Annotated in this window: 29 protein-coding genes and 1 pseudogene; 11 read left to right on the top strand and 19 right to left on the bottom strand. The window is 32.8% G+C overall.

What is annotated here, in order from left to right:
- The 8 genes and pseudogenes from ACYUCW_RS13980 to ACYUCW_RS14015 form a co-directional block, all read right to left on the bottom strand.
- Nucleotides 1–1,430 (bottom strand): annotated as a pseudogene (locus tag ACYUCW_RS13980) (hypothetical protein); the annotation flags it as partial.
- 204 nt (nt 1,431–1,634) lie between these two features.
- Entirely contained in the window at nt 1,635–1,943 is a 309-nt protein-coding gene (locus tag ACYUCW_RS13985; protein WP_004244863.1) for a helix-turn-helix domain-containing protein, read from the bottom strand.
- Nucleotides 1,944–2,610: 667 nt separating this feature from the next.
- Entirely contained in the window at nt 2,611–3,870 is a 1,260-nt protein-coding gene (locus tag ACYUCW_RS13990; RefSeq protein ID WP_460408827.1) for an HlyD family type I secretion periplasmic adaptor subunit, read from the bottom strand.
- A gap of 15 nt (nt 3,871–3,885) precedes the next feature.
- The gene (locus ACYUCW_RS13995; RefSeq protein ID WP_049202916.1) at nt 3,886–6,051 is read right to left on the bottom strand and encodes a type I secretion system permease/ATPase; all 2,166 of its coding nucleotides are present in this window, start codon (nt 6,049–6,051) and stop codon (nt 3,886–3,888) included.
- A 24-nt stretch (nt 6,052–6,075) separates the two neighbouring features.
- Nucleotides 6,076–7,329, bottom strand: coding sequence for a TolC family protein (locus ACYUCW_RS14000; protein ID WP_020945289.1), 1,254 nt, complete (start codon nt 7,327–7,329; stop codon nt 6,076–6,078).
- A 104-nt stretch (nt 7,330–7,433) separates the two neighbouring features.
- A complete protein-coding gene (locus tag ACYUCW_RS14005) occupies nt 7,434–12,077 on the bottom strand; it encodes a beta strand repeat-containing protein (RefSeq protein ID WP_460408841.1) in 4,644 nt (1,547 codons plus the stop codon).
- Nucleotides 12,074–13,351, bottom strand: coding sequence for a hypothetical protein (locus tag ACYUCW_RS14010; protein WP_460408829.1), 1,278 nt, complete (start codon nt 13,349–13,351; stop codon nt 12,074–12,076). The genes ACYUCW_RS14005 and ACYUCW_RS14010 overlap by 4 nt, the downstream gene beginning before the upstream one ends.
- Nucleotides 13,352–13,433: 82 nt before the next feature.
- A complete protein-coding gene (locus ACYUCW_RS14015) occupies nt 13,434–13,739 on the bottom strand; it encodes a helix-turn-helix domain-containing protein (protein WP_004244870.1) in 306 nt (101 codons plus the stop codon).
- A gap of 641 nt (nt 13,740–14,380) precedes the next feature.
- On the opposite strand from ACYUCW_RS14015, the gene ACYUCW_RS14020 reads away from it, so the two are divergent.
- Nucleotides 14,381–15,172, top strand: a complete 792-nt coding sequence (locus ACYUCW_RS14020) for a helix-turn-helix domain-containing protein (RefSeq protein ID WP_004244871.1) — start codon at nt 14,381–14,383, stop codon at nt 15,170–15,172.
- Here ACYUCW_RS14020 and ACYUCW_RS14025 read toward each other — a convergent pair.
- The 10 genes from ACYUCW_RS14025 to ACYUCW_RS14070 all read right to left on the bottom strand — a co-directional run bounded on the left by ACYUCW_RS14025 (nt 15,146) and on the right by ACYUCW_RS14070 (nt 23,891).
- Entirely contained in the window at nt 15,146–16,003 is an 858-nt protein-coding gene (locus tag ACYUCW_RS14025) for a helix-turn-helix domain-containing protein (protein WP_004244872.1), read from the bottom strand. The genes ACYUCW_RS14020 and ACYUCW_RS14025 overlap by 27 nt on opposite strands.
- A 338-nt stretch (nt 16,004–16,341) precedes the next feature.
- Entirely contained in the window at nt 16,342–17,403 is a 1,062-nt protein-coding gene (locus tag ACYUCW_RS14030; RefSeq protein WP_460408831.1) for an adhesin, read from the bottom strand.
- Between the two features lie 11 nt (nt 17,404–17,414).
- Nucleotides 17,415–17,954, bottom strand: coding sequence for a fimbrial protein (locus ACYUCW_RS14035; RefSeq protein ID WP_004244874.1), 540 nt, complete (start codon nt 17,952–17,954; stop codon nt 17,415–17,417).
- The gene (locus ACYUCW_RS14040; protein WP_004244876.1) at nt 17,951–18,463 is read right to left on the bottom strand and encodes a fimbrial protein; all 513 of its coding nucleotides are present in this window, start codon (nt 18,461–18,463) and stop codon (nt 17,951–17,953) included. The genes ACYUCW_RS14035 and ACYUCW_RS14040 overlap by 4 nt, the downstream gene beginning before the upstream one ends.
- Entirely contained in the window at nt 18,456–18,920 is a 465-nt protein-coding gene (locus ACYUCW_RS14045; RefSeq protein WP_004244878.1) for a hypothetical protein, read from the bottom strand. Before ACYUCW_RS14045 ends, ACYUCW_RS14040 begins: the two co-directional genes overlap by 8 nt.
- 23 nt (nt 18,921–18,943) lie before the next feature.
- Nucleotides 18,944–19,681 carry a fimbria/pilus periplasmic chaperone gene (locus ACYUCW_RS14050; RefSeq protein ID WP_004244879.1) on the bottom strand — a complete coding sequence of 246 codons (738 nt, stop codon included), beginning with the start codon at nt 19,679–19,681 and terminating at the stop codon, nt 18,944–18,946.
- Between the two features lie 16 nt (nt 19,682–19,697).
- Nucleotides 19,698–22,202, bottom strand: coding sequence for a fimbria/pilus outer membrane usher protein (locus ACYUCW_RS14055; protein ID WP_049198684.1), 2,505 nt, complete (start codon nt 22,200–22,202; stop codon nt 19,698–19,700).
- Between the two features lie 51 nt (nt 22,203–22,253).
- Nucleotides 22,254–22,832 (bottom strand): fimbrial protein, encoded by a 579-nt coding sequence (locus ACYUCW_RS14060; RefSeq protein ID WP_049198682.1) that lies wholly within the window; start codon nt 22,830–22,832, stop codon nt 22,254–22,256.
- A gap of 72 nt (nt 22,833–22,904) precedes the next feature.
- Nucleotides 22,905–23,462, bottom strand: coding sequence for a fimbrial protein (locus ACYUCW_RS14065; protein ID WP_163748864.1), 558 nt, complete (start codon nt 23,460–23,462; stop codon nt 22,905–22,907).
- A 144-nt stretch (nt 23,463–23,606) separates the two neighbouring features.
- The gene (locus ACYUCW_RS14070) at nt 23,607–23,891 is read right to left on the bottom strand and encodes a helix-turn-helix domain-containing protein (RefSeq protein WP_004247348.1); all 285 of its coding nucleotides are present in this window, start codon (nt 23,889–23,891) and stop codon (nt 23,607–23,609) included.
- A 639-nt stretch (nt 23,892–24,530) separates the two neighbouring features.
- On the opposite strand from ACYUCW_RS14070, the gene ACYUCW_RS14075 reads away from it, so the two are divergent.
- The 8 genes from ACYUCW_RS14075 to ACYUCW_RS14110 all read left to right on the top strand — a co-directional run bounded on the left by ACYUCW_RS14075 (nt 24,531) and on the right by ACYUCW_RS14110 (nt 34,920).
- Nucleotides 24,531–25,355 (top strand): winged helix-turn-helix domain-containing protein, encoded by an 825-nt coding sequence (locus tag ACYUCW_RS14075; RefSeq protein ID WP_036919879.1) that lies wholly within the window; start codon nt 24,531–24,533, stop codon nt 25,353–25,355.
- On the top strand, nt 25,352–25,804 hold the full coding sequence (locus ACYUCW_RS14080; RefSeq protein WP_004244887.1) for a hypothetical protein: 453 nt from the start codon (nt 25,352–25,354) through the stop codon (nt 25,802–25,804). The genes ACYUCW_RS14075 and ACYUCW_RS14080 overlap by 4 nt, the downstream gene beginning before the upstream one ends.
- Before the next feature lie 162 nt (nt 25,805–25,966).
- Nucleotides 25,967–26,935, top strand: a complete 969-nt coding sequence (gene treR, locus ACYUCW_RS14085; protein WP_049198678.1) for a trehalose operon repressor TreR — start codon at nt 25,967–25,969, stop codon at nt 26,933–26,935.
- Between the two features lie 118 nt (nt 26,936–27,053).
- Nucleotides 27,054–28,475, top strand: a complete 1,422-nt coding sequence (gene treB / locus ACYUCW_RS14090) for a PTS trehalose transporter subunit IIBC (RefSeq protein ID WP_049198675.1) — start codon at nt 27,054–27,056, stop codon at nt 28,473–28,475.
- Between the two features lie 25 nt (nt 28,476–28,500).
- Nucleotides 28,501–31,218 carry a glycoside hydrolase family 65 protein gene (locus tag ACYUCW_RS14095; RefSeq protein ID WP_460408835.1) on the top strand — a complete coding sequence of 906 codons (2,718 nt, stop codon included), beginning with the start codon at nt 28,501–28,503 and terminating at the stop codon, nt 31,216–31,218.
- On the top strand, nt 31,211–31,855 hold the full coding sequence (gene pgmB / locus ACYUCW_RS14100) for a beta-phosphoglucomutase (RefSeq protein ID WP_004252426.1): 645 nt from the start codon (nt 31,211–31,213) through the stop codon (nt 31,853–31,855). The genes ACYUCW_RS14095 and pgmB overlap by 8 nt, the downstream gene beginning before the upstream one ends.
- 54 nt (nt 31,856–31,909) lie before the next feature.
- Nucleotides 31,910–33,295: a carbohydrate porin gene (locus ACYUCW_RS14105; protein ID WP_004247343.1), complete on the top strand. Its 1,386-nt coding sequence runs from the start codon at nt 31,910–31,912 to the stop codon at nt 33,293–33,295.
- A gap of 368 nt (nt 33,296–33,663) precedes the next feature.
- The gene (locus ACYUCW_RS14110) at nt 33,664–34,920 is read left to right on the top strand and encodes a Zn-dependent hydrolase (RefSeq protein WP_004247342.1); all 1,257 of its coding nucleotides are present in this window, start codon (nt 33,664–33,666) and stop codon (nt 34,918–34,920) included.
- Here the strand turns inward: ACYUCW_RS14110 and ACYUCW_RS14115 are convergent.
- The gene (locus tag ACYUCW_RS14115; RefSeq protein WP_004244894.1) at nt 34,914–35,798 is read right to left on the bottom strand and encodes a helix-turn-helix domain-containing protein; all 885 of its coding nucleotides are present in this window, start codon (nt 35,796–35,798) and stop codon (nt 34,914–34,916) included. The genes ACYUCW_RS14110 and ACYUCW_RS14115 overlap by 7 nt on opposite strands.
- 468 nt (nt 35,799–36,266) lie before the next feature.
- Here ACYUCW_RS14115 and ACYUCW_RS14120 point away from each other — a divergent pair, with 468 nt between their 5' ends.
- Nucleotides 36,267–38,216 carry a M10 family metallopeptidase C-terminal domain-containing protein gene (locus tag ACYUCW_RS14120; RefSeq protein WP_460408837.1) on the top strand — a complete coding sequence of 650 codons (1,950 nt, stop codon included), beginning with the start codon at nt 36,267–36,269 and terminating at the stop codon, nt 38,214–38,216.
- Nucleotides 38,217–38,444: 228 nt separating this feature from the next.
- Nucleotides 38,445–40,508, top strand: a complete 2,064-nt coding sequence (locus ACYUCW_RS14125; protein WP_460408839.1) for a M10 family metallopeptidase — start codon at nt 38,445–38,447, stop codon at nt 40,506–40,508.
- The last annotated feature ends 181 nt before the right edge of the window (nt 40,509–40,689 follow it).

The following is a 40,689-nucleotide window of genomic DNA, read 5'->3' on the forward strand; positions in this document are numbered from 1 at the left end:
CGGGTTTGGTGCATAGCAAGATTATGGGCGTTTGCGTCTACCCGTTTATCCGTTTCCGCTAGCTGTGCTTTATCCGCTTTATCTTGATTTAACCCGTTGATCGCATCTCGGTTAGCCTCAATCCGGGTTTGGTGCATAGCAAGATTATGGGCGTTTGCGTCTACCCGTTTATCTGTTTCTACTAGCTGTGCTTTATCCGCTTTATCTTGATTTAACCCGTTGATCGCATCTCGGTTAGCCTCAATACGGGTTTGGTGCATAGCAAGATTATGGGCGTTTGCGTCTACCCGTTTATCCGTTTCCGCTAGCTGTGCTTTATCCGCTTTATCTTGATTTAACCCGTTGATCGCATCTCGGTTAGCCTCAATACGGGTTTGGTGCATAGCAAGATTATGGGCGTTTGCGTCTACCCGTTTATCCGTTTCCGCTAGCTGTGCTTTATCCGCTTTATCTTGATTTAATCCGTTGATCGCATCTCGGTTAGCCTCAATATGGGTTTGGTGCATAGCAAGGTTATGGGCGTTTGCGTCTACCCGTTTATCCGTTTCCGCTAGCTGTGCTTTATCCGCTTTATCTTGATTTAACCCGTTGATCGCATCTCGGTTAGCCTCAATACGGGTTTGGTGCATAGCAAGATTATGGGCGTTTGCGTCTACCCGTTTATCCGTTTCCGCTAGCTGTGCTTTATCCGCTTTATCTTGATTTAATCTGCTAATCGATTGAGTATTCTCATTCATATCTTGTTGAGTTTTTATTGCAATTTTACTTAATATATCTGCAGTATTAGTTAAATCTCTCGTTTTAAAATCTATATCTTTTATAGCGCTATTATATTCCTTTAATTCCATATTATGTTTATTAATACTTGTGGTATTAATTTCAATTTGCTGATTTGTTTTCTTTAAATTTTCATCTAACTTATTAATACTATCAGCATTTTCACTCACATTTTTATCTGTATTGTTTAAAGAAACCTTATCAGCCTTAACACTATCTATTTTAAATAATTGAGAACCATTTACAGCCTCCTTACTATTCTCAGATAAGGTGCCATCTTTTATATTAAATATTTTATTATTATCTAAACTGATATTATTTTGAAATTTAGAATAACCAGTAAACGTTGTTTCAGTAGACCTTATTGTTATCTTACCACTAGCCATTCCTTTTATTTGGGCTTTTGATGCATCATAACCATATTGTCCTAATCCATCTCCCTCTGAATTTAAAGAAAAACGAGCATCATCATTTGTATTACATATTATTTTTGTAACAGAAGAATAATGTGTTAAATCTTTTTTATAACTCTCAGAGCCTATTGAAGAACCATATGTATCAATATGTTTATTACATAGTTGTAAAGATCCACCCGCATAAATAAATTCAGATGTAAAAGTAATTAGAAAAAAATAATACTTAAAATTGCTCATTAGGTTGTATCCTTTAATTTATAAAAAACAAGAACATTCACCTTGAAGAAATATTTTTATAATAAACTATAAAATATAATAAATTGCTAAATTTATAACGTCGATTTCATCAATATCTAGAGCATAAAATATATATTTCCCATATACTATGATTACGTTTATAACGAATGTTATAGTGTTAAATAATAAATATTATTTTTAAAATTACTTTTTCATTTCAGATAGAATAAATTGATAGTTTCTTTCATTATTTATGATGTATATAAACTGTTCATGATCAAACTGATAGATAACTTCATTGAATAAGTGATACCATTGTTTATTTAAAGCAACAAGGACTTTATTAATAAATTCAAAAGTTAAATTAGTCTTTCCATTTTCACAACGAGATATCTGCTGTTGACTCATATTTAATTTCTCACCTAATACTAAAGCCGACATCCCCATTTCTTTCCGTGTTTTTCTAATGTAAGCGCCGATACGACTATTTAGTTCATTATACACGACATACATAATCTTCACCTACATGAGCCATTAAAGAACAAGTATTTCTTATAGTAGAAATATAAAGTTTATTATGAATTATGTAAAATCGTTATTTAAAATTAAAAAGATAAATTTACTCTTATAATTCCTATTAAAAATAGCTCCCACTCCCCATAAAAAACAAAATAACAATGAAATACAATAAGTTAAAAAAGAACTACTCAGTCACATATTTACATTTAGTTACAATTTGATACATATGAAAAATAAAAACACAAGAAAATGTTAAATTAATGTTTTATTTGACAACAAAAATTAAACAAAATATCTCTTAATTTAAGTATATTTACTATAAGTGATAATTAGCAATAAAAAAAATACTCACCATAGGAGTATTTTTATACATACACTCAGATTATATAATTAAATTTTATTTTCTATAAATAAAAAACATCAAATAACTATCTATAATATTATGTCAAAAAATTTTTTAGATATAGTTCTCCTTATTGTTTATCAAATAATACATGCTAAAAATAGCACCTCATTCTTACTTATATTATAAGTAAATAAAGAGTATAATAATTTATTTAATATCCATTTAAAAAATATTTAAATTTAATAAATAGTATACAAGTAATAGCTTGATAACAGGTCATAACTGCTTCTATGATAGTTATGACCTCAAAAATTATTACCGCTCTTGTAATGCCTGCTTCATTCTTGTTATAGGTTTAATCAAATATTGGAAAACCGTTTTCTCACCTGTTTTAATATCAACACTGGCGATCATACCCGGAATAACAGGAAGCTCTTTTCCATTTTTATCCGTAAGATGACTACTTTGAGTTGTGACCAATACGCGATAAAAAGCTTCATCTTGATTAAGTTTTAAATCACTAGGTCTTTTTTGATCATGCAATGTATCTGGGCTTACCAAAGTCACGACGCCTTCTAACCCACCATAAATCGCATAATCATAAGCAGTCAATTTTACTAATGCAGGCATACCAGCACGTACATAGGCCACATCTCGAGGACTAATATAAGCTTCAACTAATAACTGATCTTCTAAAGGAACAATTTCCATTATATCCTGCCCTGCTGAAATTACTCCACCAACTGTATTAATACGGATATTTTTCACAATACCTCTTAATGGTGCACGTATTAAAGCACGTTCAACAGGATCAGCTCGCCCTGCCATATTTTCCCTTGCTTGAGCTAATTCCGCTTCTGTTTTAACTAATTCAGCCCCAGCTTCAGTTAAATATTTATTTTTCTTTTCATCTATTTGTAATTGAATATCGGCTGATTGCCTCTCCATTCTTAATAATTCCACAGCAGACATTGCACCTTGTGCAACTATTGGCTTAGTGATAGAAATTTCTCGGTCTAACAATGCTTTACTTTGTTGTAAATTGTCTATTCCTGATTTCAATGCGTCTTTACGTATCTTGTATACTGTTGTTTCACGAGTTACTAATTCTGTTGATAAACCTTCTGGAAAGCTAAGCTCAGTAGAATAAGCCTCCGCTTTAAGTCGTGCTCGTATTGCTTCTAGATTAGCAACTTTTGCTTCACTTTCTCTTAAGATAGCCGATGTTCGAGTATCATCTAGCATTAATAATACTTGACCTTTTTCAACTATATCCCCTTCTTTAACTTGCATACTTTTTAATATGCCAGCATCCAATGTTTGGATTATCTGCTCGCGACTGCTAGGAATAATACTGCCTTGACCACGAGTTACCTCTTCAAGATTACTATTCCATGCCCAAATAACGAAAATAACCATAAAGATCAGCAATATTGTGATCATCATAAAACTTTTATGATGTTTTTCATTCTGAAGTGCTGCATGCAAGTCATTTAGAAGTGCTAAGTCCTTATTAGAAAGAACCTCTTTAGTATGACTTGAAGGCATCAGGTGTTTTTTATTTAGTTCATTCATTTCACATTCCCAATCTTACTTATCTATTTTGGTTTTTGAGTGAGCAGTTATTTGTTTTTCTGTTTCATTTTTAGCTAACTGCTGTAAAACCGCATCTCTGGGACCATCCATCACAACTTTACCGTTATCAACAACAATTATTCGATTGACAATACTCAGTACCTGAGGTCGATGAGTAACAACCAATAATGTCTTTGAGCGACACCATGCTGAAATGGCATTTAATGCCTGAATTTCTGAATATTGATCAAGCCCCGTTGTTGGTTCATCAAGTAAAACAATTTTGGGATTTCTCAACGTCATTCTAGCCAAAGCAACAATTTGTTTTTGTCCACCAGAAAGACCTAACCCATTTTCTCCCAAGGACATATCTAATCCCCTAGGATGCTTTTTAATAACTTTATCCAAACCAAACCGCTTCAGTGCCACAATCAAATCTTGATCACTAGAGAAGCCATCCATACGGGCTAAATCAAGATTTTCTCTTAAACTACCTAAAAATAACCTTGGCTCTTGTTCTAATAACAAAACCTGATTACGCAAATAATGAGGATCTATTTGGCGAATATCGACATCATCTAGTGTGATACTCCCTTGCTCTGCAGGATATAACCCAGCTGCTAATTTTAAAGTCGTTGATTTACCACTGCCAATACGCCCAAGTATTCCAACTTTTTCACCTGGCTTTATTTCAAATGATAAATTTTTCACTACACTGCTACTATCTTGGTTATAAGCAAATGAAACATTTTGGAATTTTATATTTCCATTTATTTGTTTTAACGTAATATATTTCCTAGATGGTTCACGTTCTGATGGTCGCTCAACAATGCCATTAACACCTTTTAATGCGACCCAAGCCTGTTGAAAGCGCACGGCTAAACCCGCAATCTGTCCTAATGGTGATAACGCTCTACCAGATAAAATAACCGTTGCGATTAACGCCCCCATTGTAATTTTACTTGCAGGATCATCGCTATGAATCAAATAAGTACCAATAATAACTAAAAATATCGTATTTAACTGTTGCATCATTACTGCAAAATAAATAACAAAATTACTGATATTTTTAACTTTCATTGATGAAGATGCTGTTTTTGCTGTGTAATAATCCCAACGCTTTTGCGCCCAATTCATGGCATTATTCGTTTTTAATGTTTCTATGCCTTCAATCGCTTCTACAGCTAATCCTTGCCTTTGAGATGATTCCTTCATCGATTCATTAATATATTTGGATAAAGGGATCTGAGCTAAAAGTCCGACAATAATAACCAATGGAATTATCGTAAGTGGCACAAAAGCTAAATAGCCTCCAACAAGCGCAATTACAGATACAAATAAAATTAAAAAAGGCATATCAACTAATGTTAATAAACTCGCGCTCGTCATAAAATCACGGACAGATTCAAAATCTCGTAAATTATTAACATAGGAGCCAGATGATATAGGTTTTTCCTGTAACTTAAGATTTGTGACCTTTCTAAATAAAGCAGAACTGATAATTAAATCAGCTTTCTTACCAGCAATATCAGTTAACCGGCCTCGGAGCATTTTAGCTGTAAATTCAAATAATATTGCAATAATTACCCCGATACTTAAAACCCAGAGTGTTTGATATGACTTATTAGGTATTACTCTGTCATAAACATTCATGACATATAATGAACTAACAAGTGCCAAAAAATTAATAACAAAAGTAGCAAGAATGATTTGATAGTAATACTTTTTAAAGCGCCATATAACTTTAAAAAACCATGCTTTAGGCATCGTATATTCAGGCAATTCTGAACGAACATCTTCTGTAATACGTGGCTTAATGAACCAGCAATAACCTAAATATTTTTCACTTAATTCAGATTGTGTTAACCATATAGATAAACCATCTACTTGCTGAATTTTATATTTACGTTGTCCAGTTTCATCAAATGAAACTTCGGTTAAAACAGCACTCTCTTCATTTTTTAATAATAATAATACTGGCATAGCTAGAGAGGGAATATCATCTAATAATCGTTGTGATAATGTATTTTCAAATCCTTCACTTTTCAGATATTCAACCAGTGATGAAAAATCAATTCCCATCTTTGTAGTACGGATTGTATGTGCAGTCAGTGTAGCCACAGATAAATGTGTGCCTAATAACTGGGTTGTAAGAGAAAGACCTTCTATGATCAATTTCATAACTACAATATTTACCTTAATTTATTAGTGAGTGTGTGAATTAAGTGCCCAGTGCGAAAGTTTTCCTTGTGCATACAAATAATCAAGCATCCCGTACCTAAGATCACTCAATGTCGTGGCATAAGATAATTCAACATCAGATAACTCTTTTTCTGCATTCAAAACATCTAACAAAGAACGGCGTGCAACATTAAATTGCAATTGATAAAAATCGACTACTTTTGTCGATGATAAAATTTGTGCATCTAATATCTTCAATTTTTGAGTACTTTTTTGGATATTAATTACTGATAAACGTCTTGCTTCTTCAATATCTCTAATCACTCTATCCATTCTCTGTTGTGCCGCGTTTAACTGACTTACTTTTTCATCAATAGAATATAATGATGAAAAATTAATAATGTCCCATGTCACATCAATGCCTATCTGACGATCATCTTTAGTTATATTTCCAGTTAAATTAATTCTTGGTAATTGTTTTTTATTTTCTACTTTAACGCCCATTTTTTTAGCATCGATATCAGCCTGACTCACGAGATAAGCTGGATTTTGATTATTATTTTCCGCAGTGAATTCGCTATACATATCACTGACCGTCATTCCATCAAAAGGATTGACAAGATCGCTTTCACCAACGGGGAAACCCGTATATTTTGATAACGTACTTAACGTTGTCATTAATTCTTTTTCATAATAGTTAATATCTTGTTCTACTAATATTTTTCTTGCTTCTGCCTGAACATATTCAGAAACACGCCCTTCATCATTACGGGCTATCACATTTAATTCAGATATAATCTTATTATGTCTATCTAAACTTTTTTTCTTTACCGCAATAGATTCTTTAGCTAGCAATGCTTTTAAATAGAGATCTGATATGGTGTAAGCGACATTTTCTTTCGTTTCGCTATATTTAAATTGATAATAGAGTTGTTCTTTTTCATTACGTTCAACATCATTTTCTATTCCACCGAAAGAATAGATATTTAATTCACCTCTTAATCCTGGAATAAAACTATTATTGTCATAGTCGCTTTTATCTCTATGATATTGTCCTAATAATTTATTTCCAGTTACGCTTATTACGGGAAAATGTTGAGCTCTAGTCTGATTAACTTTTGCAACGGCTATATCTATATCAGCTTTAGCTTCTAATAACTCTGGTGCATTATTTAATGAATTATTTAATATATACTTTAAAGAGTTTGCATGTGAATTAAATAATACACCTCCTAAAATAACAAACGTTATTATTTTGAGTTTATTTATAGAAAACACAGATATTACCTCTAATAAGAAAATATAATCTAAATATAAAAGTTTTATGATTAGATAATAAGGCTGCCCGAAAGAGCAGCCTTAGATTTAATTACAACAGATAATTAAATAACGCCTCCATTATCGATAATATTATTATCAATATAGACATTAGCACCACTTGCACTGCTATAAAGAGTGTAAGTATGTTCAGTACCATCTAATGCGGTTGCTTTTGTTGTAGTGGCAGTAGCTGTAAATGCACCTAAACCTCCAGCACCATCGGCACCTAAATCCACCTTATCATTAGCATCACCGGAAATATAAATCGTTGAATTTGCATTCATTCCCAACACATCAGATGCGGTTAACTTAATAGTCTGAGAGCTATTGTCCACTTTCAACTCACTGTTAACCGTCATATCGACTTTTTCGAAATTAGCAATACCTTCATCAGTCTTAGTGGCCATATTTACCGTAATCGTACCTGATAAGACTAAAGTATCAGTTCCCTCTCCCCCATTAATATATCCCTGATTACCTATAGGTGAAGGATCATAATCTTTTGTCAAAATCACAGTATCATCGCCAGCACCCGCATCAACTGTCAGATTTTTACCAATTGTGCCTAATTTTATGGTGTCATTGCCATCTTCACCATTCACTAATGTCGCGCTAACAGAATCCCCCATAACACCAGCAGTAGCATCAAACACATCATCTCCTGCCCCTAGTGAAATAGTTGTGTTATACGCACCTTCAGTGACAGTAACCGTATCATTGCCATCCCCCATAGAAACAGTGGCACCACCATAAATCCACCCAGCAGTTAGAGTGTCTGTATTATCACCAACAGAAACATTACCAGTCAGATTTTTAGTGATAGTGATATTATCACTACCATATCCACCTAAAATTTCACCGGAGACAGAACCATAAATAGTGACAGTATTAACATCTGTGACCGCATCAATGTTATTGTCATTACCTAAGCTTAAATTACTGCCACCCTGATAAACAGAAAGATACTCATTTGGCATATTTGACTTATCTTGAGTACCACTACCCAGATCTAATAAACCGGACAATTCGGTATTATTTTGATCATTGGCATCACCTTGAGTAAAGGTATCACTACCTGAGCCAAGATAGATTTGACCAGCATTGGTTACCCCTGTACGTTTAATCGTAACGGTATCATTACCAGATTCCATAAAGAGATAACTACCAGCATACATAGAACGTAACGCTGTATTCATGCCGTCCATAGTAAAGGTATCATTACCTTCACCAGCATAGACTCGTGTATTGGTTAACATATTACCGCGGATCACCATCAGGTCATCACCAGCACCTAAATCAACAGTTGTAATACTTTGATTACCATCTGTTTTTGTACCATCAGGTCCATTATCCTGCGAGTTAGCAAGATTGCTGTATGATGAAGTTTCGCTACCATCCTGATAATAACCAACATAAATCGTATCATTGTAATCTGTCGTTAGCTTAGGATCCTTTTTACCGCTATCAACTCCGATGGTATATCCAAAGTCCCCATTTTCAGCCACTGATGAGGATAATGAATACTTCAGTGTAAAATCGCCGTCCAGATTACGTAATGAAATAGGGTTGCCATCATAAATAACCCCTGTAGCAGAAGCACCTGCATTATTTACTGTATCAGTTACAGCGGTAGCGTTATTAGATGTTCCCGTAATGGTTGCAACAACTTTCTCCATACCTTCAGCATTAAATGCATTTTGGTTAGCTTCCATTGTTGGATCAACTATAAATGAAACACTCTTAGATCCAGCAGGAATAACAACCGTTACTGTTGAAGCTCCATCATAGGTTACTTTACCTGTGTCCCCATGTAGGGCGATTTTCCCATCATGCTGAGAGCCTGCAAGCGTTGAATAATCCGGCGCACTTGCATGACCAGCATCATTTGTTAAGGTTATGGTTACGGTCACATCCTGTGCTGCAACATAATCTAGAGCAACGGTATATACTAATCCGGTAGTATCATCCTTGTCCTCTATTGTTGCAGGAACTTCTGTTATTTCACCCGAAACAGAAGCATCAGCACTAATCTTATCTCCATTGTCATTTACTGATGTTGTATCAACACTAATACTCACTGTCGGTAGCACATCTGTTTTGGACGTTGCTGTTGCTGGAGCACTTTCATTACCGCTTGGATCTTTAGCTATTGCGGTTACTTCACTGTTATCTTTTACATTATCAGATGGAATAGCGGTGTTATTGCCCTGACTGTCTGGGATCAAATTAGGATCACTAGATGTCCAACCATTATCCCCTTTCTCCATTGTTACAGTCTGTTTATCCCCTTTTTCATCTTCAAAGGTAATTTCTACCGTATCGCCTTTGTTGGCATCCCCTGGCAGTTCAACAGAAACAGAGCCATTATCCTCAGCATTTAATACAGGGGTAGATGGGGCAACGGTATCTACAGTGAAGTCCGTTGCTTTACCTTCACCACTCGTGTTACCTGCGGGATCTGTAATTTCTGCTTTAACAGAATAATTACCATCCGGAGTTGCTTTATCTGCAGGGATAGTCACATCGGCTTTACCTGCCGTCACTTCATCTGCAGTCAGTGTGTGTTCAACGGTGTCGGTTGAGCCGTCTGGTTTAGTAATAGTGAGTGTCAGTGTGTCACCTGCCGCACTACCTCCCGGTACAGTCACTTCGGTCTGTACGCCATCTTTTAGCTCGCCAGCATTTACCCCGTCCGTAGCTTCTGGAATGGTCACTACCGGTGTTATATCCACCACACCATCACCATCTGTATCGCCCGGAATTTGCGTATCAACCATAAAGTCAGTAGGTTTACCCTGACCACTGGTATTACCCGCCGGATCAGTAATTTCTGCGGTAACAGAATAGTTACCATCTGCTGTCACTTTATCTGCAGGGATTGTCACATCGGCTTTACCTGCCGTCACTTCATCTGCAGTCAGTGTGTGTTCAACAGTATCGGTTGATCCATCTGGTTTAGTAATAGTGAGTGTCAGTGTGTCACCTGCTGCACTACCTCCCGGTACAGTCACTTGTGTCTGTACGCCGTCTTTTAGCTCGTCAGCATTTACACCGTCCGCAGCTTCCGGAATGGTCACCACCGGTGTGGTATCCACCGTACCATCACCATCGGTATCGCCCGGAATTTGTCCATCAACAGCAAAATCTACTTTGTTTCCTGGTTTGGCTGGATTATTGCCTTGAGTTAAGCTGACATCGACACTGTTTTGGCCGTTTTGTACCGCATCTTTAGGAATATCAACAGATGCTTTACCCGCAGCAGCTTCATCTTTAGTGACTGTATGCGTTACGGTTTCAGTGGTTTTATCTGGGCGAGTGACCGTTAAGGTGATTTCCGCCCCTTCAACCGTACCCGCTGGCAAGGTAACTTCTGCTTGTAAGCCGTCTTTCAGTTCATCCGCATTCGCATAACCGTCAGCCACTTCTGGGATAGTCAGTACAGGCGCATCAGCGACACCGTCCGTTTTCGAAGTCACCGTTGATGGGTCACTTTCGTTGCCACTCGGATCTTTGGCAATCCCCGTTACATCACTATTGTCTTTTATATTATCCGCAGGAATGGTCGCCTTATCGCCGTTGCTGTCTGGGATCAACGCCGGTGTATCAGATGTCCAACCGTTATCCCCTTTTTCTAAGGTAACCGTGTGCTTATCACCCTTTTCATCTTCAAAGGTAATTTCTACCGTATCACCTTTATTGGCATCTGTTGGTAAGTCAACTGAAACCGAACCATCGTCCTCTGCTTTTAATACAGGAGCCGACGGTGCCACGGTATCGACAGCAAAGTCAGTAGGTTTACCCTGACCACTGGTATTACCTGCCGGATCAGTAATTTCTGCGGTAACAGAATAGTTACCATCTGCTGTCACTTTATCTGCGGGGATTGTCACATCGGCTTTACCTGCCGTCACTTCATCTGCAGTCAGTGTGTGTTCAACAGTATCGGTTGATCCACCTGGTTTAGTAATAGTGAGTGTCAGTGTGTCACCTGCTGCACTACCTCCCGGTACAGTCACTTGTGTCTGTACGCCGTCTTTTAGCTCGTCAGCATTTACACCGTCCGCAGCTTCCGGAATGGTCACCACCGGTGTGGTATCCACCGTACCATCACCGTCTGTATCGCCCGGAATTTGCGTATCAACCATAAAGTCCGTAGGTTTACCTTGACCACTGGTATTACCCGCCGGATCAGTAATTTCTGCGGTAACAGAATAGTTACCGTCTGCTGTCACTTTATCTGCGGGGATTGTCACATCGGCTTTACCTGCCGTCACTTCATCTGCAGTCAGTGTGTGTTCAACAGTATCAGTTGATCCATCTGGTTTGGTAATAGTGAGTGTCAGTGTGTCACCTGCTGCACTCCCCCCCGGTACAGTCACTTCGGTCTGTATGCCATCTTTTAGCTCGTCAGCATTTACACCGTCCGCAGCTTCTGGAATGGTCACCACCGGTGTGGTATCCACCGTACCATCACCGTCTGTATCGCCCGGAATTTGCGTATCAACCATAAAGTCCGTAGGTTTACCCTGACCACTGGTATTACCCGCCGGATCAGTAATTTCTGCGGTAACAGAATAGTTACCATCTGCTGTCACTTTATCTGCGGGGATAGTCACATCAGCTTTGCCTACCGCCACTTCATCTGCAGTCAGTGTGTGTTCAACAGTATCAGTTGATCCATCTGGTTTGGTAATAGTGAGTGTCAGTGTGTCACCTGCCGCACTCCCCCCGGTACAGTCACTTCGGTCTGTACGCCATCTTTTAGCTCGTCAGCATTTACACCGTCCGCAGCTTCTGGAATGGTCACTACCGGCGTGGTATCCACCGTACCATCACCATCGGTATCGCCCGGGATTTGTCCATCAACAGCAAAATCTACTTTGTTTCCTGGTTTGGCTGGATTATTGCCTTGAGTTATGCTGACATCGACACTGTTTTGGCCGTTTTGTACCGCATCTTTAGGAATATCAATCGAAATCTTACCTGCAGCAACATCATCTTTAGTTACAGTGTATGTAATCGTTTCTGTAGTATTATCTGGGCGAGTGACCGTTAAGGTGATTTCCGCCCCTTCAACCGTACCCGCTGGCAAAGTAACTTCTGCTTGTAAACCGTCTTTCAGCTCTTCTGCATTCGCATAACCATCGTCAACTTCTGGAATGCTTAAAACAGGCATATCTGATACGGGATCAGGTTTGGCTGTTACAGTAACATCATCACTTTTATTACCACTCGGATCTTTCGCACTTGCGGTAACATCACTATTATCTTTTATCTTATCATTAGGGATAGTGACTTGATTATTATCTGTATCAGGAATTAATTCAGGATCACTTGATGTCCAGCCATTATCTCCCTTTTCTAATGTGACAGTATTTGAATTACCATCCTCATCTTCAAAAGTAACATCTACAGAATCACCTTTATTGGCATCTTTTGGTAAATCGATAGAAACAGAACCATCATCTTCTGCAGTTAATCCTGGCTTACTCGGCGCGGTAATATCAGCCTCATTACCTTTATTATTGTCACCACCATGATTTCTATTAGCTAAAAAGATCGCTAATGCACTACCGATTGAACCAGCAACCCATAAAAATAGACCAATTCCATCATCATTATCAGAAAGAGTACCTGTTTCACCAGCAACTAAATGTTCTAAAACAGGACCATCTTGAGTAATAGTTGCTTGTCCCATTACACCATTTGAATCTAAAACATTTAAAGTGGTGTAACATTGTTGTTCCCCTGGTTGGCATTCTTGCCAAAAATCTTTAATAACAACTTCTATATTTTGTTCTTTACTAGATAAAATAAGATCATCCGATTTACGATGCGCTTGAATATCTAATGGAGAAAGTTGAGTATCTGAATCAATTAACTGATACACATCCCCTGCTTTCGCCGTTATAGTATGCTTAGCATGAGGTTGTAATTGTACTTTCTCGTTTGAATTCTTTTCAAAAAAGATTATATTCATATATAACTCTCGTATAAAATGTCTCTAAATTAATTTAGAGGCTATCTAATGTAATACTGCTAACATCTATAAATATCTACCTTTACTTTCTATGACCTATCCTTCTCCTATTATTTATTTCAATAAATTCAAATTGACATAAATTATTATCAACAATAGAAAATGAAGATGTTTCTTTCTCTATCAATTTAATAAAATGAATCATTGGAATATCAAAAAAAGCGCATACTCTAAGTAGGAAAGATACACTCCATTGAACTTCTCCTCGCTCAATCCGTGAAAGGTGCTGTTGACTTATTCCAAAGGCTTTTGCCAATTCGCATCCTGACAGCAAAGAACGTTTTCTTAAAAATTTAATCTCTCGGCCTAAAATCTTATTTATGTCCATAAAAATACCAACATAAGGTTTTAAAAAATACCAAGATAAAATAACCAATTGTTTTAATTATATTTTTTACATGAAAACAACATTACTCTTTTTACTCTCACCTACTGATATCTCTTAACATATACATCTACCCATAACTAAAACAATCCAAATAAGAGTAGCAATACTCTATTTATGAGAACTTTACGCTTTTAATAGAATTCTTTTAAGCCAACAAAATGATAAATTAATCACCCATTATGATAATTAACAAAATGATAAAATTAGACCAAAAAAGCAAAAGATAAATAATAACAATTAACATCTTTAACATAAAAAAACACCAAAAATGTTAAAACAACCTTTTTACTTAATATAAAATTCCCAAAAAAGATAAAGATATATGGAGGATCTAAAAACTCTCTAAAATAAATAGGAAAAAATAAAGTAACAAATACCTCACAGAAAAATAATGCAATATGATAAAAAATAACCCAATTAGATAATTAAATCTAAAAACGTTATTTTTTAATTTATTTATTTCCATCAACATGATAATAATTTATTTACAAAAGCTTATAAATTAATAATTTTGTTTATTGTTAAATATACAAACAAAAATAAACCATTTAATATTAGATTAGGAAGCAAAAGAATTTAATATGAATGCCTATATAGATAATACTTTAAAATTTAAAAACATTATTTTCTCTAACCACATTCTTTTGTTAATTAGAAAAGATTGTGAAATATCCATAACAAAAGATAATGTTAAATATCAAATAGATAACGACAGTATCGTTTTTATAAAAAAAAATTCAGCATTAGATATTATCTTAGGAAAAAATAAAATGCCTGAATTTATATTTTTATCTCATGAAGTTATGATGGAAGTATTAAAAATTACTATTAACAATAAAAAAGAGGAAGTTACTCAAGATAATAATAAAGATAGCTTTATAAAACAAGCAAATCATGAAGATATTCTATTTTTCAATAGATTAAAAAATAAATTTAATGATGAAGTCATTACAAATAACAAAACTTCGCTTAGTCAGATACTAAAAATCGCATATTTACTGTTAAACTTTGATATACCTAACCTTATATTAAAATCAAAACCAGAATTAACATCAGTAAAAGTAAAAGATATTATTATTAGTGACTTACAACATAGCTGGTCTCTAAAAGAGATTAGTAGTAAATTATTTATTAGTGAGTCTTCATTACGAAAAAAACTTGAAGCAGAAAAAACTAATTTTATGACTTTATTAACAACGGTAAGAATGGCACACGCAATGAATCTTCTGGCTACAACAAATTTAACAATAGGACAGATATCTTCATTGTCTGGGTATAAAAATACTTCCTATTTTATTAAAAAATTCAAGAAGTATTATAAAAGCTCTCCGAAAAAACTTAAATGTCTAAATTATAGGGATAAGATAATTTAAAGAACAAATGTTTTTATCTAATTTACCTGAATTAAATATTTCTATATCATAGCCATCTCTTCTCTTGGCTTGCAATAGCGGTAATTCTCTCATATAGATAATATTGGATAAAATCATATAATCTTCCCAAGAGCCTAAAAATGAAAATAGATAATACTTTAGACCTTCTTTATTAAAGGAAAAATTATAATCATGAATATATTTTATATTATATTTTACAGTAATTTTATTTTTAACTTTACTACTAAGGAAATAATTATAAGATACACACAAATTATCATTTGATGAATCAACAAGACTTTTTATTATTTCAATCTGTTTTTTATTTTTATAGCCTAGCCCCTCTATTGCAATATTTGACTTAAAGTCAAAAGGAATAGAAATATCAAAAAACTTAAAATCATCAGAATTATTATCAAGCAATCTATCTTTTGATAAATAAATTAACTGACAATTTATTTTTTTAAAATCAAATACTTTATGTTGAGGTCGATAATATCTAAAATCCCAAAATTTACTTTTTCTATAAAATTCAGGCGTTACCTTAAAATATCGTTTAAAAGCTCTTGAAAAATTCTGCTGAGAAGTAAAAGAGTAATCATTAGATATTTCTGATATAGAATACCGAGTTAATTTAAGCAAAATTGCTGACATAGATAACTTTCTAGACAAAATATATTTAGCAATAGTTGATTTTGTTTTATGCAGAAATAGATCTTGAAAATATCTTTGACTATAACCAGATTTTTTTATTACATCTATTGTTGAAATTGGTTTAGTCAGATTATCTTCTATCCAATCAAGGATATCGTTAATTATTTTATCATGCATTTTTTATCCTCTTTAAAATGTATTTTTATAGTATTATAATTGTGCTATTTCATCATTATTTATCAAAACCGCTATAGTATCTAATTTTAAATCAATATTTTTACATTATAGCCCAAATAAACCATTATAGTTCAATTAATAAAAATTATTTATAAAATCATTTTTATCAATAAGTTAATTAATCCCAAAAAATTTTAATACGTTACAATCGTATTATTTATAAATTTAATCACTCTATTTCAAAAAAAATAAGCCTCTACTTATCCTAATGATAAATAGAGACTTATTCAGATAATTATATGAAAATATCTATCAATTATATGCTAAATCATAATATGTCAATCAAACGTAGCGATTAGCCAAGCAGTACCTTGATAATTTCCCGCTACTGCATTAGAGCCTTTTAATGTGCTCCTTATTGTAATGCTTTGAAAATCTTTAATACTTGTTCTTAATTCTGTTCCTGCTTCTTTACCGGTATTATTATCGATTAAAACTAACTCACTATAAATTTTACTCTGTAGATCACCAATATTAGACAGAGGTACACGTTTTAAAGGATCATCGTCTTTAATATAATCTAATTTAAACTTTACTTTTGTTAATGATGAGAATTTACACTCATAATTTACTGTTGATTTTACTTCACTAAAATACTCTTTGGCATTCATTATGCCATGATTTAACTCCAATTTACTCGAGTTAATACCATCTATTTTTACTGTGCATTTAGAAGGTATCATGATATCAGAATTTTCTAAATGAATAGGAGCCGTTGTTTTAGAAAAATCCCAAGAATTAAAAGGGGGTGGAGCACTACCTGGTCCTCCATTAAAAGCTCTTACATAACCAGCTAAATTAGCGTTAGGAATTGTAACATGATTATCAATAATTTTCTCATTGATATATATAGTAACACTAATAGGGAATTGTTGTTGAAACATACTCACTGGTGCCAGTTCACTTCCATTACCAGCAGGATAACAGGCTGATATCCAAGGATCACCATTTTGCCACCATTTACCTACAGCCTGACCTTGTAATGTAAACACAACATTAGAATTAACACGATAAGCTTGTAATCCATCAATAGTTATATTGGCAGAAGGCTGATAAACAAAAACACGATGCCATGCAGGAGGACGTCCAATATTTGGGGCCCCCCAAAAAAAAGCATTGCATTTTACTCCACCTCTTGCCTTACTACCTGAAAGTGAATAAGTATTTCCCACCTTATAATACTTACTGCCATCACTGGCTATAATAGGTGATGATGCTATAGTCGCATTACCCCCAAACGATACAAAAAAACCATCACTTGGATTATCAATTTGTGGAGCATAATCTGCATTAGATAAAAAACTAATAAATAGTAAGCTTGTTAAAAATATTCTTAACATAATAAATATCTCTAATTATAAGTAATGAGCACTGACATCGATGCATTGAAAAATCCTTTAGGTAATTCATTTATTGGTTTTGTATTAATTAATTCAGATTGTATATCTATTTTACCTTTATTATTTAATATCTCTGGATAAATTTGTTGTTTTTTACCAACATCGATTGATGTATCTTTATCCATCGTTATATCGCTAAAGGATATACCAAGTCCCTCTACTGAGGTTGCTAATATATTTCTACCTTTAGCCATCATAGAACCATTAGCTTTAGGTGAAATAACAATCGCCAAAGATTTTGTTAAATCACATTCACTGATAAATATTGAAAAACTTTTCCTTGGAGGTGAAATATTTAATTTTTCAACATTGACAATATCAAAATTTACTTCAATTGGATCATAACCGTCAGTACTCGTAATACTACATGCTGGTGCTAGCATTGTTGCTGATATATTAATAAGAACATCAGCATTCGTATTTAATACACATGCTATCCAAAACATTAAAATTTGAAGTAATTTATATTTATAAAAATGGAAACTCATCATTCATACTCAACTGTGAATGTTACAACACTGATAAAATCACCAATATTAATATTGCGTTCATTAGGTTTACTAGCAAAAACACCAAATTTAATTTTTTGCATTTCACCTACCTTTTCAACTTGAGAAAACTGCATTGGTTTATTAAGCTCAATCAATTTATCATCGCTATTTGTGATACCAAGTAGAATATTTGTATTACCATCAGTAGCAATGTAATTATTTCCATCAATTACAATCACACTGTTACTTTTCCAAGTAATAGAAATTGTTTTTGCTAAATCAGTATCACTACATTTTTCTATATTTAGAAAAAAATATTTGATTGGGCTACGTCCATATTCATTTAAATATTGCCAACGTAAATTATTAATTGCAATTTCTTGTTCTAATGAATCAGATGATAATTGACAAGTGGTGCTAGTTAATATCCCACGAAAATTAACATCTAAACTAGAATTAGCACTAACAAAATAACTAAAAAAAATAATTAATAATAACACTTTACTCATAGTGCATCTCCAAAAGATAATTACTTGCATTTAGTGAAGAAAAATAAACATCATTTTTCCCATTATCTAATCTTAGATTTTTATTAAAAATCACTCTCTTTAGTTTAGTATTATATAAAATCAAATCTACAGGTGTTTTTTTAGAAAACTGGCTAATGTTTATTTTTTCAAAATTATCTCCAGCACCACAATTAAAAAAGTTATATTTAACTGTATATTTTTGTTCACTAAATAAAAAACTAGTGTTTTTTTCTTTTATAAAACTATATTCAGATTGACAAGGTGAAGCATTGATAGCTAATTTTACTAATATGATCCCCTTATGCTCATGTTGATAATCTGACTTTGTTGCTGCATCAATAGTCCATGCATAAGCAGATAAATTAAATGAATAATAAAATATAACCATTAATAAAAACATAATTAAATTATTTTTAATGCAATATAATTTATTCATTTTTATTCACCTGTTTATAATAACTATTTTTCATCAATAACTTTACAAGTATCATCTTGACAATTAAATACTAAAGTTGGTTTTCCACCATAATCATTAATATAAGTTAGATGTGGTTTTTTTATAAATTTAGCGATAATTTCCTCTTGCGACTTTGGCTCTACCATAATCACTTTAAAATCACTATTTTCAGCACTACCTTTATCATCACCAATACCTATTACGGTTAAATAAAATGGTGTTTCATTATTAATGATATAGCCTTTACTAATTCTTGTTAAAGTAATTTTATGTGGCCATTTAGTCTCAGCTTCGTTTAAAATACCCTCAGGCCTATAAAATAGCTTGACACGAGATTGTAGTGCAATTTGTAAGGTATTAGCACTTTTTGATTTAGGTGGAACTTCACGTAAATTAAAATAGAAAATAGATTCTCTATCTTTAGGCAGATTAGCAATTTCCGGCGTTTTACTTAATCTAACGAGGCTATTTCTTTTAGGCTCAACCCGTTGTAATGGTGGCGTTGCCAATATTGCTCCTTTAGTTAATTTATTGCCATTAATATCTTCAATCCAACTTTGTGCTAAATAAGCCTCTTCTGGGTTATCATTAATAATAGTAATATTTACAGCATTTTCATTCCCTGGAAATATTATTCGAGTACGATCTAAAGTAACTGCTCCATATGAAAAAAAAGATATTGTCAAGCAAGTTGTAATAACCATTTTAATAATTAGCATTGCTAAAGTAGAATATTTCATATAATTCCTTATAATTTTAATAAGTTAAAGTACATGGTAATAACAACATATTAGCGGTTGGATCAAGCGTGTTTGGTAATTCTAAATAACATTGCTTTTCACCATTCCAGTAAACAGATAGTTTCTCTTGTGGTGAAACACCCACTATCCAAGTCACTCCATCTTCCCCAATAATACCCAGCTCTCTGTTTTGCTCATTACGAACGCTAGCGCCAAAAGGCGGTGTTTTACCATTATTTAATTTAATAACAACAAACAATTTTTCACCTTTCATTACTTCTAATTTTCGATAACCTATTGCCCCTTTAGTTAACGTAATATCTGTCGATGCTCCCAATGTATCTAAATTATCTGGTAATTTACTGGTATTAATAGTTGTCGTTGTTTTTCTATAACTACTTACCGTAGGAATAACTGCAAGTCCCATAAAGTTTGTCGATATTATTCCATTATCAAGAGGGACACCGCTTACTCCAGGTGTTTCAATCATAATTCTAGTATCACCATTAGAAGATCTATGTAATGCAACACCATGAGAAGTTATCGTCATACCGCTATTCATAGATCCTCCAAAACTACGATACAAATGAGGAACATAACTAGCATTCACCGTCATATCAGCCTGTGATAAGTTTTTAGAATAATATCCACTGATGCTAGATTGGCTATTTAAGTTATTGCCATTATTATAACCAAGACTAATATTATAATTATCAGTATCGCCATATCTGTTATAACCAATATTATGGCTATATTGGTTATAACCACCCGAGCGAGAGTAGTTTTCTGAATAACTAATGCTTTGATTATTATGTAATGGAATAGATAAATATAAATTTATAGCATCATCTTGATATCCAGTTCCTCGCTCAGTTCTTGTTGCAGATAATGATAAATTGACATCATGAGTTGATAGCCAAGGTAAATTAATATTTGTACTTGCATATACTCCATATTGACTCTGATTATTATCCCGCCAATATGTACTATATTGATAATTTAGCGATATACTAAATTTATCAAAATATTTATTTAAATAGACCTGATAATTTTCTTTCGGTGAAAGTCCTGTATATCCTGTTCTCTTTTCATCCATAAATTGACTCAATGTACGATAATTTCTATCAGTAAAGCGATATCCAGCAAATGTTATATCTGTACGAATATCATCAAAAGATTTGGCATAATTTAATCGATAAGAGCGTCCTTGTATTTTCCAATCTGATAATCGAGAAATCGATTGTGTAATATCTAATGATAATGCACCAAATTTAAATAAATCACGCCCTATACCTATTGCGAAAGATTTATAATTCTTATTTAATTGAGAACCACCATATAAGGACCAAGCATTATTTAAGCCATAAGAGAATTCACCACCAATAACTGGAGAACCAGTCACCCGATGATTATCATAACGTGTTTTCCCCATCACTAATTTATAAACCAATCTACCTGGCCTAGTTAAATAAGGTAATGATGCTGTATTTAAACTAAACTGACGTTCTTCACCATCTTCTTCTCGGATTGTTACATCTAAAACACCTTTCACACCACTGTCTAGCGTTTGGATACGAAATGGTCCCGGCGGTACTGTCGTTTCTAATAATATCCTATCTTTATTACGAACTGTGACTGTCGCATTCGTATTTGCTACGCCTGTGATTTCAGGCGCATACCCTACCAATTTAGGAGGTAACATTCTGTCATCACTTTCTAAAGAAATACCACTATATTGCCAAGACTCAAAAATATCCGAATAAAAATAATTTTCACCAACAGAAAGCAGAGATGCTAATTTCTTTAATGAGATAAACGCATACAATCGATTAAAATCAAAAGTACGATTTTCATATTGGCTATTTTTCTCTTTATTTCTTTGATAAGTCGCACTGTAATCACCTCTAAAACGCCATGCACCTAAATTTATTCCAGCAGTACCATTAGTCGATAAATAAATTTGCTTATCATTATTTGCATACTCTGTAGCTAAAACATTTGCGCTATAATCAATAAATGCACCATTAATCCCCTCCTCCCAATGAGCAGGAGGTACCCAATAACTATCTTGATATTCTAACCAATATTGTGGGATGGTTAATTTAAGAGATAAGCTGGATAAGTCAATATTCATCTGACTGCCCGTTAAATTAGAAAGATCAATACATTGATTACTATCATAATAATTAACTAATTTTTTAGATGAATCCTTTAAATCTAATAGCTCTAGAATATTTTTAGGTAAACAAATAGCATGAAATGGTTGTTGAAAAATATCTATATTAGGTATCACTTTAATTTTCTGTTGTTCACCTAAGCTTTGTCCATTTTTTATTATTGAAAGCTCATACTCTCCAGGCATAATATATCCCACGTTAGAAAACTGACTAATATCAATATTTTCAACATCTACGGCATCCAGTACATCGGTATTAAACTCTATCGCATGTGTGCACATAGAATTAATACTAATGACCAAAGCGACAAAGATCCTTATTTTTTTAATATTGAGCATAATCATATTTATCCATCATAGAAATATTATACTTTTAATAAATTTACATATAAAATATTACTGGTAATCTATAAAGAAACTTATTATTCCTTGATAATCACCAGCTTGAATATATTCCCCAGTCAATCCTAACTGTAAAAAAAACTGTAAATAAAGTCGATCTTGTTTATTACTTGTTCGTAATACACTATTTTTTAATGAATAGATTTTATTTGGATAAATTAAACTTTTGTCTTTATCCAATATAGATATACTTAGCCCTCGTGAAGGTCCTGTTAATAAAAAAGAATCTAAATTCGATGAAACATATCCATTAAATTGGATATTCCAAGTCTTACTATCGATAGTAGAAAACAAATTACCACAATTTATTAATTCAATAGTCAGAGGTTTTTCTTTTTCTTCTAAGAAAATATCAGAAGAAAGCATGGGGATAGTCAACGAAGAGAAATCAATCACCTGATATTGATTTGACATAACAATAGAACATGGTGTTGATATGATAGAACCTGACATATAGGTGATCCCTTCATAGCGATAATTTAATTCATTCGCTTGGGCATTTATAAAAAATGAAAAAACACTCATGAGAATAGTTATTAAATTATGGCAGTATTTATATAAAAAGATCTCCATTACTATTACCTTTTCTATTAAAATAAAAATAGCTCCACTAATATATAGTGCTATTGGTGGAGCTTAATTAAATTATTCGTAAGTAATGCGGAAATTAGAGATCGCGCTAAATGTACCTTCTACCACCTCTTTAGATGGATCGACGACTTTTGCTAATGCTTTAAATGTTAAAGTATTATCACCAATTTTATTAACAATTCGTGATAGAACATCTGTTGGCTTACCAAATTCAAAACCATCGATTGCAATACCTAAATTATTTGTATTTCCTGTAGATGTCGCTAACAATGTTTTACCCGCATCAGCATAATTTTGACCAGTAAATACCATATTCATGGTTTTAACTGGTACAGGGTTACCTGAAGCATCTTTACTAAACTCATCAAAATTACAATTAGTAAATTTTATAGAAAACTCCTTCTCCGCGGCCTGACCAGATTCTAATGATTTGCGAGATAACTGGCCAAACTTAACATCTTGCTCTAATGATTCTTGATCAATATTACATGGAGTATTTACAACAGTACCACTAAACTTGATAACACCTGTATTAGAATTATCAGCCATAGCATTTAAAGAAATAGCGGAAGTAGCTAATAGAACAGTTAATGCTATTTTATTAAATTTCATACATCATTTCCTTTATATTTGACTATTTTAGTATTTACCGACATTGAGATAGGCTATCTCATAAAAGAATATCCTTATTCACGCATCCCTATTAAAAATATAAATATCCATATTGAAATCTTGTCCATAGAATTTAATTTAAAGCTAATCATCAGAAATAATTTTAAATTTATCACTAATGATAACTTTTAATAGATATTGAATATTAAGATCTAGAACATCAGATATTAACAATAGCTTCTCAAAGCTTATTTTTGACTCTGCTGTTTCATATCTAGATACCTGCTGTTGACTGACATTTAACTTTTTAGCTAAATCTTCACCTGTTAGTCCTATCGCTTTTCTTTTTGAACGGATCTCTTTCCCTAAGTATTGATGAATAGCTTTAGTATCGTAAGTTTTATCAATTTCGTATTTTTCTCTTTCCATAATCTATTTTCTATTAGCTTTATAAAAATGGGATATATCATGCTAAAATACGAGCATGCCAGTTACTGCTTTATGATTGTATTTTATTAAAACTAACTTTTAACTTTGTTTCGCAATGTTGTTGATGCAATAAATGCTACATGAGTTATTACAATGCGTGTTAGCAAAAAAACTACAAAACTCATAAAATTCACAAAAAACAACATAAATATCAATATGTTAGATAAAAACCAAAATCAACTTAATTGATTTATTTAACTTTAATTTTAGAAGTGATTTTACTCATTTTAAATAAATTTAATTCCAATACCAATTTATTTATAAAAGCTTTCCACTAATTCCCTGAGTAACACCCCCATTATAAATAAATTTAAATAATGGTAATTCCTAAAGATTATAGAGACTTATAATATTAAATAATAAAATTCACATAGTTAATCTATACGAATAAATAAATAGATATCTTGCTTTATTTGTTACCAGTAAGTTTCTAATTGTTATTTAAATGTATTAAAATGCGATAAACAAATTTTTTAGTTTTTTTAACTTGAAAAAATAATTTTTTAGCTTTATATATAAAAAATACTCCTTTTCTAGTGTTAAGAAGAATAAATATCCAAATGACGTATTGGCGGCACTATGTATCTAATTAATGATGACATTATATTTTATAGCGATAAAAATTTATTATTTTCAAAAAAACTCAATAAAGAAAAGAAAATTTTAGCACCTTCATCTAAAATGCTAATACATCTTATTACCGTTAATGAATTAGTTACGCAACGAGAATTATTTAGAATTGGCTGGGGAGATAAAGAAAAATTTATAACTAATAGCGCTTTCTATCAAAATATTCTTTTATTAAGAAAAGCATTTAATGAGCTAGATATCGATGATGAGATTGTCATCACCGTTCCTCGAAAAGGGTATATCATTAATCACAATATTAGTATTGAAAAACTATCTGACAATAATATTCAAGATATAAAATTAATCAATGAACATAAAATTAGTGATATTCCTCACATAAAAAAAGAAATAGAAGAAGATATAAATACGAATATTAATAATAAAGATCATTCTTTATCATCAATAAAAAAAACAAGCATATCTTTATCAAAAAAGAAATTATTTATTATTATATTTACATTGATAGTCTTATTTTTTGTTGTTATTTTTACTTTTAATTACCTAGATAGTAGAAAACATAAATTATATAACTATAGTAACTGCGGAACATATAAAAAATATAATTTATTTTGTAATAAAGAAATATTAAATGAGGAAAAAGAAAATTTAATTGATAATTATATTTCTAGTTATTCAGATTATAACTTCATCTATATAACTGAAAGTGATTCTTATTCACGAACATCATTAATATTATGTAAAAAAAAGTTTAGTCCTATTAATTTCTTGCATAATCAATGTGTATCTATTTATGTATTGGATAATAAAAAATGAAAAAATATAGTGCTATTAGTGTATTAGTTATCATTTTAAGTTTAATGATTTATTTTAGTTTTTACTTCAATCAAGAAAAAGAAAATGTAATAAATTGTGAAGCAAAGTTAATTATTTATGATAAAGAGGATACTAAAGCTAATTTAGAATTAATGTTTACTTTAGGGGAGGAGCAAGGATGGGCAAGTATTCGAGGTGTTATTGATTATAACGGCGATTTGATCCCAGTATATAGAAAATCTTTTTTTGATATAACCAAACTGAAAACTAGCTACAAGCTAGCATCTACACAGATCCTTATTAACGATAATAACAGTGAAATTATCAATAAAATAATTCCCAATTTATATGTAAAAGAAGGTTGGCAAAGAAGTCTTTCTGTTTTTAGTCAAAACGATGGTGGTTATTTATTCTCATCTAACAATGTATACTCATTTTATTGTTATTAGTATACAAAAAAGACAAATATAAAATTCTCTTTTTTACGATTGTGGTAGTATCTGCGTACAATTTTTAGACTAAATCAAACAGTAAAAGAATCACTTGTGGAAAACAACCTGCTAAAACTACAATAACTTTATCACACAGCAGATAAATACAGAAAAACGCTCATGACAGATACTAATAAAAAAAAGTTAACAATCAATGATATAGCCAAACTTTGTGGTGTGGGCAAATCGACTGTTTCAAGAGTACTTAATCAAGATCCTATGGTTAATGAAGAAACAAGGAAAAAAGTTAACTCAATTATTGAGAAATATAAATTCACGCCGTCAAAATCTGCACGAGCAATGCGGGGATACTCTAATCGTTCTTTTGGTATTATCGTCACTCGCCTGGATTCTTATGCAGAAAATCAAGCGGTTAGTGCCATATTACCGATCCTTTATCAAAACAACATTGATCCTATTATTTTAGAAAGCCAATTTAGCCAAGCCAAAGTAGAAGAAAACTTAAAAATGCTCGCCCACCAGAAAATCGATGGCGTAATATTATTTGCATTTTCAGGGATCAATGCGGCTAACTTAGCAAGTTGGAAACAAAAAATGGTTGTTATAGCAAGGCCACTAGAAGGTTTTGTTTCCATTTGTCATGACGATGAACGAGCTGTTAACGCTTTAATGCATTATTTCCATCAAGACAAACATTATCAACATATAAGTTTTATCGGGATCCAAATTAATGATGAAACAACGGGTTTATTACGTTATCAAACTTATCTTCAATATTGCCAGCAACATCAATTAATATCTCAAGCTCAACTTGGTGAACTTAATTATCAAAGTGGCTATTTACTTGCCAAACAAGCATTAGCAAGCAAGCCTCAAGCTATTTTATGTGCGACCGACTCTCTGGCCTTTGGTGTACAAAAATATTTAGCCGAACAGAAAATAGATCATATTGAGGTGGCCTGCATCGGTCGTAATGATCTACTCACCTTTTTATTTCCTCAAACTAAATTCTATCGATTAGGTTTTAGAGAAAGTGGACAAGAAGCTGCTAACATATTGATACAAATGCTAGAAAAAAATATTCCTGCACAAAAAATCATTATATCAAGTCATGACTTAAACCCATGATCAAATAAATTAATGATCATTAACTGTGATCTTTATCTTGTTATGGGAACGTTCCCATTGGATAAAAAGAAAGATCTCGATATATTAAAAATAACCCTACTATTATGAGAATATTAATATGTCGATACCTCAAAACAACCAAGCCATTGAAGAGTTAATTACTCTTGTTGGAGGTTCAGATAATGTTATTAGCGTTTCACACTGTCTAACCAGATTACGTTTTGTTCTGAATGATCCCAATCTCGCTGATATAGATAAAATTAAAAAAATATCTTTTGTTAAAGGCTGTTTTAATAATGCGGGTCAATTTCAAGTTATTGTTGGTATGGATGTTGATATCTACTATAAATTATTAATTGATAAGCTTTCATTAAAAGCTAAATCTAAAGATGATATAAAATCTGACGCGAAAAAGAATATGGGATCCTGGCAAAAGCTGATTGCCAATTTAGCCGAAATTTTTGTTCCATTATTACCTATCTTAATTTGCGGCGGTTTATTGTTAGGATTAAGAAATGTTATTGGCGAAATGCCTATATCAGATAATAAACCCCTCACTTATTTTTATCCTTGGTTAACACCAATATATGATTTTCTCTGGTTACCTTGTGAAGCCATCTTCCATTTTCTGCCTGTAAGTATTTGCTGGTCGAGTGTAAAAAAGATGGGCGGTACACCTGCACTAGGTATCGTACTAGGTATAACCTTAGTTTCTCCACAGCTAATGAATGCTTACAATTTAGGTTCACAACTTCCTGAAGTTTGGAATTTTGGTTTATTTACTATTGAGAAAGTAGGTTATCAAGCCCAAGTGATCCCTTCGATTTTAGCGGGACTATTTCTGGGATGGTTTGAGACTAAATTACGTCGTTTTATCCCTGATTACCTAAAATTAGTTATTGTGCCGATTGTAACCCTTATTGTCGCCGTTTTTGTTGCCCATGTTATTTTAGGCCCTATCGGTAGAAGCATAGGTGATGGTCTCGCCCAACTGATCAAGTTTTTAATGTTAGGTGATTTTGCCCCTATTGGTTCAACTATTTTTGCCTTTTTCTATTCCCCCATGGTGATCACCGGCTTACATCACACAACGTTAGCGATAGATTTACAAATGACTCAAAGTTATGGCGGTACACCTATTTGGCCGATTATCGCTCTGTCTAATATTGCTCAAGCATCCGCCGTTGTAGGCATTATTATCGTTAGCCGCAAATTAAATGAACAAGAAATTACTATTCCGGCAGCTATCTCTGCTTATTTAGGTGTGACAGAGCCGGCCATGTATGGCGTCAACTTAAAATATGGCTTTCCTATGCTGTGCGCCATGATTGGCGCTGCGCTAGCGGGTTTGATTTGTGGATTAAATAATGTGCTATCTAATGGTATTGGTGTCGGCGGATTACCCGGTATTTTATCTATCCAACCTACTTATTGGTTAGTTTATTTATTAGCAATGATTGTGGCTATTGTCGTCCCTATTGGATTAACCATTCTGGTCTATCGCTATAAAGAAAAAGCAGGCACCTTGCAAGTCGATTAATTTAATCTCAAACTAAAGGTTAAACATGAATTATATCTCTGTTATTCTTTCTGATACTGATATCACCATTAAATATCTTTCAGAAAAAAGCCATTATTCATTTAATACCACAAATAGCCATTACCTTGATTGGCTAAATATGGCTAAAGCTATTAATCATAAATTTAACTCTGCTCAAGGTGGTTTGATATATTCGACAAGTAATAAATCGGATAGCGCTATTATTAAAACCATTGATAATAAAGTAATAAATTTATCAAATTTCTTTACTGAAATATTTAATAAACCTTTTATTTATATCAATAAAGCGCAGCTTGAACATCATCATGATTTAGAAGAAAAAATGGTTACAGTTGCCAATAACTTTGCTTGGTCAATTGAATATTCAGGCTTAGAAACAGGAAAAGATGAATATTGCCAAGAGTCTCTCTTAACTACGGCCAATGGTTATATTGGGTTAAGAGGAACTTTGCCCGAAATGACTATAAGTGATGAGCACTACCCCGCTACCTATATTGCTGGCCTATATAATCAAGCAAGTTCACAAATAGAAAACCATCAGGTGATTAATGAAGATTTTGTTAATGCACCTAATGGACAATTTATTTCTCTTAAAATTGGTAAGGGAGAATATCTTCATCCAAAGCAACTGATAACACACCATTTAACACGTCAATTAGATTTAAAAACGGGTGTATTCACTAGCCAATGGCGTGTAGAAACCCCTGAAGGACAGCAACTTGATATTCATTGTACAAAATTTGCCAATATGGCTGATATGTCACATTACGCCATTTTATATACCTTTAAACCATTAAATTTCTCAGGTGAGATAACGGTTATAACTCGCCTAGAAGGAAATACTTATAATTACGGTGTACAACGCTACCGTAGCCTTAATCCCCATCATTATCATGTGTTACAAACTGGAGCGAATAAGCAACACGCATTTATATTAGCTCAAACAGATCAGTCAAAAATAGGGATCGGATTATCGTCAACAATAAGTGGTGATTTCTTTGCAAATGAAGATATTGTTTGTCATGTTTCAGATACGCTTGTTGAACAAACCATCACCTTCAACGCTCAACAAAATACCACCTATCAACTTGAAAAATGTGTTGCTGTAACAACCTCTACGGCTTACCCAGACTCATGGCAAGATGTGGTTAATTGGGAACAACAACCTTTACACAGCCAATTGATAAATAGCCAAAAAGCGTGGCAAACGTTATGGGATAGTGCCGATATCTCGATTTCTGGCGATCTGATGACCCAAAAATTACTACGCTTACATACCTTCCATTTACTGTCATCCGCATCACCATTTAGCAATCAGCAACATCAATTAGATGTTTCAGTCACCGCCCGAGGGTTACACGGGGAAGCCTATCGAGGCCATATTTTCTGGGATGAGATCTTTATTCTGCCATTTTATATTATGCACCTCCCTGAAACCGCACGCCAACTATTACTATATCGTTACCACAGGCTACCTGCTGCGCGTCTTGCGGCACGAGCAGAAGGATTTCAAGGTGCTATGTTCCCTTGGCAATCAGGGCATGATGGTAGTGAGCAAACCCAGACACTGCATTTAAACCCCTTATCAGGGCAATGGGATGCCGACCACAGTTGTCGTCAACGTCATGTCTCATTAGCGATTGCCTATAATGTGTGGCTATATTGGCTAAATACTCATGATCACCAATTTATGGAACAGTATGGACTTGAACTACTCAATGACATTACCTTGTTCTGGTTAGACCAATGTCAGTGGGATGAAGGCGATCAACGTTTTCATATTAATGGAGTTATGGGGCCGGATGAATTTCATGAGAAATACGCAGACTCACTTGAAGGTGGCTTAAAAGATAACGCATACACTAATTTAATGGTGGTTTGGTTGTTTAATCAAATAGAGATGTTCATAAACAATGATCGTTTTTCTAAAAAATTACAACAGCTAAACAGCCAATCTAGCGTTTTCAATAAAATACAAGAAGTTAAAAATCGTATTGCTATCAATATTGATGCTCATGAAATTATTGAACAGTTCTCAGGTTATTTTCAATTAAAAGATCTGGATTGGGAAAGCTATCGAAAAAAATACGGCAATATCTATCGTATGGATAGAATTTTGCGTAAAGAAAATAAATCTGCCGATGATTACAAAGTAGCTAAACAAGCAGATACCCTGATGTTATTTAATAACTTAGATAAGCAAACCGTACATTCCCTAATTACCTCTCTTGGTTATTCAGTTTCTAAGCACTTTGCTGAAAAAAATCTACATTACTATTTAGAAAGAACCTCTCATGGTTCCACACTGTCACGCATTGTCCATGCTTATCTCGCAGAACAAATACAGTTACATGATTTGTCATGGCAACTTTATCAAGATGCTCTTTATTCAGATTATAATGATATTCAAGGTGGAACAACTGCCGAAGGTATTCATACTGGTGTCATGGCGGCAACATTAAATACCACCATCATGGCTTATGCCGGTGTTGATATTCGTCAGGATATGTTGACCATCACCCCTTCACTCCCTCAACAATGGCAAAAACTAAGCTTTAAATTATTGCATCGCTCTACTTTATATCAAATTAATCTCAGTCATAAAGAAATTAGTATTTTAAGTGATAAGCCCAGTACTATTTTAATTAACCATCAAACGCATAAGCTAACCGCCAATACGTTATTAGTATTAAAGTTAAATGGAGACACGCAAAATGACTAAAGGTCTTATTTTTGATCTGGATGGCGTAATTGTTGATACCGCCAATTACCACTATATTGCGTGGAAAAAACTATCTAATGAAATAGGAATTGATTTTGACAAAGAGTTTAACCATTTATTAAAAGGAATAAGTCGAATTGAGTCATTAGAGCTTATTTTATCTCATGGTAATAAAAGTGATGTTTATTCTGCGGATGAAAAAAAATCATTAACAGAAACAAAAAATAAATATTATCTTGAGTTATTAAATAATATTACTCCAAAAGATATTTTACCGGGTGTTTTAGATCTAATAGAACAAGCAAACAATAATCACATTCCTTGTGCTATTGCATCAGCTTCAGAAAATGCCCCAACCATATTAGAAAAATTAGGCATTAAGCATTATTTTAAGGCAATTGTTGATCCTAAAACACTCAAAAAAGGCAAGCCCGATCCTGAAATATTTTTGCGTGCGGCTGAGTTTATTCACATTCCACCACATTTATGTATCGGATTTGAAGACTCGATTGCTGGAATACAATCGATTAAACAAGCGGGCATGTATGCAATTGGCGTTACTGCTGACGGCCCCTTACCAGAAGCAGATTTAGCTGTTCACTCATTAACTGAAATAGATATTCATTCACTTTTTTAATAAAAAAACATGGGGATAATAAACCTCCATTATTCCCGATATAAGGAATAAACAATGAACATCAAACACCTTGCGATAGCGACTTGTATCGGCATTGCCGTGCCGACAATTGCTCACGCCAATACAAATGAATTATCGATAGAACAACGTTTAGCTCGACTAGAAGAGAGAACGTTAGCCGCTGAAAAAAGAGCTGAGTTAGCAGAGCAACGTGCCGCTAAGTTAGAAAATGCGTTAAAACAAAATCAGGCGCTTAATAACAATCTATCACAAACTAGCGAAACTATAACTGCGCCACCGTCATCGCTGATAGAAACAAATACCGGTTATGGAAAACTCAAGTTATATGGTGATGTTGAATTTAATACAGATATTGCAAGTAAAAAAGGTCAGCTAACCTCCATTAACATGCGCTCAGGTAAAGAAAAAGACTATGGCGATTATGATAAATGGGGGATCAATGGGCGTATATTAATTGGCTTAGACGGAGAGCGTCTGTTAGATAATAAAAATTATGCAGGCTTCACTGTTCAACCTCTGGCAAATATTGATGGTAAGGTATCTCTCGACGATGCCGCTTTTTATTTTGGTAAAAAAGAGCGTTGGCAATTTAAGTTAGGTCGTTATGAAGCTTATGACATGTTCCCGCTTAATCAAGATACTTTTGTTGAATATTCAGGCAACACTGCAAATGATACTTATAGTGATGGCTTTGGTTATATCTACATGATGAAAGAAGGTCGAGGGAGAAGCAATAGCGGTGGTAGCATGATGTTTAATAGCCAATATAATAATTGGTATTTTGAAACTAATTTATTAATTGAAGATGGAACGTCTATTTTTGCTAACAAGGAATATCACGGAAATAAACTATATAATAATAAAAATGTTATTTATTTTCGCCCAGTTATTGCATGGAATAACAATAATTTTAAAGTTGCTGTAGCCTTAGAAAAAAATATTATCAATAATGCTTATGGTTATGATGATAAAAAAACGGGTGAATTTAGAGATCAATCCAAACGCAACGGTTATGGATTAACTTTAGGCTGGAGCAATCTACAACAAAATCCTGAAAATGGTGTCACAATAAATTGGAATACCGCTTATTTAGACGCTAACGATGAGAACGACTTTACAACAGGTACTAATATTTTATGGCGTAAATTACAATTAGGCTATATCTATGCCCATAATAATATTAAGTCATATACTATTAATAGTGATGATGATAACAATAATGATATTATATTTGGCCCAGGGAAATATAATATCCACACTCTCTATTCCTCATATGAATTACCTAATATTTTAGATATGGATAATTTTAAAATCTATTTAGGTGCATATTATTCTGTTATTAATGGTAAAGATATTGAAATAGAAAATAGCGATAAAGATCGTTATGGTGTAAGAGCACGTTTTAAATACTTCTTCTAGATTTAATTATTAATATATTGGATGAGAATATCATCCAATATACCCCGTGAGAATAATTTTCATTTATATTAAAAATAAGAAAGATTAATATCAGTACAACATCTTATTTTATTTATCTTTTATAACATCTTTAACACAATAATGATTCATTTATGAAATAAGTCAGAAATATATCTCTTTTTAATTACGCCCTATCTCACAGAATATAAAATCCCTCTTATTTACCATTGACGAAATAAATTCTGAGAAGTAAATATAATAAGTAACGATTATAAAAATAGCAGACCATCTATAAAAGATGGCTTTTTTAATCTTTTATTTGTCTCATTTTTTAGACAGTTTTACAGAAAACACCGGAGAATAACCTTATGACTCAACCAATTACAGCAACAGACTTTTCAATTAATGATATGAAAACATTAATTGAAACAATGCAAATTTATAAAAAAGATAACCATGACAAAGGGATAACACGTATTGCCTATAGCGAAGAAGATGAAGCAGCCCATCTCTATCTTGCTAGTGTAATGAAAGAGGCAGGCCTTGAAGTCTATCGTGACGGTATTGGCACACTCTACGCTCGCTTACCGGGGCAAGATAGAACATTACCCGCCGTAGGAACAGGCTCTCACCTTGATACCGTTCCCCAAGGGGGCGCTTATGATGGCGCCTTAGGAGTTATTGCTGGTTTTTATGCTTTGATGCAATACAAACCACAACAACTGAAACGTGATCTAGAGTTAATTGTATTCCGAGCAGAAGAATCGAGCCGATTTGGGTTTTCATGTATCGGAAGTAAAGTGCTAACAGGAAAAATTGACCGTACTCGATGGGAACAAAATAGAGATGATGAAGGTAATAATTTCTTTGATGTTTTAAAATCCCTTGGTTATCAGCATGAAAACTTAGATCAATGTTTACTTAAATCAGACCGTTATAGTGCATTTGTTGAATTACATATTGAACAAGGTAAACGTCTAGAAAACGATCAAAAAACAATTGGAATTGTCAATGGTATCGCTGCGCCAACACGCTTTTCAGTCACCGTAAATGGCCATGCAGACCACTCTGGTGCAACGCCAATGTATCAACGTCAAGATGCGTTAGTGGCGAGTGCGGGTATTATTACTGATATCAATCATGCTGCCTGTACGGAAGCGGTATACGGCACCGTAGGTACCATTGGTAAACTTAATGTCATACCAAACTCGATGAACGTTATTCCAGGGCAAGTAAAATTCTCCGTGGATATTCGTGGTATTGATACGGACAGTATTCAACGTGTTGTACAGCGTTTAACAAACAGTGTTGAGAAAGCAGAAAAAGATTTTGGTGTAAAAATAATAGTGCAACCTATTTCGGCTGAATCACCAGTAAAACTGGATGACTCAATTTGCCAAGTTATTGAAAATATTTGTCAAAAACACGATATCAATTATATGACTATGTTAAGTGGTGCCGGTCATGACTCAATGAATATGGCATCTTTATACCCGACAGCGATGATTTTTACCCCCTCTGTTGCGGGGATTAGTCATCACCCAGATGAATTTACGGAGTTTAGTGATATTGCAATAGCTGCAGATATCTTAGCGGAAACATTAGGTGTTCTAGCTAATCAATAATGACTGATAATCTCTTTTAAGCGTGTAATGGCATCATCATTTTTTATTGCTTTTGCCCATAACGTATCAAACAGAGATTGATATTGGAATATTGCTTCTGTTGATGAAGATACTGTCGCAATACCCGTACTTACATTAGGAAATTCACCTAAACGAAATGGACTAACCGCTAAAGAGAGAGGTGCTTTGTTTTGATAAAACAATTGAAAGGTTAAAGATGGCATCGTATCTGAAATAATCGCAATATTAAGATGACTATTTTTTTGCTCTAACTTTTCAATTAAATGGCTGATTTCTTGTTTTGCGCGTTGTTTTCTTTCTTGTTGAATGGCTTTACTTACATTAACAGAGCCTAGCATACCAACATAAAGAAATTTTTCGATTTGCTGTTGACTAATTAAATTATAAATATGCGGTGAGTGTAATGATTGATGCTTTTTACGCTCTTTTAAAATAGATAAAACTTCTTGTTGCTTCTTTGTTAGCGCATTTTCAGGAGAGGCTTCTGTTAACATTTCGACAAGCGTTTTATCATAACAATCAGAGGTTAATAAATAAGAAAAGGGTTCGAAATGGGTATAAATATGGGAAGATTGTGTTTCAAGTTGGCGCATTCGTTCAAAAAAACCATTAGCGCTAGAGTAATACTCCGTATTAATACCTAACAAGCTACTTAATGAGGTGTTAAGTAATCGAGCAAGATTATCTAATGTCTCAATTTTAACGATTTCACCCTTTTCTAATCGATAGACAGCGGCACGGGAGATCCCTAAACTTTCAGCTACATCTTCAGCTTTTAATGAGGAGGCAATACGATAAGCACGCAGTCGATGACCAATGGACAAGTAATCTATCTTTTCTCTTGATATATAAGACATTTTATTATTGCTCCACCAAAGATAAAGAATATGTATAAAAAATAGACATCAAATAATTTAGCCATATATAGTTTAAAGGAAATAGATAATAAAAAATATTACCTTCTTCACATAGAAATCAAACAAATCGCAGTAGTACCTAGCTGATAACATAAATTAGGTTTTAAATTAGGTGTTATCAAAAAGATAGCCTCACCAGGGAACTATCATAATAATAATAAATAGAAAAGGCACTGTAATCATATTGCAGTGCCTTTTCTATTTAACAGGAAACATATTATCTTATTAACAATACAATCAACTAATAATATAACAACATAATAATGTAACAAAATACTGACATGTGTTTTTTCAAAAAGAAATAAAAAATTAAAAACACAATAATTAGCAAATTATTAAATAATAAAAATGCAAACCATTTATAATAAGCACACAAATAGTTTATTTTTAAATAATAAAGGATATTATATGGAATTAATAAAAAACACTAAAAAACCGACTGTTTTCTATTTATCTGAAGGGATTATATCAACAGGGGTTATATCTGGCTGGCCTAAAAATTCAACAGATGGAACAACACATCTCACCTATACATTTCCTAATTACAGTGATCGGTCAGAAAATATAAGAAAGAAATACCCGATAACAGAAAGTCAAAAAAAAGAAACGCTAAAGAATATCGCAGAGTATTACAAATTAGATTATGAAATAAAGGAAAGAAAAAAAGAACTAGAAGCCATTAAAGATAGTGAGGATCCCAAAAAAAGAATTCAGGAAATAAATGAAGATATAAAATTAAAGACCGAGAGAAGATACGAGATAAAAAAAGGCATACCTTTATATTTTTCCGTTACAACAATGACGATATTTCCTCATCAACAAGAAGTTGTCACAGAAATTTTACAATTGGCTTCAGATTTCGCAGACCTTACTTTTACTAGAGTACCTATACAAAAAAATGCCAATTTAAAGTTTGGCTATTACAAGCAGTTTGCAACTGGTTATTATATGACGAGAGAAACAGTAGGCTTTGCTAGTAAGCCTAACTATAATGGTACACCTATAAAAGAGATCGGGCAAAATGAAAGTTATGATTTCTCTGAGAGCATATTTATTAATTTAGCTTCTCATGATTTTTATCAATGGGTCAAACGGGATAATCTTGATAAATATATAGAAAATGAGGCCAATATCGGCGATTTATATAATTACCATGATAATAATCAAGTTGCTATAATAAAAAGTACGGATGTGTTACTCAACGAAACAATGAAAAGTAAACACAAACTAGGATCACAAATATATTATGTTTTTTTGCATGAATTAGGTCATGCACTAGGGCTAGAGCACATAGATGCATATTTGAAAAATATAAAAAATAGTGCAATTGAAACATATAAATATACAGTTATGGGCATGGGATTTGCTGATATTAAAGATGCAGATTTTGGCGGTCTTTATCCTATGACCTTTATGCTAGTAGATATATTATTATTACAATATCTCTATGGCCCAAATATGACCACACGCCTTGAAAATAATACCTATGGATTTAATTCCAATACGGGACGCGCCGCTTACTCTTTAAAAAGCATAGAAGATAAATTAGTGAGCTGTATTTGGGATGCGGGTGGAATTGATACATTAGACTTTTCCCTATATACCGTTAATCAAGTCATTAATCTCAATGAAGGCTGTTTTTCAGATATTGGAGGATTACGGAGTAATATCTCTATTGCCTATAAAACGATTATTGAAAATGCGATTGGTGGTAAAGGTGATGATACTCTCATAGGAAATCCTTTTGATAATAACCTCATAGGTGGTGATGGCAATGATTTATTCTATGGCGGTGATGGCAATGATTTATTTTATGGTGGCTCTGGAAACGATGTTATATACGGAGAAATGGGAAATGATGTGCTCTATGGTGATGATGGAGATGATATGCTTATTGATTATTATGGTGCTAATATGTTGAATGGTGGTAAGGGTAATGATCGGATCTGTGTAGCATCAATGGATAGAGGGCTTCCAGGCAGAAATATCATTCAAGGGGGAGAAGGTGATGATGAAATATATTTAGGCACAGGAACTCATAATGTAACCGGTGGACAAGGAAATGATACCTTTAATTTTTTCTGCTATGAGGGCATTGAAAGCAATAGTTCAATTTGGGATTTTGAAAAAAACAAGGATAAAATAACTTTGCTCACTAGGGATTATAGAAAAATAGATATATCAAAAATGAAAAAAGTTGATAAATTATCAGGAGATAAAAATGAATTTTCATTAAATTATAACAAACCAGCCAACAAGACCATCATAGACGTTTCAATATCTTCTAACGATGATAAGTCCATTGTACATATAGAGATTGTCGGTATATTTAACCACGATGAACTCTTTGCGGTATAAATACATTTCACCATATGATTTGTAAAAATTTAAATTATTACTCTATAAATAACTATCAATTATTATATTAATAATAATCTAGCATAATATGCGTATAAATAATTAATAGCAATCGACTAAAAACATACTAATAAATAGTTTGTTTTATAAAAGTTATTCCCATATATATATCCATTAATTATAAAATTAAGAAATATAGAAAATTCTCTTTTGGTAAAAGGATTTAGTATGAATAGTTTTAACTCAATAAAAAAACCAACTTACTTCTATCTACCTGATGGTAAAATTGTTATAAATTATATGTATGGTTGGCCTAAACAACCACATAGTAATATCACCAAAATAACTTATATATTTCCTGATTATGATAAAAAAAGAAATTACTCAAATAAAAAATATTCAGTAACAGAAAAAGATAGAATAGAATCAATAAAACATACCGCTAAAGTATATGAATTGACCTATCTTAAGGAAAAAAAAGAAAAAGAAATCGCTTCATTAAAATATTATAGAAATAAATATTCAATAAGTAGAATAGCTGAATTAGAAAAAGATATAGAGGATATAGAAAATAGTATTAATAAAAATAAGAATAGTATACATCCTTATTTTTATAATACACAAACAACCATATATCCTCATCAACAAGAAGTTATTTCTGATATTCTTAATGAAATTGCCCATATAACACAAGCAAAGTTTGTTGCATCTAATCCAGAATTCGATGCCGATATAAAATTTGGTTTTTACGATGATTTTCATATTAGTCATGGTTCAATAGAATTTTCATATACCACCAGAGGTTTTGCAACCTATCCTAGCAGGTATTCAACCCCTATAAAAAAGATAAATATTGATGAACAATACCAATACTCTGGAACTATATTTTTAAATTTATCATCACACCAATATTATAAGATAATACATCAACATGATCTTGATAATTATATAAAAACAGAAGGTAATATTGGTGATGCTTTCAATTTTAAAGATAATGGTACTGTTCTGATAATAAAAAAAACCAATACTCTAATTGAAACACTAAAAAATAATAAATATCAGCCAGGTACATATCATTATAAAGTTGTTTTGCATGAAGTTGGTCATGCACTCGGGCTAAGCCATAGTTGGCAATACTTAGAATATAAAGATAAAAATCATGTATTAGCTTCATTGAAATATTCTGTTATGGGTTATGATATACCAACCTCAGAGCATGCTGATTTTGGTGGTCTTTATCCCATGACCTTTATGCTATTAGATATATTATTATTGCAACAGCTCTATGGCGAAAATATGACCACACGCCTTGAAAATAATATCTATGGATTTCATTCTAATACCGGACGTGTCGCTTACTCCTTAAAAAGCATAGAAGATAAATTAGTAAGTTGTATTTGGGATTCGGGGGGAATTGATACATTAGACTTTTCCCTATATACCGTTAATCAAGTTATTAACCTAAATGAAGGTAGCTTTTCAGATATTGGCGGGTTACGGAGTAATATCTCTATTGCCTACAAAACGATTATTGAAAATGCTATTGGTGGTAAAGGCGATGATACTATCATAGGAAATAGTGCTAATAATGAACTTATAGGTGGTGATGGTAATGATACTATCAATGGTGGTTTGGGTAATGATCACCTCTATGGTGGTATGGGTAATGATATTCTCTATGGTGATATAGGCAATGATTATCTCTATGGAGGTATAGGTGATGATATTCTCCATGGTGGTATGGGTAATGATATTCTCCATGGTAGTATGGGTAATGATTACCTCTATGGAAATAAAGGTAATGATAAACTCTTTGGTGGTGATGGAGATGATACCCTTGTTGATTATTATGGAAATAATACATTCATTGGCGGTAAAGGCAATGATCTATTATTTTCGATATCAAAAGCAGGACGAAATGAACTTCAAGGTGGTGAAGGGAATGATATATTTTATTGTGGATTAGGTACTAATCTATTATATGGTGAACAAGGAAATGATACTTTTAACTTCTTATGCTATAAAGGCGCTAAAAGTTATAATTTAATTTTTGATTTTAATACGAATGAAGACAAAATTATTTTTGTTGATCAAAATTATAAAAAAATCGATATATCAAAAATGAAACGAGTAGAACAATTATCAGGAAATGAAAATGAAAAAGTTTTACATAATGATATTCATACAAATAAAACCACAATAACTATTTCAACAGCCAATAACGACCATCATTCGACTATCTTTATAAAACTTGAGGGTATATTAAGTTACAATGATCTTTTAGATATATAAAGATATTATTCTAATTAACAATAAGGATTATGATTATATTGTAGTCCTTTTTTATTTAGATGTTCTGTTTTTTAGCAGTATAAAAATAATGCATTATGTTATTTTTATTTTGTTTATTATTCACCAATATTATTATTACTATAGAAATAAAACAAACATCAAACATCAAACATCAAACAAG

It is taken from the genome of Proteus sp. MB838, assembly GCF_054767435.1.

Bases quoted from the DNA above. Each gene is read 5' to 3' on its own strand.
- ACYUCW_RS14125 (WP_460408839.1), top strand. From the start codon at position 38,445: ATGAATAGTTTTAACTCAATAAAAAAACCAACTTACTTCTATCTACCT.
- ACYUCW_RS14055 (WP_049198684.1), bottom strand. From the start codon at position 22,202: ATGATTATGCTCAATATTAAAAAAATAAGGATCTTTGTCGCTTTGGTC.
- ACYUCW_RS14120 (WP_460408837.1), top strand. From the start codon at position 36,267: ATGGAATTAATAAAAAACACTAAAAAACCGACTGTTTTCTATTTATCT.
- ACYUCW_RS14075 (WP_036919879.1), top strand. From the start codon at position 24,531: ATGTATCTAATTAATGATGACATTATATTTTATAGCGATAAAAATTTA.
- ACYUCW_RS14095 (WP_460408835.1), top strand. From the start codon at position 28,501: ATGAATTATATCTCTGTTATTCTTTCTGATACTGATATCACCATTAAA.
- ACYUCW_RS14065 (WP_163748864.1), bottom strand. From the start codon at position 23,462: ATGAAATTTAATAAAATAGCATTAACTGTTCTATTAGCTACTTCCGCT.
- ACYUCW_RS14060 (WP_049198682.1), bottom strand. From the start codon at position 22,832: ATGGAGATCTTTTTATATAAATACTGCCATAATTTAATAACTATTCTC.
- ACYUCW_RS14010 (WP_460408829.1), bottom strand. From the start codon at position 13,351: ATGAATATAATCTTTTTTGAAAAGAATTCAAACGAGAAAGTACAATTA.
- ACYUCW_RS14020 (WP_004244871.1), top strand. From the start codon at position 14,381: ATGAATGCCTATATAGATAATACTTTAAAATTTAAAAACATTATTTTC.
- ACYUCW_RS14015 (WP_004244870.1), bottom strand. From the start codon at position 13,739: ATGGACATAAATAAGATTTTAGGCCGAGAGATTAAATTTTTAAGAAAA.
- ACYUCW_RS14105 (WP_004247343.1), top strand. From the start codon at position 31,910: ATGAACATCAAACACCTTGCGATAGCGACTTGTATCGGCATTGCCGTG.
- ACYUCW_RS13995 (WP_049202916.1), bottom strand. From the start codon at position 6,051: ATGAAATTGATCATAGAAGGTCTTTCTCTTACAACCCAGTTATTAGGC.
- ACYUCW_RS14030 (WP_460408831.1), bottom strand. From the start codon at position 17,403: ATGTTAAGAATATTTTTAACAAGCTTACTATTTATTAGTTTTTTATCT.
- ACYUCW_RS14040 (WP_004244876.1), bottom strand. From the start codon at position 18,463: ATGAGTAAAGTGTTATTATTAATTATTTTTTTTAGTTATTTTGTTAGT.
- ACYUCW_RS14045 (WP_004244878.1), bottom strand. From the start codon at position 18,920: ATGAATAAATTATATTGCATTAAAAATAATTTAATTATGTTTTTATTA.
- ACYUCW_RS13985 (WP_004244863.1), bottom strand. From the start codon at position 1,943: ATGTATGTCGTGTATAATGAACTAAATAGTCGTATCGGCGCTTACATT.
- ACYUCW_RS14070 (WP_004247348.1), bottom strand. From the start codon at position 23,891: ATGGAAAGAGAAAAATACGAAATTGATAAAACTTACGATACTAAAGCT.
- treR (WP_049198678.1), top strand. From the start codon at position 25,967: ATGACAGATACTAATAAAAAAAAGTTAACAATCAATGATATAGCCAAA.
- ACYUCW_RS14035 (WP_004244874.1), bottom strand. From the start codon at position 17,954: ATGATGAGTTTCCATTTTTATAAATATAAATTACTTCAAATTTTAATG.
- ACYUCW_RS14115 (WP_004244894.1), bottom strand. From the start codon at position 35,798: ATGTCTTATATATCAAGAGAAAAGATAGATTACTTGTCCATTGGTCAT.
- ACYUCW_RS14025 (WP_004244872.1), bottom strand. From the start codon at position 16,003: ATGCATGATAAAATAATTAACGATATCCTTGATTGGATAGAAGATAAT.
- treB (WP_049198675.1), top strand. From the start codon at position 27,054: ATGTCGATACCTCAAAACAACCAAGCCATTGAAGAGTTAATTACTCTT.
- pgmB (WP_004252426.1), top strand. From the start codon at position 31,211: ATGACTAAAGGTCTTATTTTTGATCTGGATGGCGTAATTGTTGATACC.
- ACYUCW_RS14110 (WP_004247342.1), top strand. From the start codon at position 33,664: ATGACTCAACCAATTACAGCAACAGACTTTTCAATTAATGATATGAAA.
- ACYUCW_RS14050 (WP_004244879.1), bottom strand. From the start codon at position 19,681: ATGAAATATTCTACTTTAGCAATGCTAATTATTAAAATGGTTATTACA.
- ACYUCW_RS13990 (WP_460408827.1), bottom strand. From the start codon at position 3,870: ATGAATGAACTAAATAAAAAACACCTGATGCCTTCAAGTCATACTAAA.
- ACYUCW_RS14080 (WP_004244887.1), top strand. From the start codon at position 25,352: ATGAAAAAATATAGTGCTATTAGTGTATTAGTTATCATTTTAAGTTTA.